The organism is Brevibacterium sp. S22, from assembly GCF_004745485.1.
In the GTDB taxonomy this organism is placed as follows: Bacteria; Actinomycetota; Actinomycetes; order Actinomycetales; family Brevibacteriaceae; genus Brevibacterium.
Genome location: NZ_RHFG01000005.1, coordinates 57395 through 115065 on the forward strand (window position 1 = coordinate 57395; position 57671 = coordinate 115065).

Here is a 57671-nt window from a genome sequence, read left to right on the forward strand (position 1 = left end):
CGCGCAGGACCTCACTCGGTCGGAAGAAAGCTGACCGGGAACAGCTCCGTCCTGGCGATGACGCGATCGCGTTCGGCGGCCTGCGCCTGACGTCGCGGATCTGCGAGGTAGGAATCGAGCGCTTCCGTGGATTCGAACCGATAGAACTGCACCTCGTTGGGACGCCCCTGGGCCCCGTCGCTCTTGGCACGTTTGACGACGCGCCCTCCGTGCTCGGAGATGAGCGCGAGAACACCGTTCTCGTAGGCTGTCAGTGCCTCGGCCTGCCCTTCGCGCGCCCACAGCAGGCAGCACAGAAGCACCTCGCGGTCAGCGCTGGTCTTCGCTGAGCTTGCCTGTTCTTCCGACTCCACCGAGCTGGGCCTCTCCTCACTCGGCAACTCCGCGCTCACGAGTTCGTCGGCTTCGCGTCGTAGGTGAGCCAGTTCGTCTTCGCTGCGACATCGTCATAGAGCACCTGAGCCTGAGCGTTGTCATCGGCGGTGATCCACCGGACCACCGAACAGCCTTCGGCAACCGCGATCGTCTGCAGCCGGGAGATCAGTGCGCGACCGGCGCCTCGGCCGCGCGCCTCGGGGTCGGTGAAGAGATCGTCGAGCCAGATGCCGACGCTGCCGGTCGAGGGACGGGAGAAACGACGGTAGTCGGCGATTCCGACGATCGATCCGTCCGCCTCGGCGACGAGTCCCTGGCACTCATGGGCGGAGTCGGTCAGCCACGACCACACGCGGGAGACGATCTCCTCGGACGGTTCCAGTCGGTAGAACTCACGGTAGGCGCGGAAGAGCTCCTTCCACCGGGCCTCGTCGGCGGGCGCGGTGGGGCGGACGGAGAGTGTCTGGAAATCTGTCATGCGAGTATGACCTCTCTGTTTGCTGGCTGCTGCCCTAGGACGGAGTCTGCATTTCACTGTATGCCCATCAGGTGGCCTTGCAACACTCTTCGGGCGAAATCCTTATTCGATCTTGTCAGCCCGCGCTGATGACTCGGCTGATGGCATCACGCGACTGAGTGAGAGACTCGATTGATGCTTCTATCCGCGCCCGTTCGCGTTCGAGATCGGCGACGGTGACCGAGCAGGTCGGTGCAAGCTGACCGGCCTTGTCCCTCAGGCAGGGGAGGACAGTGCGAATTGCGGCGGTGCTCATTCCGGCATCGAGCAGCTGGCGGATGTGTGTCGCGATTGCGACGTCTTGTTCGCTGTATTCGCGGTATCCCGAGGAATTGCGGGAGGGGACCAGAAGGTCCCTTTCTTCGTAATAGCGCAGCAATCGGGATGGAATGCCTGTTCGTTCGGCGACGTCAGAGATCCTCATCGTTTCGGCCTTTCTGCTTCAGCCACTTGCCTTCACATCGATGTGAAGGATCAGTCTATCAGTATGAATGTCGAACAAACAGCAAATGCATACCTCCTCAAACGGCCGATTCTCATCCTGGCGGGATTCGTCCTGTTGGTATTCTGCACCGGAACTGCTGAATACCTCGTTGCCGGTATCCTGCCGCAACTGGCCGCCGATCTGGACGTGAGCATCGCGACCGCCGGACAGACCGTTACCGCCTATGCGCTCGGAGTTGCGATCGGCGGCCCCATAGTGACCGTCATGACAGCACGGTTCCCCCGCAAAGGACTCGCTCTCTGCCTGGGACTTCTATTCGTTGTCGGCACGTTGGTGACAGTCCTGGCGCCGACTTACCTTGTGGTGATCATCGGTCGAGTGCTGTCCGCGTGCAGTCAGGCCACACTGTTCGCGATCGGGCTCACCGCGTCCGCAGAGATCATGGGACCCGGCCGGCAGGGTCAGGCGATTGCCATCGTCGGTTCCGGACTGACCGTCGCAACCGTGCTCGGCGTGCCGCTCGGGGCCCTGCTGGGCGGCAACACGAACTGGCGGATTCCGTTCGTCTTCGTGGCCGTCGCCGCAATCATCGGTGTGGGGTTGCTGGCAGCGGCGATGCCGCGTACTCCGGCCCCTGCGACCGGGGTCAGAGACGAGATTCGAACCCTCCTGCGAGGGCCGGTTCTGCTGGCCGTGGCGACGACGGTCATCGGTTTCGCCGGGGTGAGCATCGTCTTCACCTATCTGGTGCCGCTCCTCTCGGACATCAGCGGCATCACCGACGCCGCAATTCCCGGACTACTGTTGGCCTATGGGGTCGGAGGCTTCGTCGGTAACCTCATTGCCGGGCGTCTCGCCGATCTCTCACTCGGCAGAACCTTGGTGGGAGTGTTCTGCGCACTCATCATCACATTGTCCGCGTTCCCCTTGTTTGCAAGGCTCCCGGTGCCGATGATCGCCCTCGTTCTCCTCTTGGGCCTTTTGTCGACGGCGACCATTGCACCATTGCAATCGCTGGTGATGCGTCACACCGGTGCTGCGCCGACGCTGTCGCTGGCGGTCAACGTCGGAGCCTTCAACCTGGCGAATGCCATCGGCTCCACCCTCGGCGGCTTCACCGTTGCTGCAGGTCTTCTGCAGTGGGGCGGGTTCGGTGGCGCCGCATTCGCACTGTTCGGCCTCGTCCTCACTGCTCTGGCGCTGCGGGCTACCCCGCAATCAGAGTCTGAGCCGGCGGTCTCGGCATGAGGAAGGCCCCTGATCGGAGCTGAGGAGCTCACGGTCAGGGGCCAGTCGTGTCGTACGCGAGAGGGGACTTGAACCCCTACGTCCGAAGACACTGGAACCTAAATCCAGCGCGTCTACCAATTCCGCCACTCGCGCCGAAGCTGCCACAGACGCGGCCACAACGTCCTCAAGATTAGCAGGGGCGGCCCGAGTTGTTGAAAACTCGGACCGCCCCGGTGCTCACGTTGAGCACGGGCAGTTCAGACCGCCCGACGCCCAAACGGCAGCCGACTCAGGCTGCGTCGATGCCGAGCTCCTTGCGCACGCGGGCGACGTGCCCGGTGGCCTTGACGTTGTACTGGGCGAGTTCGACCTTGCCCTCGGCATCGACGACGACGGTCGAGCGGATGACACCCTGGACGACCTTGCCGTAGTTCTTCTTCTCGCCGAAGGCGCCCCACTCGGTCATCATCGTCTTGTCCTCATCGGAGAGGAGGTCGAAGTTGAGACCCTCCTTCTCGATGAACTGCTGCAGCTTCTCCGGCTTGTCCGGGGAGATGCCGACGACGGCGATTCCGGCGGCCTTGAGTGCCGACAGCGAGTCCCGGAAATCGCAGGCCTCGGTCGTGCAGCCCGGGGTCATAGCGGCGGGGTAGAAGTACACGACGACCCGCTGACCTCGGAAATCGCTGAGGCTGACGGACTTCCCGTCCTGATTAACGAGGGTGAAATCCGGGGCGGTGTCGCCGACCGACAGACGTGACATGAATGCTCCTCCTGATTGGGGTGGTCTCCGTGATGGACCACCATTGCTGACCACCACTCTATTCCGTTGCCGAGCCCGATGCTCAGGCCGATGCAGACAGCCGCCTCGACCGATCCTTTCGCCGAGGCGGCTCGCCGTCTCAGTCGACCCGTGCGATGGCCTGCCCGACCGCTACGACGTCGCCGACCGCCGCGACCTGGCGCAGCGTTCCCGCGACCGGTGCTTCGACCCGGGTCTCCATCTTCATCGCAGAGAGCACCGCGACCTCGTCACCGGCCGCCACCTGTGCGCCATCCTCGACGAGGAAGTCCACAAGACTGCCCGGCACAGGTGCGGTGACATCTCCGGCACTCGCCGAGGCGGCTCCACCGTTTCCGGCGCCACCGGCCTCGCCGCCCTGACCCGTGCCGCCCTGACCGGTCCCACCGACCGAGCCGAGGGCAGCGAGCAGTCCGGCGGGCAGTCCGATCGTGGTGAGCTTCCCATCGATCTCGATCGACATCCGCTGCATCTCGCCATCGGCGACCGGGTCCGGGCGGTCCTGAGTCTCGAAGCGCGGCAGCAGCTCGGCCTCGATCCACTGCGTGTGGATGCCGTCGACACCGTCGACGCCGAGACCGGTGAACGCCTCATCGGTGAGGATCGCCAGGGAGCACGGCACCACCGTGGCCGGACCCTCGACATGGAGTTCCTTTGCCGCTGTCACGGTGCGCGCTATCGCCTGCTCACGGTCGGGACCGTGGACGATGAGCTTCGCGAAGAGAGAATCGAAGGTCGGCTGTACGGTGTCACCGGCACGCACACCGGAATCCCAGCGCACGCCGAGGCCCCCGGGCACGTCGAGGACATCGATGCGTCCCGGAGTCGGCAGGAACCCGCGGCCGGGATCCTCGGCGTTGATGCGCAGCTCGATCGCATGGCCGACCGGCTGCGGGGTCGACTCCAGCGACAGTCCCTGTCCGAAGGCGATGCGGAACTGTTCGGCGACGAGATCGACCCCGGAGGTCACCTCGGTGACGGGATGTTCGACCTGCAGTCGGGTGTTGACCTCGAGGAACGTCATGGTGCCATCGGCAGCGAGCAGGAACTCGACGGTGCCGGCACCGCGGTAGTCCACCTCGGCGCCGATGGCTTCGGCCGAACGGTGCAGGCGCTCACGCTGCTCATCCGTCAGTCCCGGGGCGGGGGCTTCCTCGATGAGCTTCTGATTGCGCCGCTGAGCGGAGCAGTCGCGGTCACCGACGGCCACGACCCGCCCCTGACCGTCGCCGACGATCTGGACCTCGACGTGACGCGGACGCTCGAGGAACTTCTCGACGAAGCACTCGGGCCGACCGAAGGCCTCGACCGCTTCACGGGTCGCCGATTCGAAGGCACCTGCTAGCTCGGCGAGGTCATGGACGATCTTCATTCCGCGTCCGCCGCCGCCGTGGGCAGCCTTGATGATGATCGGCAGTCCCGCCTCGGCGGCGAAGGACTCGACCTCGGCCGCGTTCTCCAGGGGACGGTCGATGCCCGGCGCCAGGGGAGCGCCGACCTTCTGCGCGAGCTGACGGGCCGTGACCTTGTCGCCGAGGGCAGTGATCGTGTCCGCGGTCGGACCGATCCAGATGAGGCCGGCGGCTTCGACGGCGGCGGCGAAATCGGCGTTCTCGGACAGGAATCCGTAACCGGGGTGGACGGCATCGGCACCTGCGGACTTCGCTGCGGCGAGGATCGCATCGATGTTGAGGTACGTGTCGCCCGCTGTCGTCCCGGGCAGGGCGTACGCTTCGTCGGCGAGCCGGGCATGCATGGCGTCGGCGTCCTGATCAGCGTAGACAGCCACCGAAGTGTGCCCGTGTTGGGCGCAGGCGCGGATGATGCGGACGGCGATCTCGCCGCGGTTGGCGATGAGGATTCTCGACATTGTTCAGCCTTCGTTCTCGTTGGTGCGGGGTCCTGCGGCGGTGCGGGATGCCTCGGTCGGATGGGCGTTCGGCGTTGGTTCGGCAGAGGTGGTGAAGCGCAGCTTCAGGCCGGGAGGCAGCTGCGCGGCGAGGTCGACATCATTGACGCTGGCGATGATCGGATAGCCGCCGGTGAGCGGATGGTCGGGCCCGAAGAGCACCGGCTGACCGTTCGGCGGAACCTGCAGGGCACCGGTGACCGCGCCTTCGCTGGGCAGCTCTCCGATTCGGGCACGTTCGAGTGGAACCTCACTGTCCAGGCGCAGTCCGACCCGGTCGGATTCGTGGGTGACCGTCCACTCCTGTGACAGCAGAGTCTTGATCCCGGCTTCGGTGAACCAGTCCTCACGCGGTCCCAGCGTCACGCTCAGGGTCACGGTCTCACCCGCCTGCGGCAGGTCCCTTGGCTGCGTGGGATTGGGATCGACGAGGTGGGGCGCCGTCCGCGGATCGTGCACTTCCACCGTGGTGCCTTTGTCGACAGCGGCCGGACCGAGCCCGGCCAGGGTGTCGGCGGAGCTGCTGTCGAGAGCCGTCTCGACAGCGATTCCACCGCGCACGGCGAGGTAGCGGCGGACTCCGCGCTCGGTTGGTCCGAGCTCGAGTTCGTCCCCGTCGGCCAGGGCAAAGGCCTCGCCGAGGCGGGGCGTGAGCACCGTGCCATCGGCAGCGGTCACGGTGATCGCTCCGGTGGCCCCGGTGACAGCGGCGACGCCGTCACCCGTGGAGCGCAGGAGCACTGCGCCCCCGAAGCTCTCCAGGCCGGCAGCAGACTCGGCATTGCCGACGAGACGGTTGGCAGTCGTCAAGGCGGTGCGATCGGCGGCACCGGCGGCGGAGACTCCCATCGAAGCGAAACCGGGGCGACCGAGATCCTGGATGAGCAGCTGCAGCCCGGGACGCAGCACCTCGAGGGAGTGGGAAGCCGCGGCGAAGTCGGAGGTGGCAGCTGCGGACTCTGCAGCATCCGTCGCACCTGACGAACCCTGCGAACCTGGGGCACCCGACCCCACACTCGAGCTCGCGACCTCCACCGTCTGGCGCCCCGCCTCGGCGAATTTCACGATCGTGCCGGGGACGAACAAGGCCGGCGGTTCCCGTTCGAGGTCCCACAGCTTTGCATCGGTGCGGCCGATGAGCTGCCAGCCGCCGGGGGAGGAACGAGGGTAGACGCCGGTGAACTCGCCGGCCAGAGCCACCGATCCCACGGGCACGCGGGTGCGCGGGGAGGAACGGCGGGGCACGTTGAACAGCTCATCGTCACCGGCGAGGTAGCCGAAGCCGGGAGCGAATCCGGCGAACGCGACCTGCCAGGTGGCGGCTTGGTGGCGGTTGACCACTTCGGTGGGGGAGACGGAGAGGAGGTCGGCCACCTCGGCGAGGTCGTCCCCGTCGTAGTGGACATCGATCGTCACCTTACGGGCCGCATCCGAGGCCGACTCGGTGTGCCCGAGCCCGCGCACTGCCTCGGCGAGGATCTCGGCGTTCGTGCGTGCGGGATCAAAACTGATCAGCACTGTTCGGGCGGCGGGGATGAGTTCGGTGACGCCGGGCAGATCGGCGGCTTCAAGACTGTGGTGCAGGGCCATCGTCGTGCCCAGGTCCGCGCATTCGACGAGGAGGTGGCGCGTGGAGGCGGTGTGGAAGGTCAGGGAGTCGGCCGGAGGTGTCGAGGTCATTGGCGGTAGGTGTCTTCCGGTTCGTCAGTGATGAACATCTTCCCAGGTGAGTGGGTGATCGCGAAGGGGATTCCCGACGCCTGGATGGCTGCCTGTGGAGTGACTCCGCAGGCCCAGAAGACGGGAATGTCGCCGTCTTCGATGACCGGAGCATCACCGAAATCCGGGGCGCCGAGGTCATCGATGCCGATCTGGGAGGGTTCGCCGATGTGGACGGGGGCGCCGTGGACGGCGGGGAAGCGGTCGGTGATGCGCACTGCCTCGGCGACCTGGGAGGCCGGGATCGGGCGCATGGACACGACCATGTCTCCGCTGATCCGGCCGGCGGGACGGCAGGCCGTCGACGTGCGGTACATCGGCACGTTGCGACCGGCCTCCTGGTGGCGGATCGGGATGCCCGCTTCGGTCAGGCCGTTCTCGAAGGTGAATGAGCAGCCGATGAGGAAGGACACGAGGTCCGGATGCTGCTCCCACACTTCGGTGGCGTCGGTGACCTCGCCGGTCAGGGCGCCGTTCTCCCAGATCCGGTAGCCGGGGATATCGGTGCGGATATCGCTGTCGGGGGCCAATGCGGATGCCAGCTGCCCGGGTTCGAGGACGTCGACGACCGGGCACGGCTTCGGGTTGCGCTGGGTGAAGAGGAGGACGTCGAAGGCCCAGTCCGCGGGGACGGAGATGAGGTTCGCCTGGACGAGTCCCGGTGCCATCCCCGAGGTGGGACCGTCGAATCCTGCCCGGATGCGTGCGCGGGCTTCCGCACCCGCAGCCCGCATCGTGTCCATGGCAGATGTGCTGGTGGGCGTGGCAGCGCTCATCGTCCGGCTCCGGCGAAGGCGGAGATCGTGACGCCTTCGGACTCGAGGAGATCCCGGGCCGCCCGGGCCATGTCGATGGATCCCTGGCTGTCGCCGTGGAAGCAGATGGACTGCGCGTCGACGTCGACGAGGGTTCCGTCAACGGCTTCGACCTGACCGGTCTGGACGAGGCGGAGGACGCGCGCGGCCACGGCTTCGGGATCGTGGAGGACAGCGTTCGGCTCCGACCGGGAGACCAGGGAGCCATCGGGGTTGTAGGACCGATCGGCGAAGGCCTCGGCGGCAACGGTCAGTCCCGCCTCGGCGGCGACGCGGTTGGCCACACTGCCCGCGAGTCCGAGGAAGACCAACGAGTCGTCGATGGCTGTGATCGCGTCGACGACGACCTTCGCCTGCGCCTCATCATGGACGATCGCGTTGTAGAGACCGCCGTGGGGTTTGACGTAGGAGACGGTTCCGCCGACGGCAGTGGTCAGGCCGATGAGCGCGCCGATCTGGTATTCGACCTGGGCCTGCAGGGTGGCAGCGGGAACGTCGAGGGCGCGGCGGCCGAAGCCCTCGTAGTCGTCGTATCCGGGATGGGCCCCGATGACGACTCCGCCCTTCGTCGCGGCCCCGACGGTGGCGCGGATGCCTTCCGGATTGCCCGCATGGAACCCGCAGGAGACGTTGGCGCTGGTGACGAGGCCGAGCATGGCGGCATCGTCGCTGACGATGCGGTCGGGAACGTTCTCCCCGAGGTCAGAGTTGAGGTCGATTCTCAGTTCGCTGTTGACAGACAATGTCACCCTCCGATTCCGATCATGGCGAAGATGGGGCCGATGGACTGTGTGGCCGTGTACCACGTGACCAGTGTTGCCGCGGTGCCGATGATGAGCAACCACTTCGGGTACGAATCAGTGCGCAGCAGCCGGGGCCTGAACCAGCCGATGTACATGAAGATCGTCAGACCGATCGGCAGGATGAGGCCGTTGAAGCCGCCGACGAAGACGAGCAGAGTGGCCGGGGCGGTGCCGAGGACGAGGTAGACGACGAGCGAGACGACGATGAAGGACACGGTCGCCAGCTGCAGCGGCCAACCGCCTTCGAGACGCTTGGAGAACGCCGAGAGGAACGTCGCCGAGGTATAGGCGGCGCCGATGACCGAGCTCAGTGCCGCGGCCCAGAAGATCGCTCCGAAGATGCGCATTCCCGCATCGCCGAGGACTGCGGCGAAGGCCTGACCGGCGGGGTTGGCCACGCTCGAGTCGAGGTCGAGTGCGACGCCGGAGGCGACGACGCCGAGGATGGCGAGGAAGAGGACGTAGCGCATGATTCCGGTGACGAGGATCCCCGACAGAGCCGAGCGCATGACAGAACTGGCGTTCTCCGGTCCGGTCTTGCCCGAGTCGAGGTAGCGGTGGGCGCCGGAATAGGTGATGTAGCCGCCGACCGTGCCTCCGACGATCGTGGTCACCGTGGCGAAGTTGATGGTGTCGGGCACGAATGACTGTTTGATCGCCTCACCGACCGGAGGGTTCGAGACGATGGCGACGATGCAGGTGAGGATGATCATTCCGACACCGAGGACGAGGACGACGGTGTCGACGACCTTACCGGCGCGTTTGAACAGGAAGATGCCGACTGCCAGGACGCCGGTGAGCAGTCCGCCGAGCTTCGGGTCGATGCCCAACAGCGCATTGAGGCCGAGGCCGCCGCCGGCGATATTGCCGATGTTGAAGGCCAGTCCGCCGACGACGATGAGGACGGACAGGAGGATGCCCGAACCCGGCACGGCTGAGGAGGCCAGCTGTGCTGCGCGTTTGCCCGAGGAGGTCACCATCCGCCAGATATTGAGCTGGATGGCGATGTCGATGAGGATCGACGCGAAGATCGCGAAGGCGAAGGCCGCACCCATCTGAGCCGTGAAGGTGGCTGTCTGGGTGATGAAGCCCGGACCGATCGCCGAGGTGGCCATGAGGAAGATGGCGCCGATGATCGCGCTGCGGCTGATCTTGGATCCGATTTCGCTCTTGGCATTGTCAAGGCGCGGGGCGGCCCCATCCGTAGAAGAGGATTCCGGCGGTTGGGATTCCGGTGCGTGTGACATAGGAGTCTCCGACTGTCTGGTGGTCAGTTGTTCCTTCGTGTGCGCCGATGGGGTGAGGACAGCGATGACTGTGTCCTGGCACACGTGAAATGGTAAACAATCTAGCACTCATTGTTCAACAAACATAGACGGGGGTCACACTTTTCGTCGTCTCTTTGTCAACGGATGGACGGGAGTTCGGGGTGCTGTTTCAGTAGAATGGAGAGGTGAATCACGATTCGTCCCTGGTCAACAGGCTCACTGACCGCCTCATCGCTGGAGAGCTGCGCCCCGGTGAGCGGCTGTCCGAAACCGCGCTGGCGAAGGAATTCGATGTTTCGCGCAATACTCTGCGTGAGGCGTTCCGGGTCCTCGGGGAGCAGGGCCTGGTCACGCATATCCCGCACCGAGGCGTCTCAGTGGCGTCACCGAGCACCGCCGATGTCGTCGACATCTACCGGGTGCGCCATCATGTCGAGTGCTCGGTGCTCGAGCACGCTCCGCGCAATCATCCGAACGCCGTGAGGATGGAGGCGGCCGTCGAAGCGGCGGAGAGGTTCGCTGCCGAGGAGAACTGGCTGGAAGTCGGTACGGCGAATATGGCGTTCCATAATGCCGTGGTCTCGTTGTCGGACAGCAGGCGGCTGATGCAGTCGTTTTCGAATGTGCTCGCTGAGCTGCGGCTGGCATTCCTCAAGGTCGAGGTCCTCGACTTCCTCCACGCGCCGTTCATCTCTCGCAATAAGGAAGTCATCGAGGTCTACCGGACAGAGGGCTCAGCGGCTGCGGCGAAGATCCTCGGCGCGTATCTCGGGGATTCCGAGCGTCAGGTGCTCGGTGCCTACGCCCGCGCCGGTCAGGACTGATTCGCCTTTCGCCGGAGACCGAAAGAACCGCCTCCGACCGAAGTCGAAAGGCGGTTCTCTCTGCGCTGTGCGCCCCCCGGGACTCGAACCCGGAACCCACTGATTAAGAGTCAGTTGCTCTACCAATTGAGCTAGAGGCGCCTGCCGCGCTTGTTGCGCAACGAGAATTAATATTACTCAGGTGTCTGTCGATCATGCAAACCGAGATCGAGCCGTATCAGATTTTGTGATGAAGGTCGCAAGCCCCTGGTCAGAGGCCTCGCTGCAACGACCGGTGCCACCCGGAACCCACTGATTCCGAGTCTCCCGGAACGGTGGTTCGTCCGGGCGAAGTCGCTACAGATACATGCCTGAACTCGACTGTTCGGCCGGTTCGGAGATGGCATGGACGTCGCGCTCACGCAGGAGCACATATGCCCGTCCCTCGAGCTCCACCTCGGCGAGTTCCTCGGGATCGTAGAGGACGGTGTCGCCGAGGTTGGCCTGCCGCACGTGCGGACCCGCGGCGACGACCTTGCCCCACACAAGACGTCTGCCCATGCTGGCGGTGGCGGGAATGACGATGCCCGCCGAGGACTTGCGTTCCCCGGCCTCCTCGCTGGGTTCGAGCAGGATCCGGTCATGGAGCATCCGGATCGGAAGTGCGGCATCAGCCACGCTTGCGACCGGAGAGTCCGACGACGAGGGCGGCCACACCGAGGACGGCACCGGCGCCGAGTGCGATGATCTCGGGCTTGGGGGAGCCGTCTTCCTCGACGACCTCGGACTTCGCCTTGTTGACGGCACGGGTCGCCAGCACCTTCGGGTGGATGCGGCCGACGAGTTCGTCGATGTTCTCGGCAATGCGCTCTTCGCGCAGTCGGATCGACTCCGCGAGCTGTGTGGTCGTCGCCTGGTCGACGGTCACATCTGAGGTGTAGACGTTGTCAGTCATCGGGTCGAGTCCTCCCGGTCGAGAATGCTTTTCTGCGTCTGTGACCTTGTGTCACAGTGCTTCGCTGTCCAGCTTAGCGGCTGGGCACTGCGAGTGTCAGATATCGGCCGCGGTTCGACGGAATCTTACGATCTCGACGTTCGCGTCCGCGGGCATGGTCGGGTAGCGGGAGCGGAGATTGCCGATATACCGGTCGAGCCCACCCGGGCGGACGAGTTCGAGATCCTCGGGGCTGACTTCGTCGAGTCGTTTCACCATCACCGAGGTGACTTCCACGGGGAGGGCGCCATCCTCGGTGTCCTCGAAGTACGCCAGAGTCTGGCCCGCGCGGTGCGATTCGTTCCATCGCACGGTGAGCGTCTTCGTCCCGTCCGCAACCGCATCGAAGTAGCGGGCATGGAACCTCAGCAGTCGTGTCGGTGCTGATTCCGGATGCCGATAGGAAGAGGGGAGCAGCTCGGTGATCGGGGCGATCGACCGCTCGCCTGTGGTGTCATCCGGAAGTGCGACGAGCACATCGGGATGGAGGTCGAGGATGACCTGACGGCAGCGTCCGCACGGAGCCAGCAGGCCGCGGTTCTGGTCGCCGACCGCGGCGATGGTGACCAGGGGACCGGCCTTCGCGGCTGCGGCGGCACCGATCACCACGAGTTCCGCGCACGGTCCGCCGGTGAAATGATCGACGTTGACGCCGGTGTGGATGGCCTCTGTGGTGTCCATCGCGGCTGCGGCGACGGTGTGATTCTCATCGGTTCCGAGCCCGCGTACGAGGTGCTCGGCAGCGGCGATCACGCGCAGTTCGGAGTCGAAGAGGTCCATATGGACTCAGTCCTGTTTTCCGCGGCGTCCCATGAGGTAGATGATAAACCCGACCGCGGCCATACCGGAGGCGGCGAGGACGAAGATGGGCCACGAGCTGACGATCGTGGAGATGATGGATTCGCCGAATGAGGTCGCCGGATTCTGGTTGGCACGCGGGGACGGCTGATCGCCACCCGTGATGAGATCCGTATCGTCTTTGGGCGTCTGTTCGTCGGGGTTGCGGGGCACCGGGTCCGAATAGTCGGGGTGTTCGCTGTCGTCGTCATCTCCAGGCAGCCACTCGTCACCCGCGTTGCCGGGGATGGTTTCGCGTTCATCGGGAGTGCCGTTGCCGTTCGCCGGGTCCGGCGTGGTGCCGTCGGCGTCGGAGGCGCCGACCGACGACCCGGAGCCGTCTGTGTCCGCATCCTTCTCTTCGTCCTCGTCGGAACCAGAGTCGGAGCCTGAGGTGTCTGAATCGCTGCTGCGTGAGCCGTCGGAATCGCTGTCGCGTGAGCCGTCGGAGGCTGAACCGGTGTCGGTGTCGGATTCCTTGCCGTCGGAGTCCTTGTCGCCCGACGTATTCGCACGGTCCTTCGCCCCCGAATCCGAGGAGGTTCCACCATCGGTCGAGCTGGCGCTGTCGTCAGAGGTGTCGCTGTCCGAAGTCGATCCGTCCTCGTCGGCCCCGCGGTCGTCGGCAGAGCCGTTGTCGGAGGTGATCCCGTCCCTGCTGGCGGTCTTGTCGCCGCGCGTGTTGCTTTCGGAGCCGTCAGCCGTAGACGACTCATCGTCGGATGAGGAAGAGCCGTTGTCGGCCGTTCCGTTGTCGGCGCCGGTTTCTGAGTCGTCTGAAGTGGAACCGTCTTTATCAGCGGATGCTTCGGCCCCTTCATCGTGTTCCTTGTACTGCTCACCGCTGGCAGTGATCTTCTTGCCGTCGGCTTTGAACTTCCAGTCCGGTTTGGGGCCGTTGGTCCCGAATCCCTTGAATTCCATGGCCTCGTCTTCGCCCGCGGCTCTGATCGTTCCGTCGGGGCCGAACTCGAATCGTGTGGGTGCGTCGGCTTGCGTGGTCGCATCAGACACGGATTGACCACTGTCGTCAGTGTCCGATTCGCTGCTGGCCGAGTCTCCGGTGCCGTCGGACGACGCGCTCTGGGCTGGAACTCGGACCATTCCTTGATCGGTCGGTCCGTCGAACTTCACACCGACCCAGCTCTTGGGCAGGCTTCCGGGTTCGCCATTGTTCGGCTTGACTGAGAGATGTTGGGTCTCGGAGTCCCATGTCGCTTCGAGCTCACCGTCAATCTCACAAGGCTGATCTATGCGGAGAAGAGACGATCCTTGGTCCGAATCCGCACAGGCTCCGTCTTCATCCGGATCAGAATCGGAGTCGTCGTCCTTACCGTCGACCTCGGTCACGCCGTTGTCGGCGGAGTTCGAATCAGCCTCGGTGCCGTCCTCGCTGTCTGCCGTCGGATCAGCGCCGTCGCCTGAAGTGGAATCAGCCCCGGCAGACGTCTCGGCGTCGGCGTTCGAACCGGCTTCGGCCGTGGGAGGGGGACTCGGCTGGGCGAGTGCAGGAGTGAGCGTTGCCGAGATGGGAAGTGCCGCCAGGGCAAGCGCAGCGCCGATTGCGGCGGCTCTGCGGCTGAACCGGTGTGAGACTGGCACTACGTTCCTTCGCGGTGGGGATTCCGACTTCAATGGGTCAAGGGGACATGACGTTCAGACACATCGGTCCCCATCTTAATGTCTCGACCAGATGTGTTAAAGCCGCGGGCGTGTTCCGCCGTGGCGTGGGACCCATGAACGGTCGGCGGTCGGCGGCCGACATTCCGCTGCGGGAGACCCCTGCACAGGGCTAACGGTCCTGCTTGTCGGACCTCTTCGGATACGCCCGAACGGTCGAGTCGTCACCGAGCACGAGTGCCTCATTGCCGTCGTCGACGATCGCCAGCAGATCGGTTTCGGTCTTGAACGCCTGTTTGCCGGCGAGCAGACACGAAGTGTTCGTGTCCATCGTGCAGGGGACGATGGTTCCGCGCGGCTCGGAGAGGTGGATATCGCGACTGGAGACGTCCATGAGCAGCAGACCCGACTCCAGATCGAAGAGATACGGGCCGATATAGGCACGTTCTCCACCCTGTCCGCGCACCCAGGACTTCTCACCGACGATGTCGGTCGTCGTCACGGTCGACAGGATCGAACCGTCTTCGAGCGAATGGACGACGAGCTGGATCCTGTGGCCCGAGTTCGTCGACGCGCCTTGCTCGCCCCACAGCGTTATCGCCTTGCCATGGCCGGCCGAGATCCAGTCGATGATCTTCAGTTCGTCGCCGGGTGCCTCGAGTTTGATGCTGCGCTCGTCGCCGGTCTTGATGTTCTTCGCCTTGACCGGACCGTTCCAGTCCGAACTGAAGAGCTCATCGTCATCGATGGCCATCGGTGTCGAGCCGGCCTGCGGGGTGGGCACGTTCTCCAGTCCCTCGGCGCCGAAGGTCGAGAGCTTGTTGCCCGTCTTGACGAGCACGCTCTTGCCGGCCGAGGTGATGCGCGCCTTCTCCGGAAGCTGATAGGTCTTGGGCTTCGAATCTCCGTCGAAGAGCGCCTCGGCGGTGTCGCCAGACTGCCACAGCAGGGCCGGACGACCATCGATGACGGTGTCGACGGCGAAGGTCGGGGACTCACTGATCTTGGCCTTGTACCGAGACTTGCCGGTGTCCGAGTCGAGGACCTCGAGGCGGTTGTCGTTGACGAGGAGGACGCCGCGATCCGAGGCCGTCACCGAGGCGTGCTTGGGCACTTCGGCTTCCCATGCGGGGGAGTTGTCGTAGCTGGGCACAACGTCTTTGGTCTTGTCGACGGAGAGTTCGGATGCGGGGTTGATCTGCTGTTCCGAACCGATCGTCTGCGGGGTATCGGGGGAGTCGATGGGAACGATGTTGGGAACAACGAATGCGCCGACCATGAGGATCGCCAGACCGATGAGCACAAGCCCTGGAATGGTGATCTTCTTCAGTCGCTGCGGGCGGTTGCGAGCCGACCGTTTCCGCACCGGCGTCTTCTTCACCGCCGGCGCGGCTGGCGCGGCCGGTCCTGAGAATGGGGTGCCCATCGGGTAGCTGTCGCCGTTCGAGTTCGAGGGATCATCCAGCGTGGCCGAGCCGTCCTGCTCATTCGTAGGCTGCCCGTTCGAATCCTGCTCGACCTGCCCGGCAGATCCGGTCTCCTCATTCGAAGCGTGACCCGCATGACCGGCCGCCTCATCCGAACCATTCGCAGCCGCAGCGGTGGCCGAATCGTCCGCGGCCGCCTCGGCGCCGGCGTCCTGTGTGGGAACGGCTCCGACCCTGCCGTCCTCGTCGATGCCGATCTCGGTCTTCTTCGTGCCGTCGTCGATCGTCACAGTCAGGGGAGTCGCGGTCTCCTTGGCGTAGTCGCCGAGGTAAGAGATGGCCTGCCCGGTGTCCGAATAGCGACTCGTCGCCCCGTTGAGGGTGGTGTAGGTGAACCCGTCATCGGAGACGGAGATCAACGCACGAGGCATGTACAGGGTTCCTTGACAGTTATCGAGGACAGGGCCGAGTCAATACTAATGAATGTCGCGGGGCGCTCCTACCAGTTTTCCGAAACCGTTATAGATCGCTACTGAATCGTTGCATGTATTGAGATCTGCGTCTCATCGGGTCCGAGATGCGGTTCTGGTTTGCCCGGGTGAACCGGGTGAGGTTAGGATATATCATGCTGTCTGCGCCTGAGGCGCAGCGCATGTGGTGGGTATAGCTCAGCTGGTAGAGCGCCGCGTTGTGGTCGCGGATGTCGCGGGTTCAAGTCCCGTTACTCACCCCGATCGGGAGGCCCCGTGATCCGCTGGAAACAGCCGGATCACGGGGCCTCTCTCATTCCCGCAGTCTTCCCCTCCTCGGAGGGTTATCGCCCTCGGCCCACCCAGATCGTCGATAATGGGGCCATGACCATTGATTGTTCCCTGGCGGTCGTCGGCAGCATCAACGCCGACATCACTGCCACCGCCGGCCGACTGCCGGGCCCCGGCGAGACCGTGGGAGGTGGCCGGCTCAGCCGTTCGCCCGGCGGAAAGGGCGCGAATCAGGCTTCCGCTGCCGCCCGCCTCGGTGCGCGCACCCGCATGATCGGTGCGGTCGGTCGCGACTCCGACGGCCAGGCGATGTGCGATGCCCTCCGCGCCGCCGGGGTCCACATCGATGATGTCGCCGAGGCGACCGCCGAGACCGGGACCGCGCTCATCATGGTCGACGCGGCGGGGGAGAATCAGATCGCCGTGTGCGAAGGTGCGAATGCCGAGGTCAGCCTCGCCGGAATCGAGTTCGGCGCCGACGAGGTCGTGCTCACTCAGCTCGAGATCTCCCTCGGCCTCATTGCCGAGCTTGCCGACCGCGTGCCCGGGTTCCTCGCCGTCAACGCGGCTCCCGCCCTTCCTCTGCCCGCCGAGGTGGTCGACCGCGCCGATCTCATCATCGTCAACGAATACGAATACTCCCAGCTGCCGCAGCTGAAGACCGCGAAGCTCGTGGCCGTCACGTATGGGGCCAAGGGGTCGGCGCTGCTGGGCAACGGTGAGCAGATCGCCTTCGCCGAGGCGGTGCGAACGAAGCCCGTGAGCACCGTCGGTGCCGGAGACGCCTACTGCGCGGCCCTGACCATCGGCCTGACCAGCGGACTCGAGCCGGAACACGCACTGCGCGCGGCCAACGCCGTCGGTGCGGCGGCCGTGGAGGTCGTCTCGGCCCAACCGGAGTTCGATCCGTTGGAGACCTATCTGTCGGCTCCGGACTGACCTGGCAGACTGAACACCGGCGGACCCATCCGCCGCCACCATCCGAGGAGGAACATTGACGAACGCCCCCGCGTACGACCCGACCCTGTTCACCGGGCTGAGTGCCTTCCCGCTCACCCCGCTGAACGGTGAATCCCTCGACGAGGATGCCTTCGTCGGACTCATCGAACGCCTCGTCCTCGCCGGCGTCGACTCGATCACAGCGCTGGGATCGACTGGTTCCTACGCCTACCTCAACACCGACGAGCGTGCACGGGTGGCGCAGCTGACGGTCGAATCCGCCCTCGACATCCCCGTCCTCATCGGAGTCGGGGCGCTGCGGACACGAGACGTGCTGGCCAACGTCGCCTCCGCCGAGGCCGCCGGTGCACAGGGACTGCTGCTGGCACCTGTCAGCTATCAGCCGCTGACCGAGAACGAGGTGTTCGAACTCTTCCGCGCGGTCACCGAATCCACCGACCTGCCCGTCGTCGTCTACGACAATCCCGGCACCACACACTTCACGTTCACCACTGAGCTCTACTCACGCCTGGCGGCACTCGACGGAGTGGCCTCGATCAAGATCCCCGGGGCCCCGGCCTCACCCGCCGGATGGGACGAGCGCATCGGTGAGATCCGAGCAGCCATCGGCAGCGAGGTGACGATCGGCATCTCCGGCGACGTTCATGGCGCAGAGGGCCTCATCGCCGGCTGCGATGCCTGGTACACAGCCGTCGGCGGCACCATTGCCGAACCGCTGCTCGAGATCACGCGGGCCGCGGAACTCGGCAATGCGCAGCTGGCCCGCGAACTGACTGCCGAGCTGCAGCCGTTGTGGGATCTGTTCACCGAGTTCGGCGGGAGCCTGCGCGTGAGTGCTGCGATCGCCGAACATCTCGGGCTCGTCGGGCCGGCATGCCTGCCCCTGCCGGTCCGTGACCTCGATGAGGCGGCGAAGCGCAGGGTCGCCGAGGTGGCCGACAGCCTCGACCTCGCCTGACCTGCGTCGCCGCAGCTGACTCTCCGGCTCAGTCGATCTGGCCGATGGGTTCGCGCTTCTCGGCCTGGAACTGGTCCTCGGCGCGGCCGCGGGCCCAGTAGGCGGAGATCGACAGCGACTCCCGCGGCACTTCGCGGTCCTTGAGGATCTTGCGGACCGCCTTGATCGTCTCGCGCTCGCCGTGGGCGAAGACCTGCGGAGTGCCCTCGAGCCAGTTGAGATCGCGGACCGCGGCGATGAGTTCGTCGTCCGAGTCCACCCATTTCATCTCAATGCCTGCAGGCACCTCGGGCAGAACGCGGTCGGCGGTATCGACATTGGCCAGGACGACTCCGCGCGCGCCCTCGGGCATCGCCTCGAGGGCCGAGCTCACAGCCGGGATCGCAGAGAGGTCGGCGATGAGCAGATGCCAGTCGGATTCGGCGGCTGGGGCGTACTTGCCGCCGGCGCCGGAGAGGACGAGAGTGTCTCCGGGCTTCGCGTTCTTCGCCCAGGGGCCGGCGATCCCATCCGCGCCGTGGATGACGAAGTCGATGGTCAGCCACTTCTCCTCCAGGTCGATCTCGCGCACCGTGTAGGTGCGGCGGCTCGGCAGCTTCTCGGGAGACTGCTCACGCAGCTCGGTCAGGTCATAGGGCGGAACGAGTTCGTGTGCCGGGTCGGCGAAGAGGAGTTTGACGTACTTGTCGGTCGCATCATTCGAGTTGATGTTGTCGAACGAATCATCACCGCCGAGGCGGATCCGCACCAGATCAGGGCTGATCTCAGTCGTTTCGAGGACGGTGAGGACCGCCTGTCGCAGGGCGGGTCGTGCGGTGCGCTCGGGGGTGTTGGGTGCGGTCGTCACAGGCGGCCTTTCTCAGACGGGGTGCCCCTGGGAGCTCGTAGTCGGCTGAGCCGCCTCGGCGCAGGGGTGGGTAAGGCTCACCTTATCAAACTCCCGTCGGAGCCCGACGACCCCCGTCAGCTGGAGCGGTCGGCCATCTCTCGGCGACGATCGTCACGGATGCGTTTGAGTCCCTTGACCGATCTGAGCGAATCGAGGATCTGCACGCCCGGCAGCGCGGAGTTCGGTCCCTTGCACGCCATCATGTCCTCGGGATCGAGCAGCACCACGCGGATTCCGTCGTCCTCCATCCGCGACAGCGCTTCGGTGAGCATGCTCCGGGCCACGGAATTGATCTCGTTGACTCGACGCAGGTCGAGGACGAAGGTGTTCGTGCTGGAGCCGGGGTCGTCCATGGCGCGCAGGACGTTCTCCGAACCGCTCCACTGGATGAGTCCCTGCAGGCTGCAGATGCGGACCATCTTGCCTTGCGCGTCGACGAAGCGACGGTCGCGGCGGATGATCGAACGGGCCGGTTCCGGGGCATCCATGATGTGCAGGCTCAACCGGTTGGACAGGTCCTGGAAGATCTTCGCTCCGCGCACGCTCGTGCCATGTCTGTCCAGACGCGGAGAGAACGTGGCGATGCCGACCTGACCGGGCATGACACCGAAGACACCGCCGGAGACGCCGCTCTTGGCGGGGATCCCGATCTCTGTCATCCAGTCGCCTGCCGCGTCGTACATGCCGCACGTCATCATGACTGCGAGCACCTGCCGATTGACCCTGGGGGAGAGCACCTGTTCACCGGTCAGCGGGTTGATGCCGCCGCCGGCCAGCGTCGAGGCCATGATGGCGAGGTCCTTGACGGTGACGGTGACCGCGCACTGTTCGATATAGCCGCGGACGACCTCGTCGGGGTCGTCGAAGAAGATGTCGTAGGACCGGAGCATGTTCGCAATGGCGACATTGCGGTAGGCCTCACGCCACTCGCCGTCGGCCACCGATTCGTCGATCGTCAGCTCTCGACCGGCGAAGCGGGAGAGACCGGAGCGCACGATCTCCGTGCGTTCGGCCAGTCCGGCACCGGGATCGCCGAGGACGGAGTGGATCGTCATGGCCCCGGCGTTGATCATCGGGTTGAGCGGGCGGCCCGACTTCTTGTCCAGGGAGAGCTCGTTGAACTTCTCACCGCTGGGTTCGACGCCGACCTTCTCGAAGACTCCGGCCAGGCCCTCCTGTTCGAGGGCGAGGCCGTAGATGAAGGGCTTCGACATCGACTGGATCGAGAACTCATGATCGGCATCACCGGACGTGTATTCGACTCCGTCGAGGGTGGAGATGCAGATCGCGAGCTTCTCCGGATCCGCTGAGGCGAGATCCGGGATGTAGTCCGCATTCTCCCCGGACCGATCCGGTCGGAAACGGTCGAGCGTCTCATCGAGGAAATCCGGGATGGGCGATCGCATGGCACCTCCTTGAAGTCGGGATCCGGTCGGCACAGCGCGGCTTGACGCAGACTGCCATTCTCACACACTCTCCCGTCGCTCGCCGATCTGCGGTGACGCGGCCGACAGATCGGCCGATTCGGTTCCCACATGTTCCAGGTCTGGCACCGCGTGTGCGGCTCCTGTGACGCGACCCGACCATAGTGTGAACTCATGACCCGCTCCAAGCGCTCCTGCTCATCGGCATCGCGTTCACCGCTGTCGCTGTCGTCGTCACCGTCGTGATCGTGGCCGCGCTGATGCTGCGGTACACACCTTCCGACCATGAGACCAAGAGCCTGTCCGAGCATGCGCTGACCCCGCAGGAAACCGTCACCGAGGTGGCCCCGCACAGGGACGGCACCGTGCAGGTCCGCCAAAGGCTGATCTTCGAAACCCCACCCGAAGACGGAAAACCGGTGGGTCTGTGGATCAGCGGGAGAGGAGTGGGCAAAGATCCCCGGACCGATCGCCGACTGGTGATGATGCCGAAACTGTCTTCGCTGAGTGCGGTCGAATTGAGCACAGCCGACGACTCGATTCGGACCTCACCGAAGACACTCGGAGAGTTGGACATCGTCGTCGAAGAGTCAGCGAAGAAGGGCTTCGACCATCCGGAGGTGCATTTCATGTTCACCCCGAAGGATTCCGACGGAGAAGCCGCGCAGTGGAGCAGAGGCCGGCATGTCGTCGAACTCGAATACGTCCTCGACGAGGTGTTCATGACCGTGGCCGGCGAAGAGTTCTTCGCCTTGCCCATCCCGACGATCGGCAATGGTCAGCACACGCTGAAGACACACACTGTGGACATCGACACCGACGGGCCGGTGTACTGTCCGGCCCTGCGCGCCGAGTACTCGGACCCGCAGGGAAGCATCGATTCGACCCCCGCCGAGGAATCCCCGACTACGAGGTCACCGGGGCTGCTGTGCCGGCAGAAGACGGGAGAAGGATGGGCAGTGCCGGGTGAGGAGCTGCTGCACGACTACGCCGTCATCGACGCCGTGCGGATCATGATCGATGCTGACCCGGAATCGGTGCCTGCATCAGACATCGATCCCTGAGTCTGCGTTGCCCGCGCGGCCGCATCGCCGATCAGTCGAAACAGAAAGTCAGTGTTCAGCGGCTTCCGGCAGAACCAGTGCCCTCGTCGTCCCCATGCTCGGCTCCGCGACCGTCTGCTCCGCGATTCGTGTCGTCGCGGTCTTTGTCACCGGGCTGATTCGCTCCGCCGGTCTGACCACGGTAATTGCCGATGGCGTCATCGGCCGCATCCCGGGCCTTCTTGATCTTCTCGGAGTGCTTGCCACCGGTCAGGGAGTCGGCGACACCTGCGGCCTTGTCGAGGACCGAGTCAGTGACCTCCTCGGCCTTGTCCGAATTGAGCTTGTCCTTGACCTTGGGATCCTTGGCGAGGTTCTTGGCCTTGTCGAGGAATCTGTCGAATGCCATGGCACGGTCCTTCTCAGTTGGTCGAATGCTCTGTCGATGCTGATCGTGGGGATGGACTTGGACGGTTCGAATCCTAGTGCGGCAGTCTGTGACGGGACTGGCAATCGACAGCGCTCGCCACCGACCCCTTCAGGACTGAGACTTGCGACGGTGGTGGGCGTTCCGGACGATGAGGATGAGCGCGGCGAGCACGGCGGAGATCAGCGAGGCACTGAGAACGGCGACCTTCGCAACATCGTGCTCGACGGAACCGGCTGTGAAGCTGAGTTCGGCGACGAGGAGTGAGACGGTGAAGCCGATGCCGGCGAGCAGTCCGATGCCGGTGAGGTCGGCCCAGCGCAGGCTGGGATCCAGACCTGCGGTGAACCGGGTGACCAACCACGTGGAGGCGAGGATGCCCACCGGTTTGCCCACGATCAGCGCCATCATGATCCCGTAGGTCAGGGGATGGGTGAACGCGGCGGCCAGTCCGTGAGGTCCTCCGATATCGACGCCGGCGGCGAAGAAGGCGAAGACCGGGACGGCGAAGCCGGCAGACAGCGGTCGCATACGGTGCTCGAGCGCCTCGGCGAGGTCGACATCGGCCGTGCGGTTCGAATAGCGGCCGACCATTGCGGGGATCGTGAAGCCCAGCAGCACTCCGGCGATGGTCGCATGGACACCGGAGGCGTGCATGAGTGCCCAGGCGGTGAGCCCGAGGGGGAGGAGGACGACCCATGCTGCCCACGCACGGTCGACGAAGAAGCGACGGAAGCGGCTCGCGATGAGCCCGTAGACGATGATGACACCCAGTGCCGCGGCGAGGGGGAGAACGGCGATCGTCTCGGTGTAGAAGATCGCGATGATGGCGATCGCCAGCAGGTCGTCGACCGCTGCCAGGGTGAGGAGGAAGAGGCGCAGCGCCTTCGGCAGGTGAGAGCCGACGATGGCGAGGACGGCGACGGCGAAGGCGATGTCCGTCGCGGTGGGGATGGCCCATCCGCGCAGCAGCTCCGGGCGGATGAGCAGAAAGCTCGCGCAGGTGAGCGCGGGGACGAGGACTCCGCCGACCGCCGCGGTGATCGGGACGGCGGCAGTGCGGAGTCGACGCAGGTCACCTCGGGTGAACTCCGCCTTGAGCTCGACGCCGACGAGGAAGAAGAAGATCGCGAGCAGCCCGTCTGAGGCCCATTGGCCGATGCTCAGCCTCAGGTGCCAGGGTTCATAGCCGACTTCGACGTCACGGATCGCGAAGTACCCGGGCGAAGCCGGAGAGTTCGCCCAGATCAGGGCGGCAGCGGCGGCAATGAGGAGAAGAGCGCCGCCGACGGTGTCGCGGCGGAGCACAGCCAGAAGTCGCTGACCCGCATCGATCAGTGAGGCCGGCCGTGAAGTGGTCGCAGAAGTGGTCGTCACAGTGATTCCGTTCGTATCGGAGGAGAAGGGAATCCGACCCGAAGGAGCAGCTGTGCTGACTGAACTCAGTTCGTCGACGCTGAGCGTCCGTGCGACGTCGCCGGCACGGACGATGAGGACTGTGGGAGTGTCACACCAGGGGTCGGAGCGGAAGATCTCCGCGCGCGAACGGCTGCGTGCCCGACTGCATCTCGCCCCACGACGTGATGTAGCCGTTGGTGCCCGGGTGCGGAAGAACCCACACTTTCGGGCGGAAGGCGGCATCGGGGGCTGAGTGTGACATCGCGGACAGTCTACCCCAGCCCGCCGGAGAGCCGGGCATGCAGAGTCTAGGTATACGCGTTCATTCCGGTGATCTCCACGCTTGTGCCCAGCGTCTCGTACTTCGTCACGATCGCATCGAGGGCAGCCACGGTCGAGGCGTCCCAGACATGCGATTGCGTCATATCGATGACGACCCGACGGGGATCGTGGGTGTAGTGGAACTGAGTGGTCAGGTCATTCGAGGACGCGAAGAAGAGCTCGCCGCGGACGACATAGCGGGCGACCGCCTCGGTGCCGGTGGAATCATCGTCATCCTGGTCTGCCTCGGGCGCGGTGAGCGTGCGTTCGACGGTGACGAAGTGGGCGACCCGCCGCACGAAGAGCACACTGGCCACGAACACTCCGACGACGACGCCGATGGCGAGGTTGCCGGTGGCGACGACGACCGCGACGGTGGCGATCATGACGAAGGTCTCGGACTTCGGCAGCGTCCGCAGCGTCGAAGGTCGGATCGAATGCCAGTCGAAGGTGTCGACGCAGACCATCATCATGATCGCCGCGAGCGCGACCATGGGGATCATGCCCACGATGTCGCCGAGCACGACGACGAGGATGAGCAGGAACGCTCCGGCCATGAACGTCGAGATCCGGGTCCGGGCGCCCGAGGCGCGGACGTTGATCATCGTCTGCCCGATCATTGCGCAGCCGCCCATCCCGCCGAAGAGTCCGGAGATCATGTTCGCGGCCCCCTGTCCCCAGGATTCGCGGGTCTTGTTCGAGTGCGTGTCGGTGATCTCGTCGACGAGTTTGGCCGTCATGAGCGATTCCATCAGGCCGACCAGCGCCATGGCCAAGGAATACGGCGCGATCGTTGAGAAGGTCTGCCAGGTCAGCGGGATATTCGGAATGAAGAGCTCGGGCAGGCTGCGCGGCAGTTCGCCCTGGTCGCTGACGGTGGGGACGTCGATGGCGAAGACGACGGCGATGCCGGTGATGAGCACGATCGTGACCAGCGGCGCCGGCACGACCTTCGTCAGCTTCGGGATGAACACGAGCACGACGATGCCGATGGCCAGAAGCGGGTAGACCATCCACGGCACCCCGAGGACATGCGGAACCTGGGCTGCGAAGACGAGGATCGACAGGGCGTTGACGAAGCCGACCATGACGCTGCGGGGAATGAAGCGCATGAGCTTCGCGACCCCGGCCACGGCCAGCAGGATCTGGAACACACCGGCGAGCATGACGGTGGCGATGAACATGTCCATCCCGTGCTCGCGGGCGACCGGTGCGATGACGAGTGCCACGGCCCCGGTCGCCGCTGAGATCATCGCGGGACGTCCGCCGAGGAAGGCGATGGAGACCGCCATGACGAAGGCGGAGAACAGGCCGACCTTCGGATCGACTCCGGCGATGATCGAGAACGCAATCGCCTCAGGGATGAGGGCCAGGCCCACGACGAGGCCGGCCAGGACCTCACGGGTGAGCAGCCTCGGTGAGGTCAGCGCGGTGAACACGGTGGGATCGGGGCGGTAGCGCCTGGAATCGTCGGCGGTTTCGGCAGGAACAGGAGTCGTCACGTCGGGAACACTACCCGATCGCCGAGGCGGCCCGAGCATGGCCGTCTGCGCGTCCGGCCGGTCACGGCAGGCTCACGTCGGATCCGTGGAGGCGGACCTGCAGCCCCGCCTCGGTGGCGGTGATGTCGGTGAGTTCGAGACCCGCGGGCAGGAAGTCGAGATCGATGACGATATCGGAGATCGCCGAGGTCAGGAAGGCCGGCAGGCGGTCGAGGGAGATCTCCGTCGTACCCAGTTTCAGCGTCGTCGCATCGACCACGGCCCGACGGCCGTCGGCCTTCGGGTCGATGCCGACGAGCAGATCCTGACCGAGCATCGATCCCTTGAGGAAGAGCTCACCGTCGACTGTGGTGAATGACATCCCCTCCGGCAGATCCGCATGCTCGGCGGCGAGTTCGTCGAGAGTCGAGTGGGGGAGGACCGCAGTGCCGTCGACGGTGCCGATCGGCTTCGACCCGCTGGTCGGCACGTCATAGAGCTTCGCATCGACATCGGTGAAGTCGACTCCCTCATAGCTCGCTTCGGCGGCGGTGACATGCACCGAGTTCAGTTCCCCGGAGGCCAGCTGCGTGAGGACGGGGAAGCCTTCGACGGAGACCTCGGCCTCACCGTAGTCGGCAAGCCCGTCGGCGATGCGCTGCTCCGTGGTGTAGTCGACGATGCGGTCGGCCGCGATCACCCCGATGATGAGCGTGAGGACGATGACGACCGCGGAGACGATGACCGTCGTCCGACGGCTGCGACGTCGTGGCCGGTCATCCGGCCGCGGATACTGAAGGGTCTGGGCCGTGGTCATGGGCTCCATTGTTCCGCACTCGCCGATCCGTTCGCACACGGAGGTCCGGCAGAGCCGACAGCTCCCGGTCTGTTCAGGCCTCGAGGATGATGACGTCGAGGGTGCGCGGACCATGCACACCTTCGACCCGGCTGAGTTCGATATCGCTCGTGGCCGAGGGCCCGGAGATGAACGTCAGCGGCGCGTGCGCGTCGAGTCGGGCGATCCCCTCGGGGACGATGTCGACGATGTCGCCCGTCCGGACGATGCACACGTGATGGTCGGGCACGAGCGTGATCGCCCGCCGCCCGGATGTGGAGGATCCGTCGAGGACGATCGTCCCGGTCTGTGCGATCGCCACCGCCGAGGCGGTCACCACCGCCCCCTGAGCATCGAGCTCGTCGACACTGAGTTCCTCACCCGGAGAGTCGACCCGCACATCACCGGAGAACCCGGCCAGCCAGGTCTCGTCGAGACCGCGGGGCACGACGACCGAGGAATGGTCGCCGATGAGTTCGGCGATCGTCTCCCCGGGATCGCCTGAGGCGCGGTGGACGTTGGCCTTGTAGTCGACGAGGCGGTCGATGAGCAGGTCGACGAGGTCCTCACCCGTGTGCGCACCCTCATGGTGGTAGCCGGAGTCGGCTGCGGTGGCCTCGGTGGCTGCGGGACCGTCCGTCGTATCGACGTCATCCGCGTTCGCCGGGGCGGCAGACGCCGACGTCGTCCTCACAGTCGAGGACACGTACTCTCCGCCGCCGCGGCGACCGAGTGCCTCATTGATGCGGGCGAGGATCTCCTCGCGGGCGGTGTCGGTCATCGCTGTCCCTTCTCGTCGCTGCCGTCAGCTTCCTCTTCGGCCCACAGCTGCCGGAAGCTCTTCTCCGGCAGGGCTGGGATGTCACGGCTCGACGTCCAGGCGCCGGCGATTCCGGGCAGGTCGTTGATCTGCTCACCGCCGGTGACCTTGTGCGCCAACGGCAGGCCCTTCTCCGCAGCAGTCATCCGCTTCCCGTCGCTCATCATCCACGATGCACCGGTGAGGGCGGCATCGAGCTGGGAGGACACGGGGGAGTGGTTGGCCTTGACGTCTTCGCCCCGCAGGTGGACGAGGATCTCCGGGATGTTGATCTTCACGGGACACACGTCGTAGCAGGCCCCGCACAGACTGGAGGCATAGGGCAGCGAACCGTTCGCCTCGTCCTCGACTCCGGTGAGCAGCGGGGAGAGGATTGCACCGATCGGTCCCGGGTAGGTCGAGCCGTAGGCGTGACCGCCGGTGCGTTCGTAGACGGGGCACACGTTCATGCACGCCGAGCAGCGGATGCAGTTGAGCGCGGTGCGGCCATGCTCGTCGGCCAGTGCTCGGGTGCGGCCGTTGTCGAGGAGGACGAGGTGGACGTTCTGTGGTCCGTCACCCTCGAACTTGCCGGTCCAGAACGAGGTGTACGGGTTCATCCGCTCACCGGTCGACGATCGCGGCAGCAGCTGCAGGAAGACCTCGAGGTCGGCGAAGCGGGGCAGCAGCTTCTCGATGCCCATCACGGTGATGAGAGTCTCCGGCAGGGTCAGGCACATGCGCCCGTTGCCCTCGGATTCGACGACGCCGAGGGTGCCGGTCTCGGCGATGCCGAAGTTCGCTCCGGAGATCGCGACCTTCGTGGTGAGGAATTTGTGGCGCAGATGTTTCCGGGCCGCCTCGGCGAGGACAGCCGGTTCGTTCGTCAGCTGCCCGGCATCGGGCATCTTGTCCATGAAGATCTCACGGATCTCATCCCGGTTGCGGTGGATGGCGGGAACGAGGATATGGCTGGGCTTGTCGTCGCCGAGCTGGACGATGAGTTCGGCCAGATCCGTCTCGAACGCATCGATGCCTTCGGCCTCGAGGTGTTCGTTGAGCCCGATCTCCTGGGTGGCCATCGACTTGACCTTGATGACCTCGCGGCGGCCGGACTCGAGGACCGGGGCATTGTCTTCGACGAGTTCGGTGACGATGGCATTGGCCTCATCGGCGTCCCTGGCCCAGTGGATGATGCCGCCGGCGGCGGTGAACGCGGCCTCGAACTGCGCGAGGTATTCGGGCAGGTTCTCCATCACTTCGTTCTTCGTGGCCTCACCGGCGTCGCGGAGTCGCTCCCAGTCGTCGAGCTCGGAGACGACCTCGGCGCGCTTCGACCGGATCGTCGAGGTCGCATGGCCGATGTTGTTGCGGAGCTGCTGGTTCGACAGATGCTGCTGCGAGGCCTCGGGGAAGGCTTCGGCTTCGACGATATTGCCCTGCCCGCCGGGCAGATCGCTGTGCGCGTGCTTCGAACGCAGCAGCGGCATTCCCAGAAACGTCATCGCAGACTCCCTCCGCTCACTTCGGCTCCTTCGCTGGGCACCCGCAGCGGGTCCTCCTTCGTCGAGGCGAGGATCCGGGCCAAGTGGACCGCGGCCTGACCGACGCGGAAGCCGGCCTGGGCGCTGCTCGGTTCGGCCGGGGCGGTGCCTGCCTCACCCGGGGTGAGATGGTCGTCGTCGACGGCCCCGACGACGGTCGTCAGCGTCTCTGTCGTCCGGCCCCGGTCATCGGTCGAGCTCGTCTCCTTGACGTGCACGGCCGTGACATCGGGAGTTCCCCCGAAGCCGCCGGTGCGTTCGAACCGGGACATTCCGCCGCCGATGTGCAGCAGACAGGAGGCGTCGCCGCCGGTGCAGACATCGGCTTCGGTGGCTTGGACGGTGCGGACTTTGTCGGCGAGCATCGCCGAGGAGACCTCCGGGTTCTTCACGGAGAAGGTGCCGCCGAATCCGCAGCAGGCATCGGCCAGCGGCAGTTCGACGAAATCGATGCCCTCGACGGACCTGACGAGCGAGGACTGCCGGTCACCGAGGTGGAGCAGCCGCATTCCATGACAGGACGGGTGATAGGTCACCCGGTGCGGGAAGTACGAGCCCAGGTCGGCAGCGGCATCCGTGACGCCCTCGACGTCGGTGAGGAATTGGGTGAGCTCATAGGTGCGGTCGGCCACCTCGGCGGCCTCAGAGGCCAGACCGTCGTTGCCCATCCTGCGCGCGACCATCGGCTGCTGATGGCTCAGGGAGGCCACGCATGAGGCGGAGGGAGCCACCGCGGCGTCCCATTCGGTGCTGGTGAAGGCACGGACATGGTTGGCGATGACGGGTTCGGCCTGCGCGAATTTGCCGGAGTTGATGTGCATCTGCCCGCAGCAGGACTGGCCCTCGGGAAAGATCACCTCATGGCCGAGGCGGCGGAGTACTCTCACGGTTGCCTGAGCAACTTCGGGGTACATCGCATCGACAATGCAGGTGGCGAACAGTGCGATCCTCATCTGACCTCCAAGCCGGACGCTGTGGGCGGGATCGCTGGCCGACCGGGACGATGCCGAGGGCACAAACGGTCCGTGTCTTTCCTTGCCCAGACGGTAGCACCGGGGGTCGGGCCTGCAAATGCGGACGACCGAACGGGCGCGCCGATCGGCGAATCGACGCGGAAGACCAGTCGCCTCGGGGGAGGGCAGAGCGATTTAGGTCCTAAGTCACTGCGCTAAGTCACGGCACGCTGTGGCGCATTTACCTGGGACGGGACCGCCCATAGGATGACGATATGGATTCCCAGCGCACACAGAACATCAGAACGGTCTCGGCCCGCATCAACTCCTTCCACTCGTCGATCTACTTCTCACAGACGGTCGGCGCCGAATATGCCGCGCACGGACTCGAGCCGGGTGTCGAGGGCAATATGGCCGCGCGATCTGCTCCGTTGGGGAGGGTGAATCCCGGAGTCGTCAGCGCCGCATACTACAACTACTCCCCGGATTTCGTCGCCGATATGCTGCCCCGTCTGTGGGAGACGGTGTCCCCGGAGCAGATGGTCCAGGCCCGCTTCGACGCCGTGAGCGCGTACATGTCCGAACTCTTCGGCGACCGTGACGACATCGCCCTGCTCACCGAGGCCGCCACCCAGATCACGGAGACGCTGGCGCCCGTGCTCGCCGCCATGGACTTCTCCGGACGCACCCTGGCTGCGGCCACCGCCGATGTCATCGGCGGCCACCAGGCGAACACCGCGTTCGAGAGGATGTGGGACGTGGCGACCGTGGCCCGCGAATTCCGCGGAGACGGCCATGTCGCCTCGCTCGTCACCGCCGGCGTGCCCGGAATCGACGCCCTGATGCTCGACGTCGCGACCGGCGCCGGGTTCCGTCCGCGAGCGGCGCAGAAGACCCGCGGCTTCACCGACGAGGAATGGCAGACCGCGCAGACCAGGCTCGCCGAGGCGGGGCTGATCACCGTGGACAAGGACGACCGCGGATTCGACCTTCCCACCATCACCGAGGCGGGACGTGACCTGAAGGAACAGGTCGAAGTCCTCACCGACGGCACTGTCGCAGCCGCGTGGTCGGTCCTCGACGACGAGACGATCGAATCGCTTCGCTCACCGAGCCGTGACCTGCTGCGTGTCATCGCGAAGTCCGGTGCCTTCCCCTCGACCATCTTCGCTCGTCCCGAGAAGAAGGCCGGCTGAGCCGCGATCAGGTCTGCCGTGCCCGCTCCACATGGGATCGGGCATGGACGATGGCCGTGGGCAGATCGTCGAAGAGATGCTTGTGATGTCGCAGAGCGTCGAGCACCCCGACGCGGCGGAAGAGACCCGCGTGCCCGTCCTTGACGCCCTTGATGAGCACCGTGATGCCGCGCCGCTCGAACGCCCGGACCATGTCGCTGAGGATATGGGCCCCGGTGGCATCGACGAGTTCGAGCTGGGACATGCGCAGCACGACGACCGTGACACCGTCCAGCCGCATCACCTCGTCGAAGATCCGATCCGCCGAGGCGAAGAACAGCGGTCCACGGAAGTGGACGATCGCGATCGATTCGTCACTCGGACTCACCTCGGTGCGGTCGGAGAGCCGTTCGATGCGCACCGAGGTGGCAGATGAGAGTTTGCGCAGAGCGAAGAACGCGGCCACGACGACACCGATGCCCACGGCCACGATGAGGTCGAAGGACACGGTGATGAGCGCAGTGATGACGAAGCCTGCGGCATCGGACTTCGTCGAGCGCAGGATCGAGAGCATCGTGCCCACGCGGACCATCCGCACGGCGGTGACGAAGAGGACCCCGCCGAGAGCCGCCAGCGGGATCTGGCTGACCGGAGCTGCGGCGACGAGCACGATGAGCAGCAGCACGAGCGCATGGACGATGGACGCCAAGCGGGTGCGGCCGCCGGCGCGGATATTCACCGAGGTCCGGGCGATGGCACCCGTCGCCGGGATGCCGCCGAAGAGTGAGGACCCGATCGAGGCGATGCCCTGACCGACCAGTTCCCGGTCGGGCTGATAGGCACCGGCATCGGACATCGACGAGGCGACCCTGGCCGAGAGCAGCGACTCGATGGCCGCCAGCGCCGCGATAGTCCCGGCCGCCGGCAGCAGCGTGGGCATCGCAGACAGATCGATGACCGGCAGGGTGGGACTCGGCAGGGACTGCGGAATGGTGCCGATCGTCGCCAGGGGAGTGGGGACGATGCCGGCGATGACGGTGACGATGATGATGCCGACGAGAGAGCCGGGGATCGAGGCGTGGATCTTCGGTGCCACCACCATGCACACGGCGACGATCGCCACCGCACCGAGCGAATAGGGCAGATAGGACCAGTCCGCCTCGGCGATGAGCTGAGTCGCGGCGACGAAGGCGTTCGTACTGTGTTCTCCCGGCCGCGAGGATTCGGCTGTGGTCACGAACGGCACCTGCTGGAGGAAGATGATCGCGGCGATGCCCACGGTGAAGCCCTCGATGACGGGCCAGGGGATGAACGAGACGGTGCGCCCCAGGCGCAGCAGACCGGCGACGACGACGATGATGCCGGCGATGAGGGTGACGGCGATGACCGCGTGCGCTCCGTGGCTGGCGACGATGGGCACGAGCACGACGGCCATCGCCCCGGTCGGTCCGGAGATCTGCAGATGGGAGCCGCCGAAGACCGCGGCGAGGAATCCGGCCACGATGGCGGTGATCAGACCCTGCTCAGCAGTCAGCCCGGAACTGACACCGAAGCCGAGTGCCAGCGGGAGGGCGACGATGCCGACGGTGGCCCCGGCCAGCAGGTCCTTCGGCCAGGAGCGCCGGGTCTCTCGGTAGTCGCCGAGCGAGGGCAGCATGGAGCGAGCGCGCAGGAGAAATGATGCTGCGCTCATGCGGTGTCCGTACCCGAGATCTGCGGGAGGGTACGGGCCTGGCTGAGCCGTTCCTCGTCGTCTTCGAGCATGCTCAGCAGCAGACCGCGAGCCACAGCCAGCAGTTCGGCGGTGCGGCGGTCGACCAGTCGGTAGTAGACATGGCTGGCCCTCCGTTCGGAGACGACGAGGCGGTGCCGACGCAGCACAGCGAGGTGCTGAGACAAGTGCGAGGCCTCGAGGCCGGTCTCCGACTGGAGGTCGGCGACGCTGACCTCCGAAGCACCGGAGAGGAGCTCGAGAATGCGGATGCGGAACGGGTGGGCGAGGCCCTTGAAGAGGTTCGCCTTGACCTCATAGAGCGGCTGCTGAGAGTGATTCAATGGCATGATGAAATCATCATATCGAAGAGTGAGAGATGCGGTGGGGCGGTCTCAGTCAGTGAAAAGCCCGGTTCCGCGGGTGCGGAACCGGGCTGTGCCGGCGCAGTCAGGCAACGACTGCGTGGAGGAGGTGCTCAGCCTTCGTCGGACACACTCGTATCGGTGAGATTCGAGTAGTTCTCGGCCACCTCGGCGGCAATCGATTTCGCCTCATCGGAACTCGGTCCCTCGGCGGAGAACACTGCCCTGCGGTAGTACTGGAGCTCGATGATCGAGTCGATGATGTCGCCGAGCGCGCGGTGTCCGCCGTGCTTGGCCGGAGCCTGGAAATAGGCCCGGGGGAACCACTGCTTGGCCAGTTCCTTGATCGATGAGACGTCGATGATCCGGTAGTGCAGGTGCTCGACGAGTTCAGGCATCTGCTTGGTGAGGAACACCTTGTCGGTGCCCACGGAGTTCCCGCCCAGCGGAGCCTTGCCCGACTCGGGGACATGCTTCTTCACGTATTCGAGGACCCGGGTCTGCGCCTCGGCGACGGTGGCGCCCGCATCGAGTTCGGTGATCAGGCCCGAGGTGGTGTGCATATTCGTGACGAACTCGTTCATATTCGCCCGTGCATCCGCCGAGGGCCTGATGACGATGTCGATTCCGTCATCAAGGGGGTTGAGCTCGAAGTCGGTGACGATCGCAGCCACCTCGATGAGTTCGTCCCGCACCTCGTCGAGGCCGGTCATTTCGCAGTCGATCCACACAATTCTGTTGTTGCTCACCCACCCAGCTTAGGGCAGGCAACGGCGATCGGGACATTCCGGGGTGGAAACTGCGCCTGCCCGCGGCCGGGTCACGGCCGCCTCGGCGAGGGCCGAGGATCGGGTTGGGCGTGTGAACGTCGACACACACTGAACGTGCGCACAAAGGCGATGTCCGGAATGTGACTTAAACTTGAAGTGTCCCCGAACCAGGGGTGCCATTTTGCTCGGCTGAGGGAAGGTTCGCACGTGCGCTACACATTCGCTGTGATTCTCATGGTGGTGGGTGTCATCGTCGGTGGCCTCGGCATCCTGCAGAAGACCCTGTGGGCGCCGGAGGATACGATCACTGCCACTGCGCAGATCGACGCCGACAAACCGGCAGTCATCGTCGACCCCGGAATGCTCAACCTGTACGAAACCCCTGCGACTCTGACGGCCGAGGGCAGCGGTGATCTCACGATCGCCCAAGCTCCGATCGAGAACGTCGAAGCCTGGGCGGGACAGTCTGCCTATGATCGTGTCACCGGCCTCGCCGAAGGCGGCAAGCTCACGACTAAGGCCACCGACGGTGAGGGCAAGGTGTCCGATCCGTCCGGAGACGATCTGTGGCAGTCGCAGGTCACCGGCACCGACTCGGTGGAACTGGAATGGAACGACGATGCCAACCGCACCGGTTTCCTCATCGCCGGTGACGGCGAGGCAGGACAGGTCAAGTCCGTGACCCTCACCTGGCCCAACCATGCCGAGACCCCCTGGGCGATCCCGCTGATGATCATCGGCGGCGTCGTCTTCATCATCGGCGTCGCCCTCCTCTTCCTCGGCGCGAACAGATCGAAGAAGGAAGCGGACCGACGCAAGGCACGCCAGGAGCGTCGCCGCAAGCTCGCCGAATACGGCACCGCATTCGCCGTCGTCCCCGTGCTGGCGCTGAGCGCCTGCGGTCCCGAAGAGCTGCCGAAGCCCGAACCCTCCGAGGCTCCGAGCTCTGCGGTCGCAGGAGTCACCGACGACCAGGCCAAACGGATCCTCGATTCCGTGGCCGAAGACGTCAACGCCGCGGACAAGAAGACCGATGGGAAGGCGCTGGCCCAGCGCGCCGCCGGTCCCGCACTCAAACAGCGTGAAGACCTGTACAAGGTGAAGGAAGACGTCGAGGATCAGAAGATGGCGCCGGCCGTGGCCAGCGAAGAGATCGTCGCCAACTACACCACCGCCACTGATGCGTGGCCGCGCGTGACCAGCCTGATCACCTCCGCCGGCGGGAACTCGCAGCTGCTCGTGCTGACCCAGGAGGATCCGCGCAGCAACTACAAGCTGTGGTCGCAGACCCAGCTGACCAGCGGCACGGAGCTGCCCGAACTGCCCGACTCCCGTCAAGGCGCGAAGATGCTCGAGCCGGGAGCCGACGAGTTCGCCACCACCCCGGAGAAGGCAGTCGCCGACTATGCGAAGGCCCTCGGCAACGGGCAGGATTCGAAGGAAGCGAAGAAATTCGAGTCCGACGACTTTGCCAAGTCCATCTGGAAGAACCAGAAGGAGCAGAAGGACAGCGCCGAATCCGGCAAGGCCGAGGTGAAGTACAAGTACACCCCGGGCAAGGAACTCGTCGCCCAGGGCACGGCCGGTGACGCCGCCATCGTCACCGGAGTCGTCGACGCCGAGTCGACGATCAGCCCCGAGTCGAACGACGGACGCACAGGCACCCTGTCCCTGTCGTCGCCGCAGAAGGAACTCGTCGGTTCCGGGTCGACTCAGGAACCGGTGACGACGAAGACCACTCAGGTGCTCACTTTCCTCGTGCCCAAGGACGGCAAGGTCAAGCTCATCGGCGGTCTCGAGACCCTCGCCGGAGCCGAGGCCGGCTGACGGCTGAAGAATCGGCACCGCAGCACTCGGTCCCTGACGGCTGAGGAAATAGCCGCAGGCGCACCGGTGTTGATACGTTCTGTTGGATGAACATGGACCAGGGGCGGGACGGATTTCGCCGGGCCCACAGACCGCGTCACAAAGGAGACCACGTGTCAATGGATCCCTCACAGGAGAACACGCAGCCCGATCAGGGACTCGACCTGTCGGCTGTGCGCAGCAAGAACATGCCTGCCGAACAGGATGGATCGACAGGTGCTGCCGCGGCGAGCGCCGGCGGTCCCGCAGGTCAGGATCCGAACGCAGTCGACGTTCCGGGGCTGGTCTTCGACGTCGACGAATCGACGTTCACCAGCCTCGTCGCGATCTCCGACCGAGTGCCCGTCGTCGTCGATCTGTGGGCCGAATGGTGCGAGCCCTGCAAACAGCTGTCGCCGATCCTCGAACGCGTCGTCACCTCCTACGGGGGCCGGCTCGTGTTGGCGAAGGTCGACGTCGATGCGAACCCGCGCCTGCAGCAGGCCTTCGGCGTTCAGTCGATTCCCACGGTCGTCGCCCTCATCAAGGGCCAGCCCGTCCCGCTGTTCCAGAGCGCTCTGCCCGAACCGCAGGTCCAGGCCTATTTCGATGAGCTGCTCAAACTGGCTGGCGAGAACGGTGTGACCGGATACGCGGTCGCCGGCGGAGCCGAACCCGAACCGGCGGGCCCCGCCCACCCGGAGGCTGAAGAAGCACTCGCCAACGGCGACTTCGACACCGCCGAGAGCCTGTTCAAAGCCGCACTGGCGAACTCTCCGGCCGACGAGGACGCGAAGTTCGGTCTCGCCCGGGCAGGGCTGGGCCGCCGCCTCATCGACCAGGAACCGACCGATCTCATCGCCGCCGCAGATGCGGCCCCCACGGACGTCGAAGCCGCGAAGGCGGCCGCAGATGCCGAGGTCGTCAGCGGTCATGCCGGCAGCGCCTTCAACCGACTCATCTCCCTCATCCGCACCTCTGCCGGTGATGAGAAGGAGTCCCTGCGCCTGCGGGTCCTCGAACTCTTCGAGGTCCTCGGCGCCGACGACCCAACCGTGACCAAGGCACGGACCGCACTCATGAGGGCACTGTTCTGATCCAGAGAATCCGACTCATCACCGCCATCCTCTTCGGCGTAGCCGCACTCACGCTCGTCGGATTGGTCATCTCTGCGCTCTCGGTCGTCGGCACCGACGAGATCACCGAGACGCCTGCGTTCGAAGTCAAGGACGGCGCCTACGCCGTCGTCCTCGATGAAGCGATCGTGCCCTATTCGGGTTCGAGCGTGACCGTGACGGCGAAGAACTCGAAGGGCACGGAGCTGTTCGTCGGCACCGCCAGCGGGGTGGATGCCGACAGCTACCTCGACGGGGTGGCGCAGGAGCAGATCAGTGATGTGTCGTTCCCGAATTCGGCCTCCCACCGGTTCACTCCCGGTGATGAGAAGCCGGAGGCCGATATCACCGACCGCGACTGGTGGATCAGCAAGGACACGGGCCCAACGGTCGCGAAGACCTTCGACCTCGATGCCGAGCCGCAGATGCTCGTCATCGCCCCTGCGAACTCCGATGACAGTCTCGATGGAACGACGGTGAGCCTCAAGATGCGCGTCAAGGGCGTGTTCGCACTCAGCCTGCTCGGCATCGCCGGCGCCATCATCCTCGCCGGATTCTCCGTGTTCTTCTTCATGCGCTGGTGGAGCTCACGCATCCGCCCACCTAAGAAGGACTCCGGAGGGACAGGCAAGGACGACGACGGCAGCGGTCCTGTCAACGGTGACTCCGGCCGGGGGTCTGCCGACGGGCGTGCGGTCACAGGCGAGCCGGGTCCGGCGACTCAGCCGATCTCGACAGTGCAGCCGGGCATGGGCGGCCAAGCCCCGCCTCGGCGACGGGATCTGCGGAATCGTCGTTCCCTGCGCGCGGTGACGGCGGCCATGATGGGCACCGGACTCGTGCTCAGCGGCTGCGCGAACATGCCGGTCGCCAAACCCAGCAGTCCCGATGTCACCCCGTACGAACGCACAGCGGTGCGCCCCGGCGAGGCTGGGAAATTCATGACGAGCTACACGGAATCGCTGGACAAGACACTCGGGGACAAGGGCAGCGACCTGGACAAGATCCAGGCGGCACCGCTCATCGACCACACCCGCGCACAGATCCAGATCGCGGACAAGGCGAAGCAGAAGCTGCGCGCACCGGATTTCACCGAGGTCGTCGCCGGCAGCCCGAGCTTCACTGAGTACCCGATGTGGTTCTACGCCTTCGGCACCGCGGACAAGAAGTCCACGGACGGGGACAAGCAGCTGACTCAGGTGATGCTGGTGACGCGGGAATCGGCATCGACCGATTCGCTCGTGCGCTCAGCGTCCTATATTCCCAGCGATCAGATGCCGACCCTCATGGCCGATGACCGCGGCGCGGTGGAGAAGGGGCCGGAGGAATTCGCCGCCGATATGACCACCGCATCCGATGACGTCTCAGCGTTCCTCGTCGACGGCAAGGGGAAGTCAGGGGGGCCCGAAGGACTCAAGGAAGGCGGATTCAAGGGGTTCCGCGATTACGTGGGCGACCTGCGGGACAAGGACTCCGGCTTCGACAAGGTCGACGTCGACTGCAAGCCCTATGAGGACCTCAAGTTCGAGGACATGAGCTTAAGCACCGAGAACGGTGCGATCGGGATGGGCGAAGTCCGCTGCACGCTGACGATCAAGGCGCCGTCCGACTACGCTCTCGACCTCGGCGACACAGTCGAAGCAGTGAAGACGAACGACAAAGAGGGCGACACCATCAAGGTCGACACCGCACACCCGTATGTGCTGATGAAGACCGATGACGAGCTCACCGCCGTCGCCACTGACTGGAACGTCCTGTCCTCCCGCGTCGAGTGAAGCGGGGCCGCGGTCGGCGCGACGAGAGAGGCTCGTGCTCAGCCGCGGTGGGCGCGACGGCCGACGCGCAGCAGCCACCACAGGCCGATGAGCGGCAGGATCAGCGGAATATAGCCGTATCCGCTGCCGAAGTTCGACCACACCGACGGCTTCGCGAAGTCCTCGGGGTGGGTGTGGCTGAGGATGCCGACGACGATGACGCCGACGAACTCGATCGCGCAGGCGGCAACGGCGATCCGGTGCGAGACACGGTTGCCGATGACCAGGCAGATGGTGGCGAGGATGTAGATCACCGCAGCCATTGCCGACAGTGAGTACGCGATCGGCGCGACGTCGAATTCGCGGATGAGCTGGTAGCCCGCCCGCGCGGTGGCCGAGAGCGCGAAGACCCCGTACACCGCGGTCAGTGCCCGTCCCGGTCCGGTATGCATCGCCGAGTACGGGGACCGTCCCGTCTTTTCCGACTTTCCCGTCGCCGAGACGGCCATGGAGTCTCTGCTGCCCGTTGAGTTCGCATCGTCGGCGGAGTCCCCGCCGAACCGGTTGCTTCTGGTCACTGCCAAATCTGGTCCAATCTCTCGATCATCACGATCACCGTCAGTCCCGCTGCGGCAAGCACCCCCGGCCCCCAGCGGCTCAGTTCCGCAAACGCCCAGAATCCTGCCAGCGCCATGACCATGATCGCGGTGATGATGTAGCCGAAGTAGAGCAGCGGGTCGACATCATGCGTGGAGCCGAAGGTCGCGATCGAGATGATCAGCTGCACGATGAGCAGCAGCAGAAGCAGGGCGGCACCGCCGAGCAGGGCTTTGCCGGCCGGGCGGTTGCGGATGGTCTCGATGAGCGACCACAGGGTCAAAACGCCGGTGACGGCGTAGAGGACGATGGTGAAAACGGTGAACACCCGACCCAGTTTAGTCGGCCTCAGTGCTCGCCAGCTTCTCCGCATGCGCCGCTTCGCGGGTGAGATGCCGCACGGATCCTGGCCGCAGCCCGGATCAGGGCCTAAAATTGCAGGGTGCCCATCTATCTTGATCACGCCGCCACCTCGCCGATGCCCGCCGAGGTGCTCGAGGTGTACACGCAGGAGCTGGCCCGCAGAGCCAATCCCTCGGCCCTGCACGCCGTCGGACAGTCGGCGCGCATGCGCATCGAAGAAGCACGGGAGGTCATCGCCCGTGCGGTCGGTGCGGCCACCTCGTCGGAGGTCATCTTCACTTCGGGAGGCACCGAGGCGGACAATTTCGCGCTCAAGGGCCTCTACCTCTCCCGCAATGACGGGACGTTCACCGACCCCGCCCGGCCGCGGGTGCTGACGACGACGATCGAACACCCGGCGATCCTCGAGACCGTGGAATGGCTGGAGGGCTTCGGCGCCGAAGCCGTCTACCTCGACGTCGACTCGACCGGACGTCTCGACCTCGATGCTGCGACCGCCGAGCTGCGCAGGGATCCCGAGCGCACCGCGCTCATCAGCGTGATGGCCGCGAACAATGAGATCGGGACCCTGCAGCCCGTGCGTGAGATCGGTGAGCTCGCCGCCGAACTCGGCATCCCCTTCCACATCGACGCCGTGCAGGCGCTCGGGCAGATCCCGTTGGACTTCGCGGCATTCCGGGCCACGGCGATGACGATCACCGCGCATAAGATCGGCGGACCGGTGGGCATCGGTGCACTGCTGCTCGATCGGTCGGCGACCCCGACCCCCATCCTCCACGGCGGGGGACAGGAACGCGGAGTGCGCTCGGGAACCCTCGACGTCGCCGGGGCCGTGGCCTTCGCGGCGGCCGTCGACCTCGTCACCGGCGATCTCGAAGCGCGGGCGGCTCGTCTGTCGGGTCTGCGCGACCGCCTCATCGCCGGCATCGAATCCGCGATCGACGGCGCAGTGCTGTCCGGTCCGCGCGGTGAGGGCCGACTGCCGGCCAATGCCCACTTCACATTCCCCGGCTGCGAAGGTGACACGCTGCTGTTCGGCCTCGACGCCAGGGGCCTGGCCACCTCGACGGGTTCGGCCTGCTCGGCCGGGGTCTCCCGTCCCTCCGCCGTGCTGCTGGCCTGCGGACTGGATGAGGACACCGCCCGCTCCACCCAGCGTTTCACCCTCGGCCATGACACGACCGAAGCCGACGTCGAGGCCCTGCTCGAGGCCCTGCCCGAGGTCGTCGAGCAGGCACGCCGAGCCGGGATGGTCTCGGCAACACCCCGATGGATGCAAGGAGCATCATGAGAGTACTCGTCGCCATGTCCGGCGGAGTCGATTCGTCCGTAGCCGCGGCGCGCGCCGTCGATGCCGGACACGAAGTCGTCGGCGTCCACCTCGCCCTGTCCCGGATGCCCGGCACCCTGCGCACCGGATCGCGCGGCTGCTGCACGATCGAAGACTCCCGCGACGCCCACCGCGTGGCCGGGATGCTCGACATCCCCTTCTACGTCTGGGACTTCTCCGAGAGGTTCAAGGAAGACATCGTCGATGACTTCATCGCCGAATACGCCGCCGGTCGCACCCCGAACCCGTGCATGCGCTGCAATGAGCGCATCAAATTCGCCGCCCTCCTCGACCGGGCGCTGGCCTTGGACTTCGACGCCATCGCCACCGGCCACTATGCCGAGGTGCTGCGCGATGACGACGGTCGGCCCGAACTGCACCGCGGCGAGGACCTGGCCAAGGATCAGTCGTACGTCCTCGGTGTGCTCACCTCCGATCAGCTCGAGCACTGCTATTTCCCGATCGGTGCGACCGCTTCGAAGGCCGAAGTGCGCGCCGAGGCGGCCGATCGCGGGTTCTCCGTGGCGAACAAGCCCGACTCCTATGACATCTGCTTCATCCCCGACGGTGACACGAAGGCGTGGCTGGCCGACAAGATCCCGATGCGTCCCGGACTCATCAAGGACTCCGAGGGCGAGGTCCTCGGCGAACACGACGGGGCGATGACGTACACGATCGGTCAGCGCAAGGGCCTGGGCATCGAGAAGCCGGCCTCTGACGGCAAGCCGCGCTTCGTCACCGGTCTCGACCCGGCCACGAACACCGTCACCGTGGGATCGCGTGGCGATCTCGCCGTCTCCCACCTCACCGGCATCCGCACCTCGTGGGCCGGGTCCGCACCGTCGGATATGGGAGACACCCCGGAGGCAGGCATCGACTGCGAAGTGCAGATCCGCGCCCATGCCGATCCGGTGCCGGCCCGCGCCTGGCTCGGCGAGTTCGTCGCCGAAGCGCCCGAGCATGAGTCGAACCCGATCATCGACGAGGTCGAGGTGCCGGCCGCACGCCCGGCCGGACAGCTCATGCACGTCGACGTCGACGAGGAGCTGTCCGGAGTGGCCCCGGGCCAGACCATGGTCATCTACCGCGGCACCCGGGTGCTCGGCCAGGCCACCATCGACTCCACGGCGAAGGGCCGTATCACCCCGGCCCCCGAATTCGCCGACGCCTGAGCCCGCCCCACCTCACCGAGGTGAGGCGGTTCAGGGCCGATGTCGGCCACTGGCGATACTCTGGGGACATGAAGGAATGTCCCCAAGATGTCGTCACGGCACCTTATGGAACCTGGTCTTCGCCTCTGGGCGCCGCCGAGGTGGCTGCCGGTGCCGCTCCGATCTTCGATGCCGCCTTCCGCGGGGATGAGATCTTCTATTCGACGAAGATCCCCACCGAGAAGGCCCGCACCGGACTCGTCCGCACATCACTGTCGCGTCCCGGAGACAGCGAACAGGTCATTCCGGCAGGCTTCAACATCCGCTCCGCCGTCCATGAGTACGGGGGAGCGTCGTGGGCTCTCGACCAGAGCAGCGAGGTCATCTACTTCGTCAACGCCGCTGATCAGCGCGTGTGGCAGATCATTCCCGGTCGTGCTCCGCACGCCCTGACCCCGGACACTTCGGGACGGATCCGCTACGGGGATCTGCACATGAGCCCATGGGGTCTGCTGTGCGTGCGTGAGGACTGTCGGTCCACTCGCCGTGAACGCGCCATCGTGCTGCTGACGAAGCACGGGACGACGAATGTGCTGTCGACCCACTCTCATTTCATGGCCTGGCCCAGGCTCTCACCCGATGGCAGCACCTTGGCGTTCATCGGCTGGGAACACCCGAACATGCCCTGGGACGGAACCACCCTGTGGCTGGTGGATGTGCGCATCCCCGCCACACCCGCGGTCGCTGTGCTCAGCGGCGACGGTGTCAAACGTCGACGGTATTCCGAACCGGCGATGCCGCGCCCGACCGATCCGGGGATCTCCCTGTTACAGCCGGAATTCACCTCGGACTCCTCCCTGCATGTCATCTCCGACCACGAAGGGCACTGGTCTCTGTTCGCCCTCGACATCGACCTCGTCGCCGCGCGTCCCATCGTCACCGACGAACCGAGGCCACCGGCACCCGAACAGCTCGGCGTCGACCGTCTGCGCCCGGTCATCGACACCGGTGAGGAGATCGGCGGCGCCCTGTGGCAGCTGGGCGCCCGTTGGCACCTCAACGACGATGACGAGGTGTGGGCACACTCGCAGGCCGCGACGGCGACGCTCGTGCGCAGCCGACTCACGGACACCCCGACAGATATGATCTCCGAGGCCGTGACCTGGGAGGCCATCGACACACCGCGGGAGACGTTCGGCACCATCGAACTCCACGACCTCGGGCGCACCCACCTGCTGCTGACGGCGAAGTCGACCAGGCGACCCGGAGTCCTCTGCGCCGTCGATCGGAGGACCGGACTGTTCACCGAGATCGCCAGCGAACGCCTCGACACCCATCAGAGCTACTACTCCCGCCCACGGGTCGGTGAACTCGGGGGAGTTCCCGTCGTCATCCACCCGCCGCACAACCCCCGCTTCGCGGCGCCTGAGGACGAACTCCCACCCTTCGTCGTCTCGATCCACGGCGGTCCCACGGGGCAGGCGACCCCGGAGATGACGGCCCGCACGAGCTTCTTCACTTCCCAGGGCATCGGCGTCCTCGAGGTCAACTACGGCGGCTCGACCGGTTTCGGCCGCGCCTGGCGCGACCGACTGCGCGGGCAGTGGGGAATCGTCGACGTCGAGGACACCGTCGCCGCAGTCAACGGACTCGTCACGGCCGGACTCGCCGACCCGCAGCGCATCGCGATCTCGGGAGCCTCCTCGGGCGGGTGGACCGTGCTCTCGGCCCTGGCCTCGACGAACGTGTTCGCCTGCGGCACCTCATACTTCGGCGTCACCGACCTCATGCGCTTCGTCATCGACACCCACGATTTCGAGTCCCATTACATCGACGGACTCGTCGGCCCCTGGCCTGCGGCGCAGGACGAATACATCACTCGCTCACCGATCCGGCGGGTCCCCGACATCACCGTGCCGGTGGCGATCATGCAGGGCGACCGCGATCCGATCGTCCCACCCTCACAGGCGCAGGATTTCGTCGATACACTCGAACTGGCAGGAGTGGAGTACATTTACCGTCTGTACAAGGGCGAATCCCACGGTTTCGTCCGTGCCGAGACCATCATCGATTCCTTGGAAAGCGAGTTCGGATTCTATGTCGACGTCTTCGGAATCCCGCGCACCCGCTGAACTCGCCCCGACCACGGTGCTGCCGGCGGCCACGACCACCGGCCTCTGGCTGCCGGGGGCGCGTGACCCCCACCGCAGCTATATCGCCACGAGCCCGGTTCGCGAGGCCGCAGCGGCCGGATTCGACATCCTCGCCGATCAGCTGCCGCCTGTCCCGCTGACCGCTCACCTGTCCGAGGACCGGTGGGGCGCCGATGCCATCGGCCGTGCCGTCGGCCTGCTCACCGATCTCCACGTCGACCGCACCTCCTACGGGTGGCGGCTGACCGCCTCGGCGGGCAAGGACGAGAGACTCGAGGACTCGGCGCTCGTCGAAGCCTTCGACGCGATCGCCGAATACGGCCAGACCCGCCCCGGACAGGTCCAGATCAGCCTGCCGGGACCGTGGACGCTCGTGACCGCGCTGAGCCTGAGCTCCGGTGCCCGCGTGCTGGCCGATCACGGTGCGCGCCGTGATGTCGTCCAGGCCTATGCCTTCGGCATCGCCGCCTTCACCGACCGCATCGCGAGCCTCGGTATTCAGCCGACCGTCCGCCTCGTCGAATCCCGGCTGGCCCCGGTCCTCACCGGCACTTGGCCGACCGTGTCCGGGTGGGCGAGCCTGCCGGCGATCAGCGAGACCCAAGTGTGGGCGGCGCTCGAATCCACGCTGCGCCACCTCCCGCCCACCGTGCTCGCCCTGCCGAATCTCGACCCTCTGCACCTGCAGGGCAAGGAGATTCCCGCCGCCGAGGCGCTGCGCCGCACCGGTGCGACCTCCGTGTCCGTGCCGTTGGCTACGCTCAAGTCACACAGTTGGGAACAGCTGGCCATCCTCGCCGAGGCGGGGCTCGGCACCTGGATCCACCTGCCGTCGACGGCAGGTGGGCGATCGGACGCGGTCAATCACTGGTGCGAGCGGATCCGCACCCCGTGGTCGCGCATCGGCATGGGGGTCGCGAGTCTGCGCGAATTCGGGATCATCGCCGGTCCGGAGCTGCCGATGACCTACCCGCCGCTGCTGGACGACCAACAGGGGATCGGCCCCGAACACAACAGGGGAACCATGACCGTCGCCGCCGGTCTGCGGCGGGCTCTTGAGGAGATCGAATGACCACGACACCGGAGAATGCTGACCTGTCCGATGCGACCGAACGCGCCCAGGTCCATGCTCAGCTGACCGAGAGGATCGAAGAGCTTCGGGCCGCGTACTATCAGGACTCCCTGCTCGCCTCCGATGCCGAGTACGACGACCTCGTCCACCGTCTCGAAGACCTCGAGGCGAAGTACCCGGAACTCATCACCGACTCCTCGCCGACGCAGACCGTCGGGGGTGTCGTCGACACCTCGACCTTCGACCCGGTCGAACACATCGGTCCGATGTACAGCCTCGACAACGTCTTCGACTATGACGAACTGCGGGCCTGGTACGAACGGGTCCGGTCGGCCACCTCGGCGAAGTCGAAGTTCCTGTGCGAACTCAAGATCGACGGACTTGCCGTCAACCTGCTCTACCGAAACGGCGAACTCGTCCGCGCTGCGACCCGCGGCGACGGACGCATCGGCGAGGACATCACCGCGAATGTGCGCACGATCTCCGATATCCCGCACCACCTCGACACCGAGCACCCTCCGGCCGAGGTCGAGATCCGCGGCGAGGTGTTCTTCCCCGTCGAGGAGTTCGCCGAACTCAACGCCTCCCTCGTCGACGAAGGCAAGGCTCCCTTTGCGAACCCGCGGAATTCCGCCGCCGGTTCACTGCGGCAGAAGGACCCGGCGGTCACCGCCCGCCGCCCCCTGCACATGCTCGTCCACGGAATCGCCGTGTGGACGCCGGCCGATGATTCGCATCCGGAACCGGCCCACCAGTCCGAGGTGTACGAGCAGTTCCGAACGTGGGGTCTGCCGATCAGCGACTATTTCAAGGTCCTCGACACCGTCGAAGAGATCGAAGACTTCATCGGCTACTACGGCGAGCACCGCCATGACGTCACTCACGAGATCGACGGAATCGTCATCAAGATCGACGATATCGCCGTGCAGGAGACCCTCGGGTACACCTCGCGCGCGCCTCGGTGGGCGACCGCATTCAAATACCCGCCCGAGGAGGTCACGACGAAACTCCTCGATATCCAGGTGCAGGTGGGGCGGACCGGGCGGGTGACACCATTTGCCGTGATGGAACCGGTGACCGTGGCAGGATCGACAGTGGAGCGGGCGACCCTGCACAACGGGTACGAGGTCACACGCAAGGGCGTGCTCATCGGCGACACGGTCACCCTGCGCAAGGCCGGCGACGTCATCCCCGAGGTGCTCGGACCGGTTGCGGACCTGCGTGACGGGTCCGAACGCGAATTCGTCATGCCCACTCACTGTCCATCCTGCGGGACCGAACTCGGGGAGCAGAAGGAAGGAGATAAGGACCTGCGGTGCCCGAACTCCCGGTCCTGCCCGGCGCAGCTGGCCAACCGCATCTTCTACCTCGCCTCCCGGGCGGCCTTCGACATCGAAGCCCTCGGCGAGGAAGCGGCACTGGCGCTGACGGCCCCGGCCGAACCGGACACGCCTCCGCTGACCTCCGAGGTCTTCCTCTTCGATCTGACTCCGGACGATCTTGCCGACGTGAAGATCTGGCGGAACAAGAAGGTCAAAGGGGTGGAGACCGGTGAGCGGGAGCTCGTGCCCTACTTCTATACGCGTGAGACTGCGAAGAAGCCGAGCGCCCCGAGCGCGAACACGAAGAAGCTGTTCGACGAGCTCGAGAAGGCGAAGGACCAGGATCTGTGGCGGGTGCTCGTGGCCTTGTCGATCCGTCATGTCGGCCCGACGGCCGCCCGGACCTTGGCTTCGAAGTTCCGGTCCCTCGATGTGATCCGGGATGCCGGCCTCGAGGAGCTCTCGGCCGTCGACGGCATCGGACCGACGATCGCCGCGAGCATCCGTGCCTGGTTCGAGATCGACTGGCACAACGAGATCGTCGACACCTGGAAAGCCGCCGGAGTCCGGATGGAGGACGAAGAGGTCGAATCCTCTGCACAGACTCTGGACGGGCTGACGATCGTCGCCACCGGTTCACTGAGCACTTTCACCCGCGACGGCATCAAGGAGGCGATCCTCGGCGCCGGAGGCAAGGCGGCGGGTTCGGTCTCGAAGAAGACAGACTATGTCGTCGCCGGTGAGAACGCCGGTTCGAAGCTGGAGAAGGCGGAGTCGCTGGGAGTGCCCGTGCTCGACGAGGACCAGTTCAGGGTTCTGCTGGAGACCGGCAGCCTCGACTGAGCGCACGCTCCACCACTGAGTTCGTCCGTCACCGGAATAGATGGCGGCACCGAGCGGTTGACGAATGTGACTGCCGACCGATTCGTCACCGAATTCAGAGTTCGAGTCCAGACTCAGTCAAGCTCAGAGACAGATTCGAGTGGAAGAGTGTGGGACATGAGATGGATTCCGCGACTCCTTGCCGGCACCGCCGTCGTCGTCGCCGCGGCACTGACCGCAGCTCCCGTGACGGCAGGCTTGGCCGATCTGGTGCTCAACCCGGGACCGCCGACGACCAAGCGAAATGCCCAGCAGGCTCTGACCTCCGTGCCCACTCCGGCCACTCCGGTCACCGGGCGAACCGAGGAGTCGAGCACTGACGACGGCGGTTCGCATCAGATCGTCGAAGGCACCATCGTCGATGACTCGACCGACGGGCCTGCTTTCACCGGAAGCCGGGCGACCGGCGCTCTGTCGATCGGCGCACAGTCGACCGGTGCACTGTCGGCCGGCACCGAACTCGTCGCCGCCACCACGGCCGACGCCCAGGATCGCATCGCAGGCCTCTCCGCCGATCTGCAGGCCGGAGTGGCGGCCGGTGAGTTCACTCAGGCCGACGCCGACCGGGTGCTCACCGACATCGCCGGCTACATCCACGGCGACCGCACCTGGCCCGAACGCCTCACCCCCTAAATTTGCTACCCGACGGCGGCTCTGCAACCCCGCGCGAGGTTGCAGAGCCGCCGTCGGGTAGTTCTGGGAGGGGGTCGGGGAGAGACTAGACTGGGGGCGAGTGAAAACGACGATGAAAGGCAGGGAATGACGGAGTCTTCCGCAATCACCCCCGAACAGGTGGAGCATCTGGCTTCACTGTCTCGGATCGCCATGGGCGAGGACGAGCTCAAATCGCTCGCCGGTGATCTGAGCACAATTCTGGGAAACGTCGCCAGGGTCAACGAAGTGGCCGGCGACGACGTGCCCGCAACCAGCCACCCCATCCCGCTGACGAACGTCATGCGCCCCGACGTCGTGGGCGAGACGCTGACCAGCGAACAGGCACTGGCCTCGGCCCCGGCCGCCGAGGATGACAAGTTCCTCGTCCCGCAGATCCTCGGGGAGGAATGAGATGACCGAACTCACGAACAAGAGCGCCCTCGAACTCGCTGCAGGACTGGCCTCCGGCGAGTTCTCTTCCGTCGAGGTCACGCAGGCCCACCTCGAACGCATCAACGCCACCGAGGATGACTTCAACTCCTTCATCACCGTCACCGACGAGGCGGCCCTGGCCACCGCAAAGGCCGTCGACGCCAAACGCTCCGCCGGTGAGGACCTCCATGCCCTGGCCGGTGTGCCGGTGGCGCTGAAGGACCTCGTCGTCACCGAGGGCGTGCGCACCACCGCCGGGTCGAAGATGCTCGAAAACTGGGTCCCGCCCTACGAATCGACTGTGCACAACAAGGTCAAGGACGCCGGTCTGCCGGTGCTCGGCAAGACCAACCTCGACGAATTCGCGATGGGATCGACGACCGAGCACTCGGCGTTCGGCAACACCCGCAACCCGTGGAACCTCGACCACGTCCCCGGCGGTTCCTCCGGCGGTGCCGCCGCGGCACTGGCCGGATTCCAAGCGCCCCTGTCTGTGGGCACCGACACCGGCGGATCCGTCCGCCAGCCCGCTGCGTTCACCGGCACCGTCGGTGTGAAGCCGACCTACGGGTCGATCTCACGCTTCGGCATCATCGCCATGGCCTCGAGCCTCGACCAGGTCGGACCGATGGGCCGGTCGGTCACGGATGCCGCGGCCCTGCACGAGCTGCTGGCCGGACACGATCCGCTCGACTCCACCTCCCTGCCCGACGAGGTCGGCGGCTACCTCAATGCCGCGCAGACCAGCGAACTCAAGGGCAAGAAGCTCGGCGTTATCAAGCAGCTGGCCGGTGAGGGCTACCAGGACGGAGTCCGCACCGCGTTCACCGCCGCTCTTGAAACCGCCGCCGCAGCAGGCGCCGAGATCGTCGAGGTCGACTGCCCGTCGATCTCCTATGCCCTTGACGCCTACTACCTCATCATGCCCTCCGAGGTGTCCTCGAACCTGGCTCGCTACGACGGTATGCGCTACGGACTGCGCGTCGAACCGGAATCCGGTCCCGTCACCGCCGAGACCGTCATGTCGGCCACCCGCGCCGCCGGCTTCGGCGACGAGGTCAAGCGCCGCATCATCCTCGGCACCTATGCACTGTCAGCCGGTTACTACGACGCCTACTACGGTTCGGCACAGAAGATCCGCACCCTGGTGCAGAACGACTTCGCCAAGGCCTTCGCCGCGTGTGACGTCCTCGTGTCCCCGACGGCCCCGACGACCGCGCTGAAGTTCGGTGCGGAGAAGGCCGCCGATCCGATGGCCCTCTATCTCGGCGATGTCGCGACGATCCCGGCGAACCTCGCCGGAATCCCGGGCCTGTCCCTGCCAGCAGGTCTGGCCGACGGTCTGCCCGTCGGCTTCCAGATCCTCGCCCCAGCCCGAGAGGACGTCAGACTCTACGAGGTGGCCGGACCCCTGGAAGCCACACTCGAATCCGCCGGCGGACGTGTGCTCGACACTCTCGCGGAAGGACTGACCAAGTGAAATACGAAGACGCGATCAAGAGATACGATCCGGTCATCGGCATCGAGGTCCACGTCGAGCTCGGCACCGCGACCAAGATGTTCGACGCCGCCCCCAACACCTTCGGCGGCGGACCGAACACGAACGTGACCCCGACCTCCCTCGGCCTGCCCGGCTCCCTGCCCGTGGTCAACGAGAAGGGCGTCGAGTACGCGATCAAGATCGGCCTAGCACTCGGCTGCGAGATCGCAGAGACCTGCCGATTCGCCCGCAAGAACTACTTCTACCCGGACGTGCCCAAGGACTTCCAGACCAGCCAGTCCGACGAGCCCATCGCATCCGAAGGCCAGGTCGAGGTCGAACTCGAGGACGGCACCATCGTCACCGTCCCCGTCGAGCGCGCCCACATGGAAGAGGACGCCGGAAAGAACACGCACGTGGGAGGGGCCACCGGCCGTATCCAGGGCGCCGACCATTCCCTCGTCGACTACAACCGCGCCGGAGTGCCGCTCGTGGAGATCGTCACCCACCCGATCACTGGGACAGGGGACCGGGCCGCCGAGGTGGCCGCCTCCTATGTGCGCACGCTGAGGGACATCTTCCGCGCCCTCGACGTCTCCGAAGCCCGCATGGAGCAGGGCAACGTCCGCGCCGACGTCAACGTGTCCCTGCGCGAAAGCCCCGACGCACCGCTGGGGACACGGACCGAGACGAAGAACGTCAACTCCTTCCGTTCGATCGAACGCGCCGTGCGCTTCGAGATCGCCCGCCAGGCGACCCTCCTCGAGGCGGGGGAGAAGGTCGTACAGGAGACCCGGCACTTCCACGAGGAGACCGGAGAGACCTCGTCGGGACGTCCGAAATCCGACGCCGACGACTACCGCTACTTCCCGGAACCGGACCTCGTGCCGCTGCAGCCGGCCCGGGCATGGGTCGAGGAGCTGCGGGCGAGCCTGCCGGAGCTGCCGGCGCAGAAGCGTCGCCGCCTCCTCGGGGAATGGAAGTTCTCCGACCTGGAGATGCGCGACATCGTCAACGCCGGACTCCTCGAAGCCATCGAGGACACCGTCACCTCCGGTGCGAAGCCTGCTCAGGCACGCAAATGGTGGACCGGTGAGGTCGCCCGCCTGGCCAACCAGGAGGACAAGCACCCCACCGAGATCGTCACACCCGTTCAGGTCGCCGGTCTCATCGACCTCATCGATCAGGGCAAGCTCAACGACAAACTCGCCAAGGACGTGCTCACCGGAGTCGTCGCAGGCGAGGGCGAGCCCGCCGAGGTGATGAAAGCCCGCGACCTCGAGATCGTCGAGGACACAGGTGCCCTCGAAGTCGCCGTCGAGGAGGCCATCGCGGCCAACCCCGATGTGGTCGAGAAGATCAAGGGCGGAAAGATGCAGGCGATCGGTGCGCTCATGGGCCCGATCATGAAGGCGACGAAGGGTCAGGCCGACGCCGGAAAGGCCAAGGACCTGATCCTGGCCAAGATCAATGGCTGAGAACCGACAGCAGTGACCGATCCTGCCCACAGTCGGACTCTGAGGCGGCCGACCGAAACTCAGGATTGATCCAGCCGCACCCTCTAGACTGTGCGTCCAAGGGAACCGACCGGTTCCCGAGCACAGCGGAGGGTGTGGCTGTTCGCACTCCCCGCAGCTGATGGCCCAGAGGGCAGGGCCGAGTGCGTGACGCACACGCGTGGAGGTGAAGCGGTGTCCGAGTGGAAGTCGCTGTGGAAGAGCGAATGCGGGAAGTCCGCGCCGATCTATCGGGTGCTCGTGCCCGACAGCGTCAACGAGGCGGTGCTGCGCGCGTGGAGCGCCCGCGGATACCGATATTCGGCCGGAGCCCCGAGCGCGATCATGCTCACCGGTGGGATGAGTCGGAACTTCTTTCGCTCCAGTGTCCTGTTCAAGGGCGGCACCGCCGCCGGCACTGCTGCGACCGCAGGATTCGCTGCACCCGGGGGACTGGCACTGGTCTCGGGATTCGCCGATGCTGCACTGACCTTCGGCGGGATGGGGGCGGCAACTGCCCTGGGCACCGGGATCTTCGCTGCCGTCACCGGCCCCAGATACCTGCGTGACCCGAAGCGTCTGAGCCGGAAGAACCGGCGCAAGGTCGCCGGCGCCAAATGGGTGACCCCGGCCAGCCTCGGCTACCTGCCCGGTCGCAAGGAAGGCCGCGACACCGACGAACAGCGTCTGTTCCATCTGGCGGTCACAATCGCCCGCAAGATCGTGCGGACCCGGGCGTGGACCCACCCGATCCTCAAAGACCACGTCTCACGCGTCGACCTCGACCACGCCGTGGCCTCCATCGGAGTGCGGCTGCAGGAACTCGTCAGCCTCCGCGAGGAGATCGAAGGAATCCGCGATGCGGGAACCGCAAAGTCGGTGGAGACATACCTGTCGAAGCTGGCTGTCGCATTCTCGTCAATGGCGCGCCGCGTGGAATCGATGCACGAATACTATCAGCGGCTGCTCGAGCTCGATCAGCAGCTCATGCTGCTGCACAACTCCGAACGCTCACGCGAGCTCGGCGACCGGGTGCTCGACGTGCTCTCCCGCACCGCCGCTGATGATTCCGCTGATTGGCAGTTCCGGGAGCTGCGCATCGATGCGGATTCGCAGTCGTCGATCATCACCGGACTCGTCGCCGAACTCGAGCAGACCGCCGATGACTTCGATGACTTCGACACCCGTCTGGCCGCGGCGCAGAAATCCATCGACGAACTCGAAGCCTAGGCACATGCCCGTCTCGGCTCAGTGACCGAAGGGGTCGGGGTCGACTCCCGGCTGCCACGAGAGTCCCGGCTGGTTGTAGCCATGAGCCTCCTGGGCCTTCTTCCACTTCCTCGACCAGCGCTTGTCGAGACGGTCGACATAGAGGGTTCCCTGCAGGTGGTCGTATTCGTGCTGCATGATGCGGGCGAACCACCCGTCCGCACTCAGCGTCACCGGCCGACCTGTCTCATCGAAGCCGTTGATGGTGACCCTCTCAGCTCGTTTGAGAGGGAAGTCGAGAGACGGCACCGACAGGCATCCTTCGGACTCGTCATCCGGATCGGGGCGGGTGTCGGGCACCTTCGACGAGATGAGCACTGGATTGACGAAAGTGCCGCGGCGGCGCACACCGTGATCGTCATCGGCGTTGAAGACGAAGACGGATCTGCCGATTCCGATCTGCGGTGCGGCCAGTCCGACACCGTTGCTGGCGTCGAGAGTCTCGTGCATGTCGGCGACGAGTTCGGCAAGACTCTCGTCGAACTCGGTGACCTTCTCGGCACGGCGATGCAGAACGGGCTCGCCGTAGACGACGATGGGATGAATAGCCATGAGGACAATCGTATCGGTCTCCACGGCCGTCCCAGCCCTCGGGACCGGGGCCACACTGGGCGGCGTCTCAGATCACTTGACCGCGATCTCACAGCGGCCGTCGCGAACGCTGCCGCCGCCAATGCCACGGTGCGGCCACCTCGGTGATTGTGTGCACTGATTGCTCAGCGGATGACCGGAACTGACGCTCAAGCGAGTGGATCGATCTGCAGTTGTTCCGGGTCTGTGATACTGGTTGTCATAAAGTTTCGCCCCCAGCGAACAGAGATTGTTGAGCAACATATCTGGGAACATGTTCAGGGGCGGCGAGGTTATGATGAGGGCAAGCCGTCTCGGACCACGAGATGAAAGCTGTCGCTCAACCCCTGCCGGAGCAGTTCTGCCGAGTGGTGAGAGGCCTGTGACGGCGGGTGCACACAGTAGCGTGAAAGGACTTACTTTGACCATCTTCAACAACGTCTCCGATCTGGTCGGCCGTACTCCGCTGATCCGCGTCAACAAGGCCAGCGAGCGCTCCGGTGCCGAAATCGTTGCGAAGCTCGAATCGTACAACCCGGGCAACTCCGTCAAGGACCGCATCGGCGTGGCGATGATCGATGCAGCCGAGAAGTCCGGCGATCTGCAGCCCGGCGGCACGATCGTCGAAGCCACCTCGGGCAACACCGGCATCGCTCTGGCGATGGTCGGCACCTCCCGCGGCTACACGGTCAAGCTGACGATGCCCGAGTCGATGTCGAAGGAACGTCGCGCCCTGCTGCGCGCCTTCGGAGCAGAGCTCGTCCTCACCGACAAGGCCGAGGGCATGAAGGGCGCGGTCGCCAAGGCCGAGGAGCTCGCGGCCGGCGGCGCAGTGCTCGTGCGCCAGTTCGAGAACCAGGCCAACGCCGAGATCCACAAGTCCACAACCGGCCCCGAGATCCTTGCCGACACCGACGGCAAGGTCGACATCTTCGTCTCCGGCATCGGCACCGGCGGCACCATCACCGGCGCCGGTGCCGCTCTGCGCGAGGCCAACCCCGATGTGAAGATCATCGCCGTCGAGCCCGCCGCTTCGCCGCTGCTGACCGAAGGCAAGGCTGGACCGCACGCGATCCAGGGACTCGGCGCGAACTTCGTGCCCAAGGTGCTCGACACCGAGATCTACGATGAGGTCGTCACCGTCGACAACGACGCAGCCATCGAACGTGCCCGCGAGGTGGCGAAGGAAGAGGGCCTGCTCGTGGGTATCTCCTCCGGTGCGGCACTCTCCGCAGCCGAGGCTGTTGCCGCGCGTCCGGAGAACGCCGGCAAGCGCGTCGTCGTCATCGTCCCCGACTTCGGCGAGCGCTACCTGTCGACACCGCTGTTCTCCGAATACCTCGACTGACAGCGAGCGACCGGCATGAGGGCGTCAAACTCAGGTTTGGCGCCTTCGGCGTCTCGGAATCCGCGACGGACAGAACGAAGAGCAGAACAAGGACGGACAAGATGAAGGCACTGTGGGCGGCGGCCGCCGCGGTCGCGGGAGCGGCAGTCTACGGGTTGAGCCGACCCGGAGTGCGGGAGACCCTGCGCGAAGACCTCGACACCGTGCGGCGACGTGACCCCGCGGCGACGAGCGACTTCGTCTCGCTGGTCTCCTATCCCGGAATGCACGCCATCTGGGCACACCGCGGACTTCACCGGCTGTGGCAGCACGACGCAGGGAAGACCCCGGCGCGACTGATGTCGCAGCTGGTGCGGACGCTGACCGGTGTGGAGATCCACCCGGGGGCGGAGATCGGGCGTCGATTCTTCATCGACCATGCCAACGGAGTCGTCATCGGCGAGACCTCGGAGATCGGCGACGACGTCATGCTCTACCACCAGGTCACCCTCGGCGGCACGTCGATGGCACAGACGAAGCGTCATCCGACGATCGGCAGCCATGTGCTCGTCGGCGCCGGGGCGAAGATCCTCGGCCCGGTGGTCGTCGGCGACAACTCCGCAGTCGGGGCCAATGCCGTCGTCGTCAAGGACGTGGCGGCCGACTCGAGCGCCGTGGGCATTCCCGCGACCGTGCGTTCGAAGAAGAAGGGTGCCACCTCCGAGGCCGAGGCGAAGGCTGAATCTTCATCGAGGCGCCCGGACTTCGTCCTTGAGGACCCTGCTCTCTGGATCTGAGTTCGCACCAGGCTCGGTTTCACTCCTTCGGCGTCACTCGGCTGAGTCTCCGGACTACGGTGGACTGACCGCACGCGGCTCCTGCTTACCGGCGGGAGCCGCTTTTCGTGCATTTCCTGGTCGATCCACGGCGCTGGACCTCGGAATATCGCGGTGGATCGACCAGACAATCCGCTGAATGGCCCGCTACGTCCTTGCAGGAATACTTTCGCGACCAGTTCTGTTAAGATTTCAACTAGTTACTTCAAAATTGAAGTTAGTTCAGTCAGCAGGGCAGCCGCGAAGGCCGCAGGCACCCGGAAGCAGGAGGCGTCATGGAATTCGGAATCTTCACCATCGGCGATGTCACCACCGACCCCACCGACGGCACCACCGTCAGCGAACACCAGCGGATCAAGAACACCGTTGAGCTCGCGAAGAAGGCCGAAGAGGTCGGACTCGACGTCTTCGCCACTGGTCAGCACCACAACCCGCCCTTCGTGGCCCCCGCGAACCCGCCGGTCCTGCTGGGGAACATCGCCGCACAGACTTCGACGCTCGAACTCTCCACGGCGACCACGCTCATCACGACGACGGATCCCGTGCGCATCGCCGAAGACTACTCCTATGCGCAGCACCTCTCCGACGGTCGCATCAGCCTCATCATGGGCCGCGGCAACACCGGTCCCGTCTACCCGTGGTTCGGCAAGGACATCCGTGCCGGAATCCCGCTCGCGGTCGAGAACTACAACCTGCTCTACCGCCTGTGGCGGGAGAAGAACCTCGATTGGGAGGGCAAGTTCCGTACGCCGCTGAATGGGTTCACAGTGACCCCGACCCCGCTCGACGAGGTGCCGCCGTTCGTGTGGCACGGGTCGATCCGCAGCCCCGAGATCGCCGAACAGGCCGCCTACTACGGTGACGGGTTCTTCCACAACAACATCTTCTGGCCCACCTCGCACACCGCCCGGATGGTCCAGCTCTACCGCCAGCGCTATGAGTACTACGGCCACGGCAAGGCCAGTCAGGCGATCGTCGGCCTCGGCGGCCAGGTGTTCATGCGCAAGAACTCCCAGGACGCCGTCCGCGAGTTCCGCCCCTACTTCGACAACGCTCCGGTCTACGGTCACGGACCCAGCCTCGAGGACTTCTCGACGCAGACCCCGCTGACCGTCGGTTCGCCGCAGCAGGTCATCGAGCGCACCCTGAGCTTCCGCGACTGGGCCGGGGACTACCAGCGTCAGCTCTTCCTCATCGACCATGCGGGGCTGCCGCAGAAGACGGTGCTCGAGCAGCTCGATCTCCTCGGCGAAGAGGTCATCCCGGTGCTGCGTGAGGAGTTCGCGAAGGGCCGTCCCGCCGACGTCCCCGATGCCCCGACCCACGCATCCCTGGTCGCCCGGCATCAGGAAGGCCGCGACCCGATCCCCGGAGGCGGAGAGGGATCCCGTGCCTTCGAAGACCGACAGGCACGCGCCGCCGAAGCGGCGAAGGAAGGAGCCGACCAAGCATGAGCACGAAGGCGATGAACATCGTGGCCGTGACCACCTCGCTCAGCGAGGACTCGACCACGCTCAAACTCACCGATCGGATTCTCGCATCCGCCGCCTCGGCGGGGGAATCGGTGAGCATCGACGTGAGCGCGGAGGTCATCAACATCCGCAACCACGCCACCGCGCTCACGGACATGACCCTGACCGGGTTCCGCTCCGAAGAATTGGAGGCGGCCTTCGCCACCATCGCGGCAGCCGATGCGATCGTCACTGTCGCCCCGGTGTACAAGGCCGCCCCGGTCGGACTGCACACCCTGTTCTGGCAGCTCATGGACGACAAGGCGCTGAGCCGCAAGCCCGTGCTCATCGCCTCCACCGGCGGCACGGCGCGCCATTCGCTGGCCGGGGACGCGGTGCTGCGGCCGATGCTGTCCTACCTCAAGGGCATCGTCGTGCCCACGACGGTCTTCGCCGCCACCGACGACTGGGGAACCGTCGAAGGCGGCCGGGCGCTGACCGCCCGGATCCGTCAGGCGGGGGAGGAGCTCGTGTCCCTGACCGCGACGATCATCGGAGCCGGAGACGACGACCTCGCCGAGGCGGCCGATCTCGATTCGCGCGCCAGCGCAGGGTCGGGCGCGACTCCGGGGGCCGCTGCGAACCGCGGAATCGTCGACGAATTCGACCCCGCGAACGTCACTCCGTTCGCGCAGCTGCTCGAGGGCTGAGATGACGGAGATCAGATTCGGACGCGGACGAGAGGCGCTGGCGCAAAACGCGTGGCGGACCTACTTCGAGACCTCGCAGCGCATCCGCCAGGCCCTTGAGGCCCAGCTCAAGGACGATGCGGGCCTTGACGTCAGCGACTACAACACACTGCTCCTGCTGTGGGAAGCGCCGGAGCGGACGCTGACGATGAGCACCCTGGCGAAGAAGCTCGTCTTCTCGCCGTCGCGGCTGAACTATCGGATCAAGGTGCTCGTCGATGCGGGTCTGGTGACGAAGACCCAGTGCCTCGAGGACGGGCGTGCCCACAATGTGGCGCTCACCGAAATGGGGGCGCGGGCATTCCTGTCCGCTGGGTCCGAGCACAAGAGCTATGTCGACGAGATCTTCTTCGACCATGTCAGCGATGCCGAACTCGAGGTGATCGAGGCCGTCTTCACTCGGATCGGGAACGCTCTGCCCGAGCGCTGATGCGGGTTCTGCTCC

The 57671-nt window shown here is 65.6% G+C and carries 54 protein-coding genes, 3 tRNA genes and 1 pseudogene (1 of these 58 cut by a window edge); 26 read left to right on the forward strand and 32 right to left on the reverse strand.

Annotation, left to right across the window (positions count from 1 at the left end; all coding sequences use genetic code 11):
- Positions 1–34, forward strand: the end of a protein-coding gene (locus EB835_RS06860) for a MerR family transcriptional regulator (protein WP_240688599.1). 614 nt of this gene lie to the left of the window's left edge; only the last 34 of its 648 coding nucleotides appear in the window; its start codon lies beyond the left edge, outside the window; its stop codon occupies positions 32–34.
- Here the strand turns inward: EB835_RS06860 and EB835_RS06865 are convergent.
- The 3 genes from EB835_RS06865 to EB835_RS06875 form a co-directional block, all read right to left on the reverse strand.
- Positions 12–353, reverse strand: a complete 342-nt coding sequence (locus tag EB835_RS06865; RefSeq protein ID WP_135808730.1) for a hypothetical protein — start codon at positions 351–353, stop codon at positions 12–14. The genes EB835_RS06860 and EB835_RS06865 overlap by 23 nt on opposite strands.
- A 35-nt stretch (positions 354–388) precedes the next feature.
- Entirely contained in the window at positions 389–853 is a 465-nt protein-coding gene (locus EB835_RS06870) for a GNAT family N-acetyltransferase (protein WP_135808731.1), read from the reverse strand.
- Between the two features lie 115 nt (positions 854–968).
- Positions 969–1316: a MerR family transcriptional regulator gene (locus EB835_RS06875; RefSeq protein WP_135808732.1), complete on the reverse strand. Its 348-nt coding sequence runs from the start codon at positions 1314–1316 to the stop codon at positions 969–971.
- A 63-nt stretch (positions 1317–1379) separates the two neighbouring features.
- Here EB835_RS06875 and EB835_RS06880 point away from each other — a divergent pair, with 63 nt between their 5' ends.
- Entirely contained in the window at positions 1380–2585 is a 1206-nt protein-coding gene (locus EB835_RS06880) for an MFS transporter (RefSeq protein ID WP_135808733.1), read from the forward strand.
- Between the two features lie 53 nt (positions 2586–2638).
- Here the strand turns inward: EB835_RS06880 and EB835_RS06885 are convergent.
- The 7 genes from EB835_RS06885 to EB835_RS06915 form a co-directional block, all read right to left on the reverse strand.
- A tRNA-Leu gene (locus tag EB835_RS06885) sits at positions 2639–2720 on the reverse strand.
- Between the two features lie 136 nt (positions 2721–2856).
- Positions 2857–3330 (reverse strand): thioredoxin-dependent thiol peroxidase, encoded by a 474-nt coding sequence (gene bcp / locus EB835_RS06890; protein ID WP_135808734.1) that lies wholly within the window; start codon positions 3328–3330, stop codon positions 2857–2859.
- A gap of 139 nt (positions 3331–3469) precedes the next feature.
- Positions 3470–5239, reverse strand: coding sequence for an ATP-binding protein (locus EB835_RS06895; RefSeq protein ID WP_135808735.1), 1770 nt, complete (start codon positions 5237–5239; stop codon positions 3470–3472).
- A 3-nt stretch (positions 5240–5242) separates the two neighbouring features.
- Entirely contained in the window at positions 5243–6958 is a 1716-nt protein-coding gene (locus EB835_RS06900) for a 5-oxoprolinase subunit B/C family protein (RefSeq protein ID WP_135808736.1), read from the reverse strand.
- Entirely contained in the window at positions 6955–7773 is an 819-nt protein-coding gene (locus tag EB835_RS06905) for a putative hydro-lyase (protein ID WP_168216652.1), read from the reverse strand. Before EB835_RS06905 ends, EB835_RS06900 begins: the two co-directional genes overlap by 4 nt.
- A complete protein-coding gene (locus tag EB835_RS06910) occupies positions 7770–8561 on the reverse strand; it encodes a LamB/YcsF family protein (RefSeq protein ID WP_240688600.1) in 792 nt (263 codons plus the stop codon). Before EB835_RS06910 ends, EB835_RS06905 begins: the two co-directional genes overlap by 4 nt.
- Positions 8558–9862, reverse strand: a complete 1305-nt coding sequence (locus tag EB835_RS06915; RefSeq protein WP_135808737.1) for an NRAMP family divalent metal transporter — start codon at positions 9860–9862, stop codon at positions 8558–8560. Before EB835_RS06915 ends, EB835_RS06910 begins: the two co-directional genes overlap by 4 nt.
- A gap of 206 nt (positions 9863–10068) precedes the next feature.
- On the opposite strand from EB835_RS06915, the gene EB835_RS06920 reads away from it, so the two are divergent.
- Positions 10069–10707 carry a GntR family transcriptional regulator gene (locus EB835_RS06920; protein ID WP_135808738.1) on the forward strand — a complete coding sequence of 213 codons (639 nt, stop codon included), beginning with the start codon at positions 10069–10071 and terminating at the stop codon, positions 10705–10707.
- A 68-nt stretch (positions 10708–10775) separates the two neighbouring features.
- Here the strand turns inward: EB835_RS06920 and EB835_RS06925 are convergent.
- The 6 genes from EB835_RS06925 to EB835_RS06950 form a co-directional block, all read right to left on the reverse strand.
- Positions 10776–10848 (reverse strand) — tRNA-Lys (locus EB835_RS06925).
- A gap of 195 nt (positions 10849–11043) precedes the next feature.
- Positions 11044–11364, reverse strand: coding sequence for a GroES family chaperonin (locus EB835_RS06930; protein ID WP_135808739.1), 321 nt, complete (start codon positions 11362–11364; stop codon positions 11044–11046).
- Entirely contained in the window at positions 11357–11641 is a 285-nt protein-coding gene (locus EB835_RS06935; protein WP_135808740.1) for a DUF3618 domain-containing protein, read from the reverse strand. Before EB835_RS06935 ends, EB835_RS06930 begins: the two co-directional genes overlap by 8 nt.
- A 96-nt stretch (positions 11642–11737) precedes the next feature.
- Entirely contained in the window at positions 11738–12460 is a 723-nt protein-coding gene (locus tag EB835_RS06940) for an ASCH domain-containing protein (protein WP_135808741.1), read from the reverse strand.
- A 6-nt stretch (positions 12461–12466) separates the two neighbouring features.
- Complete coding sequence (locus tag EB835_RS06945; protein WP_135808742.1) at positions 12467–14119, reverse strand: hypothetical protein; 1653 nt, start codon at positions 14117–14119, stop codon at positions 12467–12469.
- 190 nt (positions 14120–14309) lie between these two features.
- Complete coding sequence (locus EB835_RS06950) at positions 14310–15995, reverse strand: hypothetical protein (RefSeq protein WP_135808743.1); 1686 nt, start codon at positions 15993–15995, stop codon at positions 14310–14312.
- A 226-nt stretch (positions 15996–16221) separates the two neighbouring features.
- Here EB835_RS06950 and EB835_RS06955 point away from each other — a divergent pair.
- From EB835_RS06955 to EB835_RS06965, 3 genes are all read left to right on the forward strand, one after another.
- A tRNA-His gene (locus EB835_RS06955) sits at positions 16222–16294 on the forward strand.
- Positions 16295–16418: 124 nt separating this feature from the next.
- Positions 16419–17264 carry a ribokinase gene (locus EB835_RS06960; RefSeq protein WP_135808744.1) on the forward strand — a complete coding sequence of 282 codons (846 nt, stop codon included), beginning with the start codon at positions 16419–16421 and terminating at the stop codon, positions 17262–17264.
- Positions 17265–17319: 55 nt separating this feature from the next.
- Positions 17320–18243 (forward strand): dihydrodipicolinate synthase family protein, encoded by a 924-nt coding sequence (locus EB835_RS06965; protein ID WP_135808745.1) that lies wholly within the window; start codon positions 17320–17322, stop codon positions 18241–18243.
- A gap of 28 nt (positions 18244–18271) precedes the next feature.
- On the opposite strand, the gene EB835_RS06970 is transcribed toward EB835_RS06965, so the two are convergent.
- Both EB835_RS06970 and EB835_RS06975 read right to left on the reverse strand, forming a co-directional pair.
- Positions 18272–19090, reverse strand: coding sequence for a siderophore-interacting protein (locus EB835_RS06970; protein WP_135808746.1), 819 nt, complete (start codon positions 19088–19090; stop codon positions 18272–18274).
- A gap of 116 nt (positions 19091–19206) precedes the next feature.
- Positions 19207–20538: a glutaminase gene (locus tag EB835_RS06975; protein WP_135808747.1), complete on the reverse strand. Its 1332-nt coding sequence runs from the start codon at positions 20536–20538 to the stop codon at positions 19207–19209.
- Between the two features lie 266 nt (positions 20539–20804).
- Between EB835_RS06975 and EB835_RS06980 the strand changes: the two genes are divergently transcribed.
- Positions 20805–21620, forward strand: a complete 816-nt coding sequence (locus tag EB835_RS06980; protein ID WP_135808748.1) for a hypothetical protein — start codon at positions 20805–20807, stop codon at positions 21618–21620.
- Between the two features lie 55 nt (positions 21621–21675).
- Here the strand turns inward: EB835_RS06980 and EB835_RS06985 are convergent, their stop codons facing one another.
- The 8 genes and pseudogenes from EB835_RS06985 to EB835_RS07015 form a co-directional block, all read right to left on the reverse strand.
- The gene (locus EB835_RS06985; protein ID WP_135808749.1) at positions 21676–22008 is read right to left on the reverse strand and encodes an antitoxin; all 333 of its coding nucleotides are present in this window, start codon (positions 22006–22008) and stop codon (positions 21676–21678) included.
- A 129-nt stretch (positions 22009–22137) separates the two neighbouring features.
- Positions 22138–23403 (reverse strand): Na+/H+ antiporter NhaA, encoded by a 1266-nt coding sequence (gene nhaA / locus EB835_RS06990; RefSeq protein ID WP_240688601.1) that lies wholly within the window; start codon positions 23401–23403, stop codon positions 22138–22140.
- Between the two features lie 130 nt (positions 23404–23533).
- Positions 23534–23686, reverse strand: a complete 153-nt coding sequence (locus tag EB835_RS20580; RefSeq protein WP_240688602.1) for a hypothetical protein — start codon at positions 23684–23686, stop codon at positions 23534–23536.
- Between the two features lie 46 nt (positions 23687–23732).
- Positions 23733–25286, reverse strand: coding sequence for a SulP family inorganic anion transporter (locus EB835_RS06995; RefSeq protein ID WP_135808751.1), 1554 nt, complete (start codon positions 25284–25286; stop codon positions 23733–23735).
- Between the two features lie 22 nt (positions 25287–25308).
- Positions 25309–26043, reverse strand: coding sequence for an LmeA family phospholipid-binding protein (locus EB835_RS07000; protein WP_135808752.1), 735 nt, complete (start codon positions 26041–26043; stop codon positions 25309–25311).
- Positions 26044–26116: 73 nt separating this feature from the next.
- Entirely contained in the window at positions 26117–26842 is a 726-nt protein-coding gene (locus tag EB835_RS07005; RefSeq protein ID WP_135808753.1) for a LutC/YkgG family protein, read from the reverse strand.
- A complete protein-coding gene (locus EB835_RS07010) occupies positions 26839–28365 on the reverse strand; it encodes a lactate utilization protein B (protein WP_240688603.1) in 1527 nt (508 codons plus the stop codon). Before EB835_RS07010 ends, EB835_RS07005 begins: the two co-directional genes overlap by 4 nt.
- Before the next feature lie 302 nt (positions 28366–28667).
- Positions 28668–29357: pseudogene (locus EB835_RS07015) on the reverse strand ((Fe-S)-binding protein); the annotation flags it as partial.
- A 275-nt stretch (positions 29358–29632) separates the two neighbouring features.
- Here EB835_RS07015 and EB835_RS07020 point away from each other — a divergent pair.
- On the forward strand, positions 29633–30553 hold the full coding sequence (locus tag EB835_RS07020; protein WP_135808754.1) for an SCO6745 family protein: 921 nt from the start codon (positions 29633–29635) through the stop codon (positions 30551–30553).
- A gap of 7 nt (positions 30554–30560) precedes the next feature.
- Here EB835_RS07020 and EB835_RS07025 read toward each other — a convergent pair whose 3' ends face one another.
- From EB835_RS07025 to orn, 3 genes are all read right to left on the reverse strand, one after another.
- Complete coding sequence (locus EB835_RS07025) at positions 30561–32225, reverse strand: SulP family inorganic anion transporter (protein WP_135808755.1); 1665 nt, start codon at positions 32223–32225, stop codon at positions 30561–30563.
- Positions 32222–32593 carry an ArsR/SmtB family transcription factor gene (locus EB835_RS07030; RefSeq protein ID WP_135808756.1) on the reverse strand — a complete coding sequence of 124 codons (372 nt, stop codon included), beginning with the start codon at positions 32591–32593 and terminating at the stop codon, positions 32222–32224. The genes EB835_RS07025 and EB835_RS07030 overlap by 4 nt, the downstream gene beginning before the upstream one ends.
- A gap of 128 nt (positions 32594–32721) precedes the next feature.
- Positions 32722–33357, reverse strand: coding sequence for an oligoribonuclease (orn, locus tag EB835_RS07035; protein ID WP_276605988.1), 636 nt, complete (start codon positions 33355–33357; stop codon positions 32722–32724).
- Between the two features lie 228 nt (positions 33358–33585).
- On the opposite strand from orn, the gene EB835_RS07040 reads away from it, so the two are divergent.
- The 3 genes from EB835_RS07040 (at position 33586) to EB835_RS07050 (ending at position 38113) form a co-directional block, all read left to right on the forward strand.
- Complete coding sequence (locus EB835_RS07040; protein ID WP_135808757.1) at positions 33586–35205, forward strand: hypothetical protein; 1620 nt, start codon at positions 33586–33588, stop codon at positions 35203–35205.
- A 158-nt stretch (positions 35206–35363) separates the two neighbouring features.
- Positions 35364–36320, forward strand: coding sequence for a tetratricopeptide repeat protein (locus EB835_RS07045; RefSeq protein ID WP_135808758.1), 957 nt, complete (start codon positions 35364–35366; stop codon positions 36318–36320).
- A gap of 62 nt (positions 36321–36382) precedes the next feature.
- Positions 36383–38113: a hypothetical protein gene (locus EB835_RS07050; RefSeq protein ID WP_240688604.1), complete on the forward strand. Its 1731-nt coding sequence runs from the start codon at positions 36383–36385 to the stop codon at positions 38111–38113.
- 38 nt (positions 38114–38151) lie between these two features.
- Here EB835_RS07050 and EB835_RS07055 read toward each other — a convergent pair whose 3' ends face one another.
- Both EB835_RS07055 and EB835_RS07060 read right to left on the reverse strand, forming a co-directional pair.
- Entirely contained in the window at positions 38152–38601 is a 450-nt protein-coding gene (locus tag EB835_RS07055; RefSeq protein WP_135808827.1) for a hypothetical protein, read from the reverse strand.
- 65 nt (positions 38602–38666) lie between these two features.
- Complete coding sequence (locus EB835_RS07060) at positions 38667–39017, reverse strand: hypothetical protein (protein ID WP_135808760.1); 351 nt, start codon at positions 39015–39017, stop codon at positions 38667–38669.
- Between the two features lie 114 nt (positions 39018–39131).
- Between EB835_RS07060 and EB835_RS07065 the strand changes: the two genes are divergently transcribed.
- The 10 genes from EB835_RS07065 to EB835_RS07110 all read left to right on the forward strand — a co-directional run bounded on the left by EB835_RS07065 (position 39132) and on the right by EB835_RS07110 (position 52254).
- Positions 39132–40343 (forward strand): cysteine desulfurase family protein, encoded by a 1212-nt coding sequence (locus EB835_RS07065; RefSeq protein ID WP_135808761.1) that lies wholly within the window; start codon positions 39132–39134, stop codon positions 40341–40343.
- The gene (gene mnmA, locus EB835_RS07070; RefSeq protein ID WP_135808762.1) at positions 40340–41554 is read left to right on the forward strand and encodes a tRNA 2-thiouridine(34) synthase MnmA; all 1215 of its coding nucleotides are present in this window, start codon (positions 40340–40342) and stop codon (positions 41552–41554) included. The genes EB835_RS07065 and mnmA overlap by 4 nt, the downstream gene beginning before the upstream one ends.
- Before the next feature lie 68 nt (positions 41555–41622).
- Positions 41623–43665: a S9 family peptidase gene (locus EB835_RS07075; protein WP_135808763.1), complete on the forward strand. Its 2043-nt coding sequence runs from the start codon at positions 41623–41625 to the stop codon at positions 43663–43665.
- Positions 43631–44758, forward strand: coding sequence for a uroporphyrinogen decarboxylase/cobalamine-independent methonine synthase family protein (locus EB835_RS07080; RefSeq protein WP_135808764.1), 1128 nt, complete (start codon positions 43631–43633; stop codon positions 44756–44758). The genes EB835_RS07075 and EB835_RS07080 overlap by 35 nt, the downstream gene beginning before the upstream one ends.
- The gene (gene ligA / locus EB835_RS07085) at positions 44755–46923 is read left to right on the forward strand and encodes an NAD-dependent DNA ligase LigA (RefSeq protein ID WP_135808765.1); all 2169 of its coding nucleotides are present in this window, start codon (positions 44755–44757) and stop codon (positions 46921–46923) included. The genes EB835_RS07080 and ligA overlap by 4 nt, the downstream gene beginning before the upstream one ends.
- Before the next feature lie 156 nt (positions 46924–47079).
- Complete coding sequence (locus tag EB835_RS07090; RefSeq protein ID WP_135808766.1) at positions 47080–47595, forward strand: hypothetical protein; 516 nt, start codon at positions 47080–47082, stop codon at positions 47593–47595.
- Between the two features lie 126 nt (positions 47596–47721).
- Positions 47722–48027: an Asp-tRNA(Asn)/Glu-tRNA(Gln) amidotransferase subunit GatC gene (gene gatC, locus EB835_RS07095; RefSeq protein ID WP_135808767.1), complete on the forward strand. Its 306-nt coding sequence runs from the start codon at positions 47722–47724 to the stop codon at positions 48025–48027.
- Between the two features lies 1 nt (position 48028).
- On the forward strand, positions 48029–49528 hold the full coding sequence (gene gatA / locus EB835_RS07100) for an Asp-tRNA(Asn)/Glu-tRNA(Gln) amidotransferase subunit GatA (RefSeq protein WP_135808768.1): 1500 nt from the start codon (positions 48029–48031) through the stop codon (positions 49526–49528).
- Entirely contained in the window at positions 49525–51006 is a 1482-nt protein-coding gene (gatB, locus tag EB835_RS07105; RefSeq protein WP_135808769.1) for an Asp-tRNA(Asn)/Glu-tRNA(Gln) amidotransferase subunit GatB, read from the forward strand. Before gatA ends, gatB begins: the two co-directional genes overlap by 4 nt.
- Positions 51007–51219: 213 nt before the next feature.
- On the forward strand, positions 51220–52254 hold the full coding sequence (locus tag EB835_RS07110) for a hypothetical protein (RefSeq protein ID WP_240688605.1): 1035 nt from the start codon (positions 51220–51222) through the stop codon (positions 52252–52254).
- 18 nt (positions 52255–52272) lie between these two features.
- On the opposite strand, the gene def is transcribed toward EB835_RS07110, so the two are convergent.
- Entirely contained in the window at positions 52273–52845 is a 573-nt protein-coding gene (gene def, locus EB835_RS07115) for a peptide deformylase (protein WP_135808770.1), read from the reverse strand.
- A 439-nt stretch (positions 52846–53284) separates the two neighbouring features.
- Between def and cysK the strand changes: the two genes are divergently transcribed.
- The 5 genes from cysK to EB835_RS07140 all read left to right on the forward strand — a co-directional run bounded on the left by cysK (position 53285) and on the right by EB835_RS07140 (position 57656).
- Positions 53285–54211, forward strand: a complete 927-nt coding sequence (gene cysK / locus EB835_RS07120) for a cysteine synthase A (RefSeq protein WP_135808771.1) — start codon at positions 53285–53287, stop codon at positions 54209–54211.
- A 101-nt stretch (positions 54212–54312) separates the two neighbouring features.
- Positions 54313–54987, forward strand: coding sequence for a serine O-acetyltransferase (gene epsC / locus EB835_RS07125; RefSeq protein WP_135808772.1), 675 nt, complete (start codon positions 54313–54315; stop codon positions 54985–54987).
- A gap of 314 nt (positions 54988–55301) precedes the next feature.
- Positions 55302–56480, forward strand: coding sequence for an LLM class flavin-dependent oxidoreductase (locus tag EB835_RS07130; protein WP_135808773.1), 1179 nt, complete (start codon positions 55302–55304; stop codon positions 56478–56480).
- On the forward strand, positions 56477–57187 hold the full coding sequence (locus tag EB835_RS07135; RefSeq protein ID WP_240688606.1) for an NAD(P)H-dependent oxidoreductase: 711 nt from the start codon (positions 56477–56479) through the stop codon (positions 57185–57187). The genes EB835_RS07130 and EB835_RS07135 overlap by 4 nt, the downstream gene beginning before the upstream one ends.
- 1 nt (position 57188) lies before the next feature.
- A complete protein-coding gene (locus tag EB835_RS07140) occupies positions 57189–57656 on the forward strand; it encodes a MarR family winged helix-turn-helix transcriptional regulator (RefSeq protein ID WP_135808774.1) in 468 nt (155 codons plus the stop codon).
- The last annotated feature ends 15 nt before the right edge of the window (positions 57657–57671 follow it).

What these genes read in the sequence shown, in the direction of transcription:
- EB835_RS06915 (WP_135808737.1), bottom strand. Translation starts at nt 9,862, where the DNA reads ATGTCACACGCACCGGAATCCCAACCGCCGGAATCCTCTTCTACGGAT.
- EB835_RS07075 (WP_135808763.1), top strand. Translation starts at nt 41,623, where the DNA reads ATGAAGGAATGTCCCCAAGATGTCGTCACGGCACCTTATGGAACCTGG.
- EB835_RS07140 (WP_135808774.1), top strand. Translation starts at nt 57,189, where the DNA reads ATGACGGAGATCAGATTCGGACGCGGACGAGAGGCGCTGGCGCAAAAC.
- EB835_RS07025 (WP_135808755.1), bottom strand. Translation starts at nt 32,225, where the DNA reads ATGAGCGCAGCATCATTTCTCCTGCGCGCTCGCTCCATGCTGCCCTCG.
- EB835_RS06935 (WP_135808740.1), bottom strand. Translation starts at nt 11,641, where the DNA reads ATGACTGACAACGTCTACACCTCAGATGTGACCGTCGACCAGGCGACG.
- bcp (WP_135808734.1), bottom strand. Translation starts at nt 3,330, where the DNA reads ATGTCACGTCTGTCGGTCGGCGACACCGCCCCGGATTTCACCCTCGTT.
- mnmA (WP_135808762.1), top strand. Translation starts at nt 40,340, where the DNA reads ATGAGAGTACTCGTCGCCATGTCCGGCGGAGTCGATTCGTCCGTAGCC.
- EB835_RS06895 (WP_135808735.1), bottom strand. Translation starts at nt 5,239, where the DNA reads ATGTCGAGAATCCTCATCGCCAACCGCGGCGAGATCGCCGTCCGCATC.
- EB835_RS06870 (WP_135808731.1), bottom strand. Translation starts at nt 853, where the DNA reads ATGACAGATTTCCAGACACTCTCCGTCCGCCCCACCGCGCCCGCCGAC.
- EB835_RS07020 (WP_135808754.1), top strand. Translation starts at nt 29,633, where the DNA reads ATGGATTCCCAGCGCACACAGAACATCAGAACGGTCTCGGCCCGCATC.
- EB835_RS06900 (WP_135808736.1), bottom strand. Translation starts at nt 6,958, where the DNA reads ATGACCTCGACACCTCCGGCCGACTCCCTGACCTTCCACACCGCCTCC.
- EB835_RS06875 (WP_135808732.1), bottom strand. Translation starts at nt 1,316, where the DNA reads ATGAGGATCTCTGACGTCGCCGAACGAACAGGCATTCCATCCCGATTG.
- EB835_RS06950 (WP_135808743.1), bottom strand. Translation starts at nt 15,995, where the DNA reads ATGCCTCGTGCGTTGATCTCCGTCTCCGATGACGGGTTCACCTACACC.
- def (WP_135808770.1), bottom strand. Translation starts at nt 52,845, where the DNA reads ATGGCTATTCATCCCATCGTCGTCTACGGCGAGCCCGTTCTGCATCGC.
- ligA (WP_135808765.1), top strand. Translation starts at nt 44,755, where the DNA reads ATGACCACGACACCGGAGAATGCTGACCTGTCCGATGCGACCGAACGC.
- EB835_RS07130 (WP_135808773.1), top strand. Translation starts at nt 55,302, where the DNA reads ATGGAATTCGGAATCTTCACCATCGGCGATGTCACCACCGACCCCACC.
- epsC (WP_135808772.1), top strand. Translation starts at nt 54,313, where the DNA reads ATGAAGGCACTGTGGGCGGCGGCCGCCGCGGTCGCGGGAGCGGCAGTC.
- EB835_RS06985 (WP_135808749.1), bottom strand. Translation starts at nt 22,008, where the DNA reads ATGGCATTCGACAGATTCCTCGACAAGGCCAAGAACCTCGCCAAGGAT.
- EB835_RS07010 (WP_240688603.1), bottom strand. Translation starts at nt 28,365, where the DNA reads ATGACGTTTCTGGGAATGCCGCTGCTGCGTTCGAAGCACGCGCACAGC.
- EB835_RS07055 (WP_135808827.1), bottom strand. Translation starts at nt 38,601, where the DNA reads ATGGCCGTCTCGGCGACGGGAAAGTCGGAAAAGACGGGACGGTCCCCG.
- EB835_RS20580 (WP_240688602.1), bottom strand. Translation starts at nt 23,686, where the DNA reads ATGTCACACTCAGCCCCCGATGCCGCCTTCCGCCCGAAAGTGTGGGTT.
- EB835_RS06975 (WP_135808747.1), bottom strand. Translation starts at nt 20,538, where the DNA reads ATGCGATCGCCCATCCCGGATTTCCTCGATGAGACGCTCGACCGTTTC.
- EB835_RS07045 (WP_135808758.1), top strand. Translation starts at nt 35,364, where the DNA reads ATGGATCCCTCACAGGAGAACACGCAGCCCGATCAGGGACTCGACCTG.
- EB835_RS07080 (WP_135808764.1), top strand. Translation starts at nt 43,631, where the DNA reads ATGTCGACGTCTTCGGAATCCCGCGCACCCGCTGAACTCGCCCCGACC.
- EB835_RS06960 (WP_135808744.1), top strand. Translation starts at nt 16,419, where the DNA reads ATGACCATTGATTGTTCCCTGGCGGTCGTCGGCAGCATCAACGCCGAC.
- EB835_RS07135 (WP_240688606.1), top strand. Translation starts at nt 56,477, where the DNA reads ATGAGCACGAAGGCGATGAACATCGTGGCCGTGACCACCTCGCTCAGC.
- EB835_RS06940 (WP_135808741.1), bottom strand. Translation starts at nt 12,460, where the DNA reads ATGGACCTCTTCGACTCCGAACTGCGCGTGATCGCCGCTGCCGAGCAC.
- EB835_RS07000 (WP_135808752.1), bottom strand. Translation starts at nt 26,043, where the DNA reads ATGACCACGGCCCAGACCCTTCAGTATCCGCGGCCGGATGACCGGCCA.
- gatC (WP_135808767.1), top strand. Translation starts at nt 47,722, where the DNA reads ATGACGGAGTCTTCCGCAATCACCCCCGAACAGGTGGAGCATCTGGCT.
- EB835_RS07030 (WP_135808756.1), bottom strand. Translation starts at nt 32,593, where the DNA reads ATGCCATTGAATCACTCTCAGCAGCCGCTCTATGAGGTCAAGGCGAAC.
- gatA (WP_135808768.1), top strand. Translation starts at nt 48,029, where the DNA reads ATGACCGAACTCACGAACAAGAGCGCCCTCGAACTCGCTGCAGGACTG.
- EB835_RS07090 (WP_135808766.1), top strand. Translation starts at nt 47,080, where the DNA reads ATGAGATGGATTCCGCGACTCCTTGCCGGCACCGCCGTCGTCGTCGCC.
- EB835_RS07005 (WP_135808753.1), bottom strand. Translation starts at nt 26,842, where the DNA reads ATGACCGACACCGCCCGCGAGGAGATCCTCGCCCGCATCAATGAGGCA.
- EB835_RS06995 (WP_135808751.1), bottom strand. Translation starts at nt 25,286, where the DNA reads ATGCTCGGGCCGCCTCGGCGATCGGGTAGTGTTCCCGACGTGACGACT.
- EB835_RS06880 (WP_135808733.1), top strand. Translation starts at nt 1,380, where the DNA reads ATGAATGTCGAACAAACAGCAAATGCATACCTCCTCAAACGGCCGATT.
- EB835_RS06905 (WP_168216652.1), bottom strand. Translation starts at nt 7,773, where the DNA reads ATGAGCGCTGCCACGCCCACCAGCACATCTGCCATGGACACGATGCGG.